Annotated in this window: 49 protein-coding genes and 1 tRNA gene; 38 read left to right on the top strand and 12 right to left on the bottom strand. The window is 41.9% G+C overall.

Going from position 1 to position 46,986, the window contains the following annotated elements; genetic code table 11:
• The coding region (locus tag VGA95_06130; protein ID HEX9666124.1) for a DUF3471 domain-containing protein at nt 1-513 on the top strand (513 nt) is incomplete at its 5' end.
• A gap of 720 nt (nt 514-1,233) precedes the next feature.
• Here the strand turns inward: VGA95_06130 and VGA95_06125 are convergent.
• Both VGA95_06125 and VGA95_06120 read right to left on the bottom strand, forming a co-directional pair.
• The gene (locus tag VGA95_06125) at nt 1,234-1,851 is read right to left on the bottom strand and encodes an FIST C-terminal domain-containing protein (protein HEX9666123.1); all 618 of its coding nucleotides are present in this window, start codon (nt 1,849-1,851) and stop codon (nt 1,234-1,236) included.
• Between the two features lie 65 nt (nt 1,852-1,916).
• On the bottom strand, nt 1,917-2,360 hold the full coding sequence (locus tag VGA95_06120; protein ID HEX9666122.1) for a TIGR03668 family PPOX class F420-dependent oxidoreductase: 444 nt from the start codon (nt 2,358-2,360) through the stop codon (nt 1,917-1,919).
• Nucleotides 2,361-2,468: 108 nt separating this feature from the next.
• Between VGA95_06120 and VGA95_06115 the strand changes: the two genes are divergently transcribed.
• The 8 genes from VGA95_06115 (at nt 2,469) to rplI (ending at nt 9,146) form a co-directional block, all read left to right on the top strand.
• On the top strand, nt 2,469-3,410 hold the full coding sequence (locus VGA95_06115) for a ribose-phosphate pyrophosphokinase (GenBank protein ID HEX9666121.1): 942 nt from the start codon (nt 2,469-2,471) through the stop codon (nt 3,408-3,410).
• Nucleotides 3,411-3,431: 21 nt separating this feature from the next.
• The gene (locus VGA95_06110; GenBank protein ID HEX9666120.1) at nt 3,432-4,106 is read left to right on the top strand and encodes a 50S ribosomal protein L25; all 675 of its coding nucleotides are present in this window, start codon (nt 3,432-3,434) and stop codon (nt 4,104-4,106) included.
• Nucleotides 4,107-4,114: 8 nt separating this feature from the next.
• On the top strand, nt 4,115-4,708 hold the full coding sequence (gene pth / locus VGA95_06105) for an aminoacyl-tRNA hydrolase (GenBank protein HEX9666119.1): 594 nt from the start codon (nt 4,115-4,117) through the stop codon (nt 4,706-4,708).
• A gap of 33 nt (nt 4,709-4,741) precedes the next feature.
• Complete coding sequence (locus tag VGA95_06100; protein HEX9666118.1) at nt 4,742-6,787, top strand: sodium-translocating pyrophosphatase; 2,046 nt, start codon at nt 4,742-4,744, stop codon at nt 6,785-6,787.
• Between the two features lie 84 nt (nt 6,788-6,871).
• Nucleotides 6,872-7,960 carry a redox-regulated ATPase YchF gene (gene ychF / locus VGA95_06095; GenBank protein HEX9666117.1) on the top strand — a complete coding sequence of 363 codons (1,089 nt, stop codon included), beginning with the start codon at nt 6,872-6,874 and terminating at the stop codon, nt 7,958-7,960.
• A 70-nt stretch (nt 7,961-8,030) separates the two neighbouring features.
• Nucleotides 8,031-8,387 (top strand): 30S ribosomal protein S6, encoded by a 357-nt coding sequence (gene rpsF / locus VGA95_06090; GenBank protein ID HEX9666116.1) that lies wholly within the window; start codon nt 8,031-8,033, stop codon nt 8,385-8,387.
• A gap of 3 nt (nt 8,388-8,390) precedes the next feature.
• Entirely contained in the window at nt 8,391-8,627 is a 237-nt protein-coding gene (gene rpsR, locus VGA95_06085; protein ID HEX9666115.1) for a 30S ribosomal protein S18, read from the top strand.
• A gap of 60 nt (nt 8,628-8,687) precedes the next feature.
• On the top strand, nt 8,688-9,146 hold the full coding sequence (rplI, locus tag VGA95_06080) for a 50S ribosomal protein L9 (GenBank protein HEX9666114.1): 459 nt from the start codon (nt 8,688-8,690) through the stop codon (nt 9,144-9,146).
• Nucleotides 9,147-9,208: 62 nt separating this feature from the next.
• On the opposite strand, the gene VGA95_06075 is transcribed toward rplI, so the two are convergent.
• Nucleotides 9,209-10,051 (bottom strand): DUF4412 domain-containing protein, encoded by an 843-nt coding sequence (locus tag VGA95_06075; GenBank protein HEX9666113.1) that lies wholly within the window; start codon nt 10,049-10,051, stop codon nt 9,209-9,211.
• A 212-nt stretch (nt 10,052-10,263) separates the two neighbouring features.
• Here VGA95_06075 and VGA95_06070 point away from each other — a divergent pair, with 212 nt between their 5' ends.
• Nucleotides 10,264-11,073 carry a sulfide-dependent adenosine diphosphate thiazole synthase gene (locus VGA95_06070; GenBank protein HEX9666112.1) on the top strand — a complete coding sequence of 270 codons (810 nt, stop codon included), beginning with the start codon at nt 10,264-10,266 and terminating at the stop codon, nt 11,071-11,073.
• A 14-nt stretch (nt 11,074-11,087) separates the two neighbouring features.
• Here the strand turns inward: VGA95_06070 and VGA95_06065 are convergent, their stop codons facing one another.
• Genes VGA95_06065 through VGA95_06055 form a run of 3 tightly spaced genes read right to left on the bottom strand, consistent with a single transcriptional unit; the run spans nt 11,088 to nt 13,825 of the window.
• The gene (locus tag VGA95_06065) at nt 11,088-11,897 is read right to left on the bottom strand and encodes a DUF6775 family putative metallopeptidase (protein ID HEX9666111.1); all 810 of its coding nucleotides are present in this window, start codon (nt 11,895-11,897) and stop codon (nt 11,088-11,090) included.
• Between the two features lie 49 nt (nt 11,898-11,946).
• Entirely contained in the window at nt 11,947-12,411 is a 465-nt protein-coding gene (locus VGA95_06060; GenBank protein ID HEX9666110.1) for a RidA family protein, read from the bottom strand.
• Nucleotides 12,398-13,825, bottom strand: coding sequence for a DegQ family serine endoprotease (locus VGA95_06055; GenBank protein ID HEX9666109.1), 1,428 nt, complete (start codon nt 13,823-13,825; stop codon nt 12,398-12,400). The genes VGA95_06060 and VGA95_06055 overlap by 14 nt, the downstream gene beginning before the upstream one ends.
• A gap of 271 nt (nt 13,826-14,096) precedes the next feature.
• Here VGA95_06055 and VGA95_06050 point away from each other — a divergent pair, with 271 nt between their 5' ends.
• Nucleotides 14,097-15,101, top strand: coding sequence for a BtrH N-terminal domain-containing protein (locus VGA95_06050; protein HEX9666108.1), 1,005 nt, complete (start codon nt 14,097-14,099; stop codon nt 15,099-15,101).
• Nucleotides 15,102-15,156: 55 nt separating this feature from the next.
• Entirely contained in the window at nt 15,157-15,840 is a 684-nt protein-coding gene (locus VGA95_06045; GenBank protein HEX9666107.1) for an HAD family hydrolase, read from the top strand.
• 79 nt (nt 15,841-15,919) lie between these two features.
• Here the strand turns inward: VGA95_06045 and groL are convergent, their stop codons facing one another.
• Entirely contained in the window at nt 15,920-17,575 is a 1,656-nt protein-coding gene (gene groL, locus VGA95_06040) for a chaperonin GroEL (protein HEX9666106.1), read from the bottom strand.
• Nucleotides 17,576-17,611: 36 nt separating this feature from the next.
• Entirely contained in the window at nt 17,612-17,902 is a 291-nt protein-coding gene (gene groES, locus VGA95_06035) for a co-chaperone GroES (GenBank protein ID HEX9666105.1), read from the bottom strand.
• Between the two features lie 597 nt (nt 17,903-18,499).
• Between groES and galT the strand changes: the two genes are divergently transcribed.
• The 16 genes from galT to VGA95_05955 all read left to right on the top strand — a co-directional run bounded on the left by galT (nt 18,500) and on the right by VGA95_05955 (nt 35,199).
• On the top strand, nt 18,500-19,582 hold the full coding sequence (galT, locus tag VGA95_06030; GenBank protein HEX9666104.1) for a galactose-1-phosphate uridylyltransferase: 1,083 nt from the start codon (nt 18,500-18,502) through the stop codon (nt 19,580-19,582).
• Between the two features lie 53 nt (nt 19,583-19,635).
• Nucleotides 19,636-20,583, top strand: a complete 948-nt coding sequence (gspC, locus tag VGA95_06025; protein HEX9666103.1) for a type II secretion system protein GspC — start codon at nt 19,636-19,638, stop codon at nt 20,581-20,583.
• Between the two features lie 131 nt (nt 20,584-20,714).
• Nucleotides 20,715-23,417, top strand: a complete 2,703-nt coding sequence (gene gspD / locus VGA95_06020; protein HEX9666102.1) for a type II secretion system secretin GspD — start codon at nt 20,715-20,717, stop codon at nt 23,415-23,417.
• Nucleotides 23,395-25,104, top strand: coding sequence for a type II secretion system ATPase GspE (gene gspE / locus VGA95_06015; protein HEX9666101.1), 1,710 nt, complete (start codon nt 23,395-23,397; stop codon nt 25,102-25,104). The genes gspD and gspE overlap by 23 nt, the downstream gene beginning before the upstream one ends.
• Nucleotides 25,105-25,175: 71 nt before the next feature.
• Nucleotides 25,176-26,384: a type II secretion system inner membrane protein GspF gene (gene gspF, locus VGA95_06010; protein HEX9666100.1), complete on the top strand. Its 1,209-nt coding sequence runs from the start codon at nt 25,176-25,178 to the stop codon at nt 26,382-26,384.
• A 10-nt stretch (nt 26,385-26,394) separates the two neighbouring features.
• Nucleotides 26,395-26,823, top strand: coding sequence for a type II secretion system major pseudopilin GspG (gspG, locus tag VGA95_06005; protein ID HEX9666099.1), 429 nt, complete (start codon nt 26,395-26,397; stop codon nt 26,821-26,823).
• Nucleotides 26,820-27,329 carry a type II secretion system protein gene (locus VGA95_06000; protein ID HEX9666098.1) on the top strand — a complete coding sequence of 170 codons (510 nt, stop codon included), beginning with the start codon at nt 26,820-26,822 and terminating at the stop codon, nt 27,327-27,329. Before gspG ends, VGA95_06000 begins: the two co-directional genes overlap by 4 nt.
• Entirely contained in the window at nt 27,313-27,762 is a 450-nt protein-coding gene (locus tag VGA95_05995) for a prepilin-type N-terminal cleavage/methylation domain-containing protein (protein HEX9666097.1), read from the top strand. The genes VGA95_06000 and VGA95_05995 overlap by 17 nt, the downstream gene beginning before the upstream one ends.
• On the top strand, nt 27,713-28,387 hold the full coding sequence (locus tag VGA95_05990) for a prepilin-type N-terminal cleavage/methylation domain-containing protein (GenBank protein ID HEX9666096.1): 675 nt from the start codon (nt 27,713-27,715) through the stop codon (nt 28,385-28,387). Before VGA95_05995 ends, VGA95_05990 begins: the two co-directional genes overlap by 50 nt.
• A gap of 54 nt (nt 28,388-28,441) precedes the next feature.
• The gene (locus VGA95_05985) at nt 28,442-29,536 is read left to right on the top strand and encodes a hypothetical protein (protein HEX9666095.1); all 1,095 of its coding nucleotides are present in this window, start codon (nt 28,442-28,444) and stop codon (nt 29,534-29,536) included.
• A complete protein-coding gene (locus tag VGA95_05980; protein HEX9666094.1) occupies nt 29,521-30,672 on the top strand; it encodes an AAA family ATPase in 1,152 nt (383 codons plus the stop codon). Before VGA95_05985 ends, VGA95_05980 begins: the two co-directional genes overlap by 16 nt.
• A gap of 206 nt (nt 30,673-30,878) precedes the next feature.
• A complete protein-coding gene (hflK, locus tag VGA95_05975; GenBank protein HEX9666093.1) occupies nt 30,879-31,889 on the top strand; it encodes an FtsH protease activity modulator HflK in 1,011 nt (336 codons plus the stop codon).
• A gap of 61 nt (nt 31,890-31,950) precedes the next feature.
• Nucleotides 31,951-32,826 carry a protease modulator HflC gene (gene hflC / locus VGA95_05970; protein ID HEX9666092.1) on the top strand — a complete coding sequence of 292 codons (876 nt, stop codon included), beginning with the start codon at nt 31,951-31,953 and terminating at the stop codon, nt 32,824-32,826.
• Between the two features lie 40 nt (nt 32,827-32,866).
• Nucleotides 32,867-32,951: transfer RNA gene (locus VGA95_05965), tRNA-Leu, on the top strand.
• Between the two features lie 24 nt (nt 32,952-32,975).
• Nucleotides 32,976-33,617 carry an SPOR domain-containing protein gene (locus VGA95_05960; GenBank protein HEX9666091.1) on the top strand — a complete coding sequence of 214 codons (642 nt, stop codon included), beginning with the start codon at nt 32,976-32,978 and terminating at the stop codon, nt 33,615-33,617.
• 364 nt (nt 33,618-33,981) lie between these two features.
• Complete coding sequence (locus VGA95_05955; GenBank protein ID HEX9666090.1) at nt 33,982-35,199, top strand: sigma-70 family RNA polymerase sigma factor; 1,218 nt, start codon at nt 33,982-33,984, stop codon at nt 35,197-35,199.
• A 35-nt stretch (nt 35,200-35,234) separates the two neighbouring features.
• On the opposite strand, the gene VGA95_05950 is transcribed toward VGA95_05955, so the two are convergent.
• Complete coding sequence (locus VGA95_05950; protein HEX9666089.1) at nt 35,235-37,682, bottom strand: adenosylcobalamin-dependent ribonucleoside-diphosphate reductase; 2,448 nt, start codon at nt 37,680-37,682, stop codon at nt 35,235-35,237.
• Between the two features lie 457 nt (nt 37,683-38,139).
• On the opposite strand from VGA95_05950, the gene VGA95_05945 reads away from it, so the two are divergent.
• From VGA95_05945 to VGA95_05935, 3 genes are all read left to right on the top strand, one after another.
• A complete protein-coding gene (locus VGA95_05945; GenBank protein ID HEX9666088.1) occupies nt 38,140-38,763 on the top strand; it encodes a DUF924 family protein in 624 nt (207 codons plus the stop codon).
• 191 nt (nt 38,764-38,954) lie between these two features.
• Nucleotides 38,955-39,371, top strand: a complete 417-nt coding sequence (ruvX, locus tag VGA95_05940) for a Holliday junction resolvase RuvX (GenBank protein HEX9666087.1) — start codon at nt 38,955-38,957, stop codon at nt 39,369-39,371.
• Nucleotides 39,372-39,473: 102 nt separating this feature from the next.
• Entirely contained in the window at nt 39,474-40,265 is a 792-nt protein-coding gene (locus VGA95_05935) for an alpha/beta fold hydrolase (protein ID HEX9666086.1), read from the top strand.
• A 44-nt stretch (nt 40,266-40,309) separates the two neighbouring features.
• Here the strand turns inward: VGA95_05935 and VGA95_05930 are convergent, their stop codons facing one another.
• Nucleotides 40,310-41,011 carry an LON peptidase substrate-binding domain-containing protein gene (locus VGA95_05930; GenBank protein HEX9666085.1) on the bottom strand — a complete coding sequence of 234 codons (702 nt, stop codon included), beginning with the start codon at nt 41,009-41,011 and terminating at the stop codon, nt 40,310-40,312.
• A gap of 242 nt (nt 41,012-41,253) precedes the next feature.
• Between VGA95_05930 and trxA the strand changes: the two genes are divergently transcribed.
• The 3 genes from trxA to VGA95_05915 all read left to right on the top strand — a co-directional run bounded on the left by trxA (nt 41,254) and on the right by VGA95_05915 (nt 43,089).
• The gene (gene trxA / locus VGA95_05925) at nt 41,254-41,595 is read left to right on the top strand and encodes a thioredoxin (protein HEX9666084.1); all 342 of its coding nucleotides are present in this window, start codon (nt 41,254-41,256) and stop codon (nt 41,593-41,595) included.
• Between the two features lie 204 nt (nt 41,596-41,799).
• On the top strand, nt 41,800-42,828 hold the full coding sequence (locus VGA95_05920) for a trypsin-like peptidase domain-containing protein (GenBank protein ID HEX9666083.1): 1,029 nt from the start codon (nt 41,800-41,802) through the stop codon (nt 42,826-42,828).
• A 114-nt stretch (nt 42,829-42,942) separates the two neighbouring features.
• Nucleotides 42,943-43,089 (top strand): hypothetical protein, encoded by a 147-nt coding sequence (locus tag VGA95_05915; protein HEX9666082.1) that lies wholly within the window; start codon nt 42,943-42,945, stop codon nt 43,087-43,089.
• A 3-nt stretch (nt 43,090-43,092) separates the two neighbouring features.
• On the opposite strand, the gene VGA95_05910 is transcribed toward VGA95_05915, so the two are convergent.
• Both VGA95_05910 and VGA95_05905 read right to left on the bottom strand, forming a co-directional pair.
• A complete protein-coding gene (locus VGA95_05910) occupies nt 43,093-43,938 on the bottom strand; it encodes an SDR family oxidoreductase (GenBank protein ID HEX9666081.1) in 846 nt (281 codons plus the stop codon).
• 20 nt (nt 43,939-43,958) lie between these two features.
• Nucleotides 43,959-44,195, bottom strand: coding sequence for a hypothetical protein (locus VGA95_05905; GenBank protein ID HEX9666080.1), 237 nt, complete (start codon nt 44,193-44,195; stop codon nt 43,959-43,961).
• A 252-nt stretch (nt 44,196-44,447) separates the two neighbouring features.
• Between VGA95_05905 and VGA95_05900 the strand changes: the two genes are divergently transcribed.
• From VGA95_05900 to VGA95_05885, 4 genes are all read left to right on the top strand, one after another.
• Entirely contained in the window at nt 44,448-44,930 is a 483-nt protein-coding gene (locus VGA95_05900; GenBank protein HEX9666079.1) for a MarR family winged helix-turn-helix transcriptional regulator, read from the top strand.
• A gap of 57 nt (nt 44,931-44,987) precedes the next feature.
• Complete coding sequence (locus VGA95_05895; protein ID HEX9666078.1) at nt 44,988-45,833, top strand: SDR family oxidoreductase; 846 nt, start codon at nt 44,988-44,990, stop codon at nt 45,831-45,833.
• A gap of 87 nt (nt 45,834-45,920) precedes the next feature.
• Nucleotides 45,921-46,277, top strand: a complete 357-nt coding sequence (locus VGA95_05890; protein ID HEX9666077.1) for a hypothetical protein — start codon at nt 45,921-45,923, stop codon at nt 46,275-46,277.
• Nucleotides 46,278-46,370: 93 nt separating this feature from the next.
• Nucleotides 46,371-46,844, top strand: a complete 474-nt coding sequence (locus VGA95_05885; GenBank protein ID HEX9666076.1) for a hypothetical protein — start codon at nt 46,371-46,373, stop codon at nt 46,842-46,844.
• Nucleotides 46,845-46,986 lie beyond the last annotated feature (142 nt).

The raw sequence follows: 46,986 nt of genomic DNA, 5'->3' as shown, positions 1-46,986 counted from the left end.
GAAAAGGGGGGTGGATATGAGGGTATACGCACTGTGGTTGTCCTGGTGCCGGAGCTAAATCTGGGTATCACCGTTCTCGCTAACCTGAACTTTACCGTGCTACCCGAGGCAATACGCGCATACATACTTGAGCAATATCTTGGTAAGGCAGACTACGACATGCAGGCTGAAATAAAGAAAAGGATGGTTATGCTAGACAAGCTAACAGCGGTTGGGTCCCCTCCGGATAGTCCCAAACCTCCAAGCCAAGAACTCAGTGCATACTTGGGGAATTATGAGAACCAGCTTTATGGAGCGTTCAAGGTGGTGCAGGAGAAAAAAGATCTGAGAATTGAAGCGGGACCGGGGAAATATCCGGGCAAACTGGAGCACTGGAACCACAACTCTTACATACTCAGATGGCCTTCTATAAACATGGTTGATGAAATAACCTTTGTGACAGGACCCTCGGGAGAAATTGAGGAATTCATTTCCGATGCCTATGGTACTTTCAAGAGGGTTAAAGACCAGTGAGATTGGAAGTTGCGACATTAGTCCCCAATTTTTTTGACTCAACTGTTAAGAGAATAATTGTGAAAGACATATCATTGATGGCTAAGGAAACCGACGAATAAAAACTGTCAATTCGGGACTATGGGCAATTTAAAGTATGGATACTATGAAATCATGAATTGGGCGATTAACCCAATGGGGGAAAATGTTTTTGATGAGAAAAATTTCTCCATTGGCTCGCAATTGTAGATGTTAGATATTTCGTGGAGAGAATTCCTACAATTTCATGAATAGATTTGTCTTCATTAATCCTTTTCAGAATGAAAAGGACTTGAACGGCATTCCAAAAATTGCGTTAAGAAAATCAGGAGCGAAGACGTAGAAAAAATTTGCGGGTTGCGGCTGAATTAAATTTTTTGTTGTTATGTCATCCCCGAAATCAGTAGTCGGGGATCCAGAGGTAAAAGCATGGATTCCCTATTAAGGAATTAGGGAATGACAACAAGGGGACAGCCTAGTCCTGAGCAAGGCCGAAGGATTGCTTCTTTGTACCTGTGCTGAACCATGTCCTGACGATAGGTCAGGATCTATTCAGTATCAAGACAAAGAAGTTAGAAAAAAAATGATATAGGTGAAGAAAATCCTTTTAAAAATTCCGTCCCCGAAATAGCTGGCTTTTACAGAAATGACAATTTTGAAGATTCCCCAATTACTGAGTTAGAGTTTGACACTTTTATTATGTTACTCTGAAATCAACGCTAATACGCCAGTATATGTGAATAGATGATTCTTACCATGCAGGTTTGCGAATTCCGAGTTTCCGAAAAAGCCGATTATTGGTACATCCTCGAGGTAGTGACTTATGTATGCCATGTCGATACCTTTCTGCGCGTAAAGTGATGAGCCCCTTGCACAACAGTTGAAATATAAGCCGAACTTAAAGGGTTTCTCGGGGTTGGTAGAAGATTTAATACGTTCTAGCATTTGTTTAAGGTCCTCACGCGCCATTTGAGGATTCCTGATGGCAAATGTAATTGTCTGTCCATCTCTTACATTCTGGGCGACACATATGATCCCTGTTTCGGGGTCAATTCCCAGGATATTTCTGATTAGATAATCTCTTCCAACTATTTCTCTGCCTTCCGGATCGGGGCTGAATCCGATAAATAAGGTGCGTATAAGATCATTGGGGTTTTCAAGTATTGTTTGTGGGACATGCCCTTTCAAAACCTCGTATGCGGGTTTATTGTCGAGCTCGATTATAATATTGTTTTCACACTTTGTAATAACCAAAGGATCACCTACGGGCTGACAACCCTGGGTAATGCCGATAATATAGTTGAAATCTCCCCTTATCATGGTTCCCGACACCGGCCGTAATCATCTGTTTTAAACTCAAACGGGGATCTTATCATCTGATGTTTCTATATTTTACCCCAAGATATGATACGATTTGGGCTGATCTTGATTACTGGCAGGCCTAATTCTGAAAGATTCATTTGTCTATATTGAATGTACTTTTCGCTAAGGATTCTTAAAGATTCTCGATATTCCTTTCCGCTATCGATTACCTCGGCAGTACCATGAATAATAATAAAACCTATCTCATTCCAGTCCTCATTATATACGTCGACAAGAACAGAAACATTCGGGTTTCCTGTGATATTTCTAATCCTTTTTAGTTCACCTGGGGAAACGCTTTTAGGCTTTTTATCTATCGGGGTGTATAAGTTAGTGCCGTCGTAAGCGTAACATATCGGCAGTACAAGCGGCTTGCCAGACCTGTCGACAGTAGCCATTCTTGCAATTCTTTGTGATTGAATGAAAATATATTCTCTTTCTGTCGGTAAAACACGCGAATTCGTCATCTCAGACCATAAATAGGCTTTAAAAACTTGAATTATTCATGATTTATTTTATAATTTTTCGCTCTAAACATAAAGGGTGAAGGTGTTCATTACTTTCAGAGATATAAAATGGGGCCTACAAAAATATTTAGTGGTACATCAAATGTCCCTCTCGCAGAAGCGGTGTGTAGATATATGGACGTCCCCCTGGGGAAAGCTGAGATAAGAAGGTTTAGCGACGGGGAGGTATTTGTCGAGATCTCTGAAAGTGTTCGTGGCGCGCATGTCTTTGTAATTCAGTCTACATGTCCCCCGGTAAATGAGCATATTATGGAGCTCCTGATTATCACCGATGCCTTGAAGAGGGCTTCGGCACGGGCAATTACAGCCGTTATTCCATACTATGGATATGCAAGACAGGATAGAAAGGTTCAGCCCAGGGCTCCGATCTCAGCAAAACTCATTGCTGATCTAATTGTCAAGGCAGGGGTGAACAGGGTCGTTACTGTTGATCTGCATGCAGGCCAAATTCAAGGATTTTTTGATGTCCCTGTAGATCATCTATATGCTGCTCCGGTCTTCATTAACTATTTACGGAAGAAATTTAATAATGATGGCATAGTGATTGTTTCTCCTGATGCGGGTGGGATGGAGAGGGCAAGGGCATATGCAAACAGACTAGATGCCGGGCTAGCGATGACTGACAAGAGGCGTACCGGCCCAAACGTGGCTAAAATCACATATTTAATTGGAGATGTTACGGGAAAATGTGCAATAATAGTAGATGACCTTGTAGACACGGCCGGAACCGCCGTGCAAGCCGCACAAGTGCTTGTTAGGGAAGGTGCTAAGCAAGTTGCTCTGTGTTGCACCCATGGAGTACTTTCTGGGAAAGCGGTGGAGAAGATCGAAGAATCAGATTTAGTGGAGGCGGTAATAACGGATACTATTGAGCCCAGTGAAGGGGTCAAAGGTTCACAAAAAATAAACGTGTTGAGCATTTCTAGCCTCTTAGGAGAGGCTATAAAAAGAATAACGACTGGAGAATCGATAAGTAGTTTGTTTACTTAATTTTGTAATAAGGAGAATAAGATGGCTCAAAACACATTGATAGTGAAGCAGAGATACAGGCTTGGAAAAGGTGGAGCGAGGCAGGTGAGGAGGGAGGGGAACATACCGTCTATTCTTTATGGAAGAGAGACTGAACCAATTCCGCTAGTTGTAAATCCCAATGATCTGAAGGAAGCGCTGTCGACTGAGGCCGGTGAAAACACATTGCTTGAGATTAAAATCCAAGGTGACGGCGAGGAACTATCAAAGTTGGCACTGCTCAGGGATATACAATTTGATTACCTAACAAATAGACCAATTCACCTCGATTTTCAAGAAGTCCTCATGAAAGAGAAATTACACGTTAAGGTTCCGGTTAAGTTCATTGGAATAGCCAGCGGTGTAAGAAATGAGCATGGGATTCTTGAAGAGATACTAAGGGAAATTGAGATTGAATGTTTTCCTACGGATATACCAAATTTTTTTGAGGTCGATGTCTCAGAGTTGGGATTAGGGGACTCAATACATATTGGAGACTTAAGGATATCAGAAGGCCTTACTGTACTTCATGAGCATGATGATACGGTGGTAACGGTTCTGGCGCCAAAGGTTGAGGAAGAGCCGGTCGTGGAGGTGGTTGGGGTCGAAGTCGCCGAGGGAGCTGAGAAGGCTGAGGCTGAGGAGAAGGGTGTGGAAGAGCGTGAAGAGAAGGAATAGCTTTAAAGATGCTTTTGGTTGTTGGTCTGGGTAATCCTGGTAAAAAATACTCTTTGTCAAGACATAACATCGGATTTATGGTGATTGATGAGATTGCAAAGAGGCGTGAGATTGTTTTAAAGAAAAAGGGATTTAATAGTCTTTATTGTGAAGCAATAATTGACCATAAAAAGATCATCCTTCTTAAGCCCCAGACATTTATGAACGAAAGCGGTAGGGCAGTAAATGGGGCTGTGAATTTTTATAAAATTTCTACGAATCAGGTCATAGTGGTGCAAGATGAGATTGATCTTCCTACAGGAATTATGCAAATTAGGGCAGGTGGTGGAAGCGCAGGTCACAAAGGGATTAGATCAATCATAAGATGCCTGGGCGAATCTGACTTTATAAGGATACGAGTGGGAATTGGTAAACCATCGCAGAAACCCCAGGTCATCAATCACGTCCTATCGGAATTTGGATCTGATGAAAGAGAGGCAATAAAGTTTATGATAGAAAGAGCTGCTGATGCCGTATCGGAAACGATTCTTTACGGCTTGGAAAAGGCTATGAATAAGTTTAATAGAAAAACAGCGGATTTGAGTTTAGGAGGGGGTACTTAACATCAATAATTTTTTAAGAGGAGGATATAACAAATGGGTGAGGTTATAGCAGCCCTTTTTGGTTCAGTTTTTGGCTTATTGGTCTTAGGATATGCCCTCACAGTTTACAGAGAAATAAAATTGCTTCCGGATGGCACTGAAAAGATGAGGGAAATCTCTTCGGCTATCCATCGAGGAGCGATGGCTTTTTTAAAGAGAGAATACAGGATTATTGCGATTTTTGTTATAGTTGTATTTATTCTTGTTTCCTTATTTATAGATTACAGAGCAGGGATTGCTTATTTAGGGGGAGCCATATGTTCGCTAGTGACTGGGTTTTGTGGAATGAAATCTGCGACTAAAGCGAATGTGCGGACAGCTCAGGCCGCAGCGACCGAAGGACAGGGGAAGGCACTAATTGTTGCGTTTAAGGGCGGGAGTGTAATGGGACTTTCTGTTGCGGGGCTCGGTCTTCTTGGGCTTTCTATTGCCTTTGCCCTTGGTATAGGGATCCCTGACAACCCTAGTGATTCATTGGCTCTTACTAGTTTTGTTCAGGAGTTCGCTGGAATCATTGGCGGATTTGCGATGGGGGCAAGCTCTGTTGCACTTTTTGCAAGAATAGGAGGAGGGATTTTTACTAAAGGAGCGGATGTGGGAGCAGATCTGGTAGGTAAGGTTGAGGCGGGAATACCTGAGGATGATCCCAGAAACCCAGCGACGATAGCCGACAATGTCGGAGACAATGTTGGAGATGTCGCAGGTATGGGCGCTGACCTTTTTGAATCATACGTGGGCGCTGTAGTAGCTACTATAGTCATTGCTGCTGGCATGACGGAAAACCAGATCTCTCTTATGTCAATTCCATTGGTGCTGATTACACTGGGGAGTATATCCTCGGTAATTGGTGCGAAAACTGTCGAATGGTTTAAGGATCTCGATCCTCAACTAGTATTAAGGCGTGCAACTTTTTATACAGGTGGGATTTATCTGGGTATATCGCTTATTATTCTTATAATTGTTGGTCTTGTGGATGCAATTGCTTTTAAGCTTATTATGGGAATCTTTGGTGCTGCCGTTCTCGGGCTCGTTTCGGGTGTGGTGATAGGGCTTCTTTCCGAATATTACACATCTGGTTCACCCATAAGGAGGATCGCGGAGGCATCTCAAACTGGAGTTGCAACGAATATCATAGAAGGATTATCTGTGGGGATGATCAGTACAACCCTTCCCGTTATTACAATAGCAATTGCCATAGGGCTTTCCTTTGTTTTCGCGGGCCTATACGGTATTGGAATCGCAGCGGTGAGTATGCTTGCAACGATAGGGATCACTATGTCTGTTGATGCGTATGGTCCCGTCGCTGACAATGCTGGTGGCATAACCGAAATGTCGCATCTCGGCACAGATGTGAGAAAGATTACGGACAGGCTTGATTCACTAGGTAACACGACTGCGGCGATAGGTAAAGGTTTTGCCATAGGCTCCGCGGCTCTCGCGGCTCTAGCCCTATTCGCTGCGTATACAAATGCAGTTGGACTCAGCACTATAGACCTTACAAACAGTAAGGTAGTATCTGGGTTGCTGATAGGTGGAACTATTCCATTTCTCCTCGCAGCTCTTACTATGCGGGCTGTGGGAAGGACCGCACAGAAAATGGTGGAAGAAGTAAGAAGACAGTTCAGGGAAATAACCGGACTGCTGGAGGGGACTGCAAAGCCAGATTACGAAAGGTGCGTTGGAATCAGTACCGACGCGGCACTGAGGGAAATGGTAATTCCAGGGATAACGGCAGTGGTCGCCCCACTCATAATAGGTTTCGTCCTTGGCCCACAGGCACTCGGGGGCTTCTTGGCGGGAGCTGTGGTAACGGGTGTCATGCTCGCTTTGATGATGGCGAATTCAGGCGGTGCATGGGATAATGCAAAGAAATTTATTGAAGAAGGAAACCTTGGTGGTAAGGGCTCTGATGCCCACAAGGCGGCTGTAGTTGGTGACACCGTAGGTGATCCGTTCAAGGACACGTCTGGCCCGGCCATGAACATATTGATTAAGCTAATGTCAATTGTTTCGTTGGTTGTTGCACCTTTATTAATTTAGAAATTTTGTGTCGGGGATAATGTGTTCTAAGCAACTGGGGATAAAACCTTTGACAAATATAATTTTTCAGAACTACGTTAAGAAATGAGTGTAAGCTGTGGTATTGTGGGTCTTCCAAATTCTGGGAAATCTACTATATTTAATGCGTTAACAAATTCCAGGGCGCTGGTCGCCGACTATCCGTTTACTACGATTGAGCCAAATGTTGGAATTGTCAACGTACCTGATGAGAGATTGCAAAGGCTAGCAGAAGTTATTAAACCTCATAAGGTAATCCCAGCTACCTTAAAGTTTATTGACATAGCTGGTCTTGTGAAAGGCGCCAGTAAAGGTGAGGGTTTGGGAAATAAATTTCTCGGCCATATAAGGGAAGTAGATGCATTGCTACATGTTGTGAGATGTTTTGAATCACATGTTTCGCATGTCTTTGAGACAGTTGATCCGAGAAGAGACATAGAAGTGGTAAAGTTGGAGCTCACCCTTGCAGATTTGGAAACTGTAGGGAGGAGAAAGGAAAAACTAGCTAAGATTGTTAAATCCGGAGATAGGGAGGCTCAGGTCGAGCTTAGTTTTCTTCGACGAATAGACGAGCATCTTTCCCGGGGGGGCACGGCCAGTCAATTTGTGGCTACTGGAGAAACTGAGGAGAAGTTGCTCTTTGATCTAAACCTTCTTACAAATAAACCTGTCCTCTATGTAGCAAATCTTGAAGAAAAGAGCGATGATGAATACTTCACCGAGGTCTTAAAGATTATTTCAAAGGGAGAAGATGCAGGAATGATTAAGGTTTTGGGGAAATTGGAACTCGAACTACAAGAGTTGACTGAAGAAGAAATGATGCAATATTTACGGGCGGTCGGTTTCTCCGAATCTGGTTTGTTGAGGCTTGTGAAAGCATCTTATGGGCTGTTGAATCTTGTTACTTTCTATACCACTAATGGCGTTGAGCTTAGGGCTTGGAGCGTGAAGAGTGGAAGTAAGGCACCAAAAGCGGCGGGCAAAATCCATAGCGATTTTGAAAAGGGTTTTATAAAAGCTGAGGTTATTTCATATGGGGATTTTATAAAATGCGGCTCGGATTCCAATGCAAGGGAGTTGGGACTTTTAAGGATCGAGGGGAAGGATTATCAAATTGAAGACGGGGATATGGTATATTTTAGATTTAAGAATTAAACCCGTTACCCTCAGTACGGAATTCTTAGACGTATTTAGGGTCGGTTAGACCAAAACGGAGGTATTTAGAATGCAAAAATCAAGGTATTATGAGACGCTTTATCTAACAAGGCCTGATCTCACAGACGAAGAATTGACTAAAGTGCAGAGCAGGCTAAGTGAGACCATTTCAAAGCATGATGGAGAAATAATAAGATCTGAGAAGTGGAAAGAGAGGGATCTTGCCTATAGAATCGGGGACTATAAAAAAGGGATTTACTATTTGTTAATATATAGGTCATTACCTAATGCAGTAAATGAAATGGAAAAAAATCTAAGGTTTTTCAATATAGATGTGTTAAGGTTTATTACCTTAAATATAGATGCGGATGAAGCCCTTAGGGGGGGCGATTCTTCAAAGACAAATAGTGATAACGGGGGTATATAAGAGATGGAAGAAAAAAAGGACAAGAGGTTTTTTACAAAGAAGAAGGTGTGTAAATTCTGTTCAGAGCCGATAAAGATTGACTACAAGGACCATGATCTTCTCTCGAGTTTCATAACTGAAAGAAGAAAGATTGTACCAAGAAGGAGTTCCGGTCTTTGCGCTGGGCATCAAAGGGTACTTGCCTCAGCTATAAAAAGAGCGCGGATAATGGCATTACTTCCGTTTACTGTCCTTCACTAGAATACCGGCTTTTTCTTATGGAATTCAAAACTTTGAAACCCAATTTAGGAGGGGGCTTTCATGAAGGTGATATTGATATCCGATGAAGGAGATTTCGGGAAGAAAGGAGAAATAAGGGAGGTGAAAAGCGGTTTTGCAAGGAATTTTTTGATTCCCCGGAAAATCGCCATAGAAGCTACACCTGGTAATTTGAAAACGTGGGAGCAGCAGATAGGTTCCTTGAAGAAAAGAGAGGCAAAGTTAGTGCAGGAGGTGAAAACACTTGCTTCAAGACTCACGGGAGTTATTTGCACGATTCCAATGAAAGTTGGTGATGAAGAGCGAATCTTTGGTTCGGTAACCACTCAGACCATTTCTGATTCGCTCTCAAGTCAGGGTTTCGATATTTCAAAAAAGGACATTGACCTTGCTTCACCGATTAAAACATTGGGTACGCATGATGTCAGACTGAAACTTCACTCCGATGTATCTGTAATTATAAAGGTCGAAGTTACTAATGCTAATGAAGAGCAAGAATGACTAATGTGTCTTAACGCACCGCAGGTCTTATTGCAAGCCCTGCGGGAATTTCCCCCAATTATCTATTTCCCAAGCTGCTGCATCATTTCTTGAAGGGTAATTTTCTTATAATCATTTGGTGGAACAAATTCCGAATCATTTAAATTTGCTTTTGATACCTTTGTTATTTCTTCTATATATATACCGTCTTCTGATTCATGGTCGACAGTTTTCATCGGGAATCCAGATTCGAACACTTCTTTGTAAACCGTCTGACCCTCTGGATTAAATGCCATACCACCTGCATTTTCACTTATGTCTTTGATTTTCTGAAGGTAATTCGACATTTTCTTAATGTCAATTTCATTATTTAGAACTTCATTACTGGTCCATATTTCCTCGATGAGCTTTCCATCTTCATAAACTTCATACTTTACAGATTTGTATCCGGCTATACTTTCATCTTTACCCGGTTTTTGTAGTTCAAGGTTTTTTGGTTTTGTTGAGCTACCTGGCAAGGACATTCCCTGAGATCTCATCATCTCTTCCATCTGCGCCCTCTTATCGGGTGGAAGCTGAGATAGCTGTTTCTCCATTTCAGACTTCATTTTTGAGGTAATATCTTGAATGAATTTAAAATATTCGTCTGGTTCAGCAGCAACATATCTTTTACCTTGTCTGTCGATCTGAATCATTTCCCCGGTGTTTAAATCGAATATTGCAGCGGCTTGTCCCGTTTCTTCTTCAAACTTAATTTTATTGTCCAAAACCCAGATCTTTCCTTTCTCCATTTTTGAGCTTCCCTTCTTATACCTCACCTGCTCCATTATTATTCCTTCGCCCGAAAGTGCGTTTTCCGCTAAGGTAATACCATTAATTGCTAACCCAAGGGTCAGCAGAAGGATCAATTTAAAATAAATTTTCATTTGCCCTCCCTCCTAACATATTGCATGTATTTGAGATAAAAAAGACTCTTAAACTGACTTTAAAATAACTAATAAATAGATGAATTGCTAGTATTGTGTCTTCTTTAGGGGCGTCGACAGATCGAGTTAACATAACAAACTATTGACGACCACTGTATTTGTGATAGATTAGAATTCAGATAGGATATTCACACTAGGGAGGTAGAAGTCTAATGTCAAAGAATAAGAGCATCTTTGCACCTGTTGGGGAAAAGGAGGTCACAAGGGCTATAGTTGAGGGTTTCGCTGAGGAATTCAAAGAATACATAACCAGCGATGTAATAATTGTTGGTGCTGGACCCAGTGGGCTTGTTGCTGCGAAGGATATTGCAAAGAAGAAATTCAAGGTGCTTATCGTTGAAAGGATGAATTATCTTGGTGGTGGATTCTGGATAGGTGGGTATCTAATGAATAAAGTAACGGTACGGGATCCGGGTCAAACGGTTCTGGATGAAATAGAGGTTCCATATAAAGAGGTTTCAGATGGGCTCTATGTTGCTGACGGTCCATATGCTTGCTCGAAACTCATAGCTACTGCTTGTGAAGCTGGGGCAAGGGTAAGGAATATGACGATGTTCGATGATCTTGTTTTTAGAGAAAATGGTAGGGTGGCAGGTGTTGTTATAAACTGGACTCCTGTTGCAAATATGCCGAAGGAAATAACTTGTCTAGATCCAATTGCCCTTGAGTCAAAACTTGTGATAGATGCGACGGGTCACGATGCTTACCTTGTATCTAGACTCTCACAGCAAGGTCTTTACAAGAAGCTCCCCGGTCACGGATCAATGTGGGTTGAAAAATCGGAAGACGCACTGGTCGAGTACACGGGTGAGGTTTATCCCGGGTTGATTGCATGTGGAATGGCTGTAAATAGTGTTTTCGGACTGCCTAGAATGGGGCCAACATTCGGCGGTATGCTTCTCTCAGGGAAAAAGGCCGCTGATGTTGCTATCAACTTACTTCAAGAACAGGTGAGGGCATGATATATAATATAGGGTCAATCTTTTTTACTACTCACTGTCCGGTTTTTGACAGACATGGTTGATATTATGTCATGATGCTTTTGGCATAATTGACCACCTAGTTGAGCCCTTAGGACCTCTTCCTGCCAGTGAGAGTTGTATAGGCAACATGTTTTATCTTCGCAGAACTCCTTACCACTCACCTCATAGGCAACGGCTTGTAGTGCATAGGAGCCTAAAATCGGTGTCATCTTGGGATCATTGTACTCGATAAATCTTCCCTTAAAGACACTGTCGAGTTCGCCAATATCTCTGCCACTCTGCATAAATCCAGCTTTTAGCCAGTAGTATTCGCTTGGTCTCGCTGGCGCCTCAACCACTCCCGAGGTAGAAATTAAGGTTGGTGTGCCCATAAGTATCACCCTTGCGTGATACCTTCGTTTTTCAAATGTCCCGAAGAGCCTGCTTGTAAAAATTATGTGAATAATTTTGTTTGTAATTTTTCCAGTCAACTTATCGCGAAATAAGTTGAAAAAAATCCGCTGAAGCCAGTATCCGTCATAGAACACGCCCATATAGTCCGCTTCTCCCGTTAGCCTTTTTCGTTCTAAATTGACGTATCGATGATTTGGAAATACGATATCATCATTTGGAACATTTATGTCTCGAATAATAGCCCCCGATATCGTTGTAGCCAACTTCATCACTTCTTCCTCACTCAACTGCAATGATTCAATGAGATTTCCTTTGAAGATTACATCAAGATCAAATTTCTCTAGGCAATGCCTCAGGTCATCGATAGACAGTGAAAGGGATGGGTGGTCAATGTATATGAAGATTTTCATTGCGTAAGATATCACCGGATAAATGGGATTTTTGGAAAGGGATTAAATATTAAGTACTTATCTCGGCTATAACTTCTATTTCGACTGGGGCACCAAGAGGGAGTCCGCAAACGCCAACAGCAGCACGGGCGTGAGTTCCATCTTCTCCAAAGACGAGGTAAAAGAGCTCAGATGCGCCATTGACTATCTTTGCCTGCATATCAAAGTTTGATGCACTGGAAACATACCCTGTGATCTTTAAGATTCGTTTTATCCGATCCAGATCTCCCAGTTCTTTTTTCATAACTGACAATGCGTTCAGTGATGCAATTCTTGAGGCCTGGATGCCGTCTTCAATCGATACTTCTTCTCCGACTCTGCCCTTGTATCTGAGTTCGCCATTTTCTATGGGTAACTGGCCGGATACGAAAATAAGATTTCCCGAAATAACAGCCGATTTGTAAGCACCTAAGGGTCTAGGCACATCAAGAATCTCTATTCCGAGCTCTTTTAATTTCTCCTCAACCTTTATCATGTTGGTCCTCAATCTTAAGAGCAACATATATTGTGTTCGTTGCCCTTCGCACCAGAAGAAGCGCAGTCTGACCTTCTTTAAGAGAATCCACAGACTTTCTGTAATCATCCAAATTTCCGATATATGCTTTATTTATCTCAAGAATTATGTCACCTCCCATCAGCCCGGCTTCGTATCCGATTGAACCAGGATTTACATTGGTAATGATGACCCCTTTGGATTCTTCTATTCCAAATCTCCTCTGTATTTGAGGATTAATTTCTTGAACAATGAGGCCGAGATTCCTTTCAGCATCATTATTTCTTAGGCTTGTGGACACAGCCACTTCTTCAGGGAGTTCACCAAGTGTTAAGTCGACGGTTTTTTCCTTACCATTTCTAATATATGTTAATTTTGATACGGTTCCAGGCTTATTAGTCGCCACCGTCTTTGGTAGATCTGGCATATCCTCTATCCTGTTTCCATCGACTGCTACGATAATATCTCCTCTCTTTATTCCTGCTTTATCCGCAGGCCCGTCAGGAGTTACGTCCGATACTAAAGCACCTTCAGGCTGGTTAAGGTTTAAGCTTTCCGCGATTTCAGGGGTTATCTGCTGAACCAACACCCCCAACCATCCCCTTACTACTTTCCCTTTGTTTTGGAGTTGTTCGACTACATTTCTTGCCATGTCGACGGGAATTGCAAAACCTATGCCCTGACCCCCGGCAATTATTGCTGTGTTTACGCCCACAACCTCGCCATTGAGATTAAAGAGCGGACCTCCACTGTTTCCGGGATTTATTGCAGCATCGGTTTGGATGAAATCATCATATGCTCCGAGTCCAAGCGATCTACCTTTGGCACTTATGATTCCGGCGGTTACCGTATTTCCTAGTCCAAATGGATTCCCTATAGCAACAACCCAATCTCCAATTTCAAGTGTGTTTGATCTACCCAAGGTAACTGCGTTCAATTTGTGCTTCGGCTCGATTTTAACGAGTGCCAGATCAGTCTTTGGGTCCTTCCCAATTATATTTGCCTTATAGCTTTCTCCATCCTCAAGGATTACTTTAATATCATCTGCCTTCTCTACTACGTGATTGTTGGTAATGATATAGCCGTCTTCACTTATGATAAATCCCGAACCAAGGCCCTTTCTTTTGAATTCTCTTTGAGGTAAGTCGCCAAAAAATCTATTGAAAAACTCCTCAAATGGATCATTTCCTCTTTCGCCGAATGGAGATTGGTGCGGTGTCATGCCGAATTTTGTGGTATTGGTCGTGCTAATGTTGACAACCGATGGGCTTAGTCTTTTAACGAGTCCCGATAAAGACCTTAGTTCATTTGTCTGTGCGGTTAGCCTAGTAGTAGCTAATACAAAACAGGTTGAAATAATGGTTAAGAATATTAGAAGCGTAGCAGACTTTCTCATGTTTTTTTACCTCCGGAGATAAAATATAGATTATTTATACTATTAGCACGTGTCAAGATTGGTGATGTCAAGATTGGTGATAAAAGGTATTAATCGATTATACTTGAGTCTAACTCTTTGATTTCTTTATTACTTAAATTGTATGAGTAGTGATATTAATTATAACTGATATATTCTGTTTTTGTTTTCAATTTTATTGATTTATCGTAGCTGATATATATACGAAAATAAACATCTTAGCAACGAGGGTTATGGTAAAATTAACTATCTAATGAGAAGGATCATAAACAATTGGATTCACATTCCTGGATTACACTGCGGTTCTGTCGCTTTAAGAGACGTTATTTCCTACTACGGGTATCAACTTTCAGAGGCTATGTGTTTTGGTCTTGGTTCAGGACTTGGATTTTTTTATACACAATACGAAGATATGAGTCCCACGAGGGCAATTCATCTCAGAGGTCCTGGAATGGAGCCCAATTTTTTCAGTCTAATTGGTAAGCCAACTAAATGGAAACTCGAATCTGATGGAGACAGAGCATCTGAAATCTTAAGGGATTATATAAACGAGGGTATCCCTTTGTTAATTCAAACCGATATATTTCATCTAGCCTATTATAAATCATCTACCCACTTTCCCGGGCATGTCGTCTGCGTGTGGGGTTATGACGATGAATCAAAGAATGTTTTCTTATCTGATACCGGGTTTGAGGGTTTGCAATCTGTTTCTTGTGAAGGGTTAAAAAACGCAAGGTGTTCAAAAGCAAAGCCATACCCATTAAATAACAACTGGATTGAGGTATATCTAGAAAACCCTTTACCAGAGTTATCTGAGATTGTTCCAATAGCAATTTATAACAATGCCAAATCGATGTTAGAAGGCAAGAGATCGCCAAGGGGTATTTCTGGAATTGAGACGATTAGATCTTGGGCAGAAGAGCTTGAGTATTGGGGTGACGCTCAAGACTGGCAATGGTCATCTAGGTTTGCGTATCAGGTGATTGAGAAGAGGGGGACCGGTGGTGGCGGGTTCAGGTGGATTTACAGGGACTTCCTATTAGAGGCCGAAGAAATCATTCCGAATCTTAAGGCTCTCAGGTTGTCAGATAAGATGGATTTGTTGGGACGAAAATGGAGTGATATTTCAGGGGTATTGAAACAGATAAGTGAATGTGAAAGAGACCGTGAGCTATTCAGATTAGCTTCAAATAAAGCCCATGAAATAGCGCGTCTGGAGGAGGTATTCTACACGGAAATTTTAGAAAAGCTAGGTTAATGAATTTTTGTTTTTTATTCGCTTGAAATACGTTTCCTCGACGAATTATTTTGAAATGAAACTGCTTCTTTTTGACATAGATGGAACACTAATTCATGCGGGTGGCGCAGGAATAAGTGCAGTTAATAGAGCTTTTTGTGTTATCTATCACGTTCAAGACGCAATGCAAGGTCTAAAGGCTGATGGAAAAACCGATCCGCTTATTTTAAGGGAGATGTTCAGAAATACACTAAATAGGGAATACTTAGACGGAGAAGCGGCTAGGATTTATAGAAGGTATTTAATTTACCTAGAAGAGGAAATGAAGAAACGAAACCCGATAGCGGTCCCGGATGGAATATTACAAATCCTGGAAGCTGTTTCATTGAGAGATGATTTAAAATTGGGTATTGCGACGGGCAATATTGAAGAAGGGGCATGGTTAAAACTGAGATATTCAGGCTTAGACTCATACTTTAAATTCGGAGCCTTCGGCTCTGATTCAGAAGATAGAGGTGAGATGATACGCATAGCTATGGAAAGGGGGGAGAGGGTTCTCAATAATTGTAGGGGATTTGATCAGGTATTCGTGATGGGTGATACACCATTTGATATTATTCATGGAAAGGCGGCAGGGGCAACCGTATTTGGAGTTGCCACAGGTTCTTATCCATTGAAGGATTTAGAGATATATAATCCGGATTATCTTTTTGAAGATTTAGGTGACGTTGAAACTGCCCTAGAGGTTTTTGTCGGTTAGAATATTATTAACATCAATCTAGCTGGATTATAATCAAAGCGGGCCGATAGCGATCGACCCGCTCACTTTACCACAATTTCTACATCATACCTCCCATACCACCCATTCCTCCCATACCTCCTGGTGGCATGGCACCTGGACCAAGATCATCTTTCTTTTCCGGTTTCTCAGCAACTAGTGCTTCAGTCGTAAGAAGGAGACCTGCAACACTTGCTGCATTCTGGAGCGCATACCTGGTCACTTTTGTGGGATCTACTATTCCCGCCTCCACCAGGTCGCAGAACTCTAGCCTCGCGGCATCAAACCCGCCGGCCCCCTTTTGTTCTTTTACCTTTTCCACCACTATCGACCCGTCCCAGCCAGCGTTGGTCGCAATTCCTCGAAGAGGCTCCTCGAGTATCTTCCTGATAATATTAACCCCCGCCTTCTCCTCTTCATCGGCGGCGTCGAAGCTTTCAACAGCTTTGATCGCTCTAATAAAGGCTACCCCCCCTCCGGGGACTATTCCTTCCTCTACCGCTGCCCTCGTGGCGTTGAGTGCGTCTTCTACCCTAGCTTTCTTTTCCTTCATCTCGGCCTCAGTTGCAGCTCCAACCTTTATCACCGCTACCCCTCCAGCAAGCTTTGCCAGCCTTTCCTGCAGCTTTTCCCTGTCATATTCGCCCGAGGCCTCTTCAATCTGGGCCTTGATCTGCCTGATTCTTCCTTCAATTTCTGCCCTCTTACCCTCGCCGCCTATTATTGTTGTATTGTCTTTGTCAATAACGACTTTTTTCGCCCGTCCAAGATCTTTTGAGGTGGCGTTTTCAAGGGTCATACCGGCTTCTTCGGCGATTACCTTTCCTCCAGTAAGGGTAGCGATATCTTCCAGCATAGCCTTTCTTCTGTCTCCGAAGCCAGGCGCTTTGATCGCCGCGGCCTTAAGTGTTCCTCTGATCTTATTGACAACCAGCGTAGCCAGCGCCTCGCCCTCTACATCCTCTGCCACTATTACGAGTGGTTTGGCACTCCTCGCTATCTCTTCGAGGAGTGGAACCAAGTCTTTCATGTTCGATATTTTCTTATCATGGAGTAGAATTACCGGATCATCAAGCTCCACGAGCATCTTTTCTGGCTCTGTGACGAAATAGGGGCTGAGGTACCCCCTGTCGAATTGCATCCCCTCAACCACTTCAAGGTCTGTTTGCAGAGTCTTCCCTTCTTCAACCGTTATCACACCGTCCTTGCCCACCTTCTCCATCGCATCGGCTATGATGTTCCCTATAGTCTCATCTCCATTGGCCGATACTGTCGCTACCTGTGCTATCTCAGTCCTCCCCTTCACCTGCTTACTCAACTTCCTGATACTCTCTACCACCACCTCCACCGCCTTATCTATGCCCCTCTTTAACTTCATGGGATCATGTCCCGCTGCCACAAGCTTTATCCCCTCTCTGAATATTCCCTGTGCGAGCACCGTTGCAGTGGTAGTTCCGTCTCCAGCGACATCGCTCGTCTTGGATGCCACTTCCTTTACCATCTGTGCGCCCATGTTTTCGAACCTATCATCAAGCTCAATTTCCTTTGCCACGGTCACACCGTCTTTGGTGACCACCGGGGCTCCAAATGTCTTCTCTATCAAGACATTTCTTCCCCTCGGTCCCAGTGTGGCCTTTACAGCACTGGCAAGTGTATTTACTCCGATTAAAACAGCTGACTGAGCCTCTCGGCCAAATTTTATCTCCTTTGCAGCCATTAGAACTTACCTCCTTAGATTCTTGTTTTGAAATTTTTAAGATTCGACGATTGCTAAGATGTCTTCTTCCCGAAGAATTAAGTAATCCTCACCCTCAATATTTATGTCGGTACCGCCATATTTACTGAAAAGCACCTTATCCCCAACTTTGACGTCAAGGGGTCGTATTGAACCGTCTTCGAGTAGCTTTCCCTTTCCCAGTGCCTTTATTTCTCCTTCTTGGGGTTTTTCTTTTGCGGAATCTGGAATTATAATGCCACCCTTGGTCTTTTCTACGGTCTCCAGTCTCTTAACAAGAATTCTGTCGTAGAGCGGTTTTACTTTCATATAACCTCCTCCTTAGTTTATGGATCTTGAAACAGGAATTTAGCACTTTAGACCGATTAGTGCTAAAAATAAACATAAAGATAATCATCTAAGAATCTTTGTCAAGTGTGAGTGGGACCTTAGCGGACGCTCTAAACATGCACCCGGATTCTTCTTCGTTTGAGGATGAACATTGTGAAATGGGATATTCTTTCCAGTTACTATTTTTCTATTGGTTAAGTGACAGCTCGAATCTTTAAAGGAGGGGTATTTTCTATTTTCTTACTATCTTAGATATACCTTGATTGGTTTTCGCAAACCTCGATGCTTGTATGTTTACAAAATTGATCGTAACCTTATTTCAAGCAATAAAAAAATAATCATTGATTTTTAAATAATAATGTGTAAAGCTTGAGAATGAAACTTAAAGTAATTGACTAAACTTTTAGAAACAATATCATCAGTTTTAATGGTGATATTTTATGATAGCGAGAAATTTGATTTAGATTAGCATCTTGAACATATTTTAATTCTTAATGAATGGATTATCAGAGTGAGTGGTTTTGTCGTGTATAATAGTTTAAAATTTAACGAGTCAAACCTGGAATGACCATATTGATGCGCGAACTCAGGTTCGATCCAATTAGAAATAGATGGGTAATAATTTCGACTGAAAGGGCTAGAAGGCCAAGTGACTATCTGATGAATGAGGACCATCTTAATAGGGCTGAAAACGCGGTAGTTTCCTGTCCGTTTTGTGAAGGATCAGAAGGTAAAACACCCCCTGAGGTTTTTGCGATACGAGAGCCGGGATCAGAACCAAACTCGCCTGGCTGGCAGGTTAGGGTTGTTCCAAATAAGTACCCTGCGCTCCATGTTGAGGATAATGCGCATAGATATGCGACTGGAATATTTGACGTTGTTAGTGGGGCTGGTGCACATGAGGTTATCATTGAGTCTCCGAATCACGATATCGGATTGGCGGATCTTGATGTTGAAAGGGTAAAGGATGTACTCTTAGCATTTAGGGAGAGAATAAAAGACTTATTTAGGGATCCAAGACTCCGCTATGTGTTGATATTTAAAAATCACAAGGCACAAGCAGGAGGCTCTATCATGCATACACACTCACAATTAATTGCCACTCCTATGGTTCCCCCTATAGTGAAACAAGAGCTGACGGCAAGCAGGGAGCATTATAGGGAAAAGGAACGATGTCTGGTTTGCGATTTAATAAAACAAGAGCTTGATTATAATAGAAGAATAGTTTTTGAATCAGCTAACTATATTATTTGGGCTCCGTTTGCTTCAAGTTTCCCATTTGAGACTTGGATAGTACCAAAAAAGCATCTCCATAATTATTCTATTATGGATGATCATGAGCTGATGAACCTGGCGTACGTTCTGAAGCTGAACCTACTATCTGTTAAAAATCTTTTGAATGATCCCCCCTATAACTTTGTGATACATACCTCGCCGAGCAGATTCATGCGTCCAGGTCATCCAGAGCACTGGGATTCGATCGAGTACGATTTTCATTGGCATTTAGAGATTATCCCACGTCTCACAACCATTGCTGGATTTGAGTGGGGTGCTGGATTATTCATCAATCCGACTTCACCGGAGGCAGCTGCAGATTATTTGCGAGAGGAAATAGAAGTTCGCGCATATAAAGATTTGGATAAAAAGAAGATCTCTTGACATATAAAGTAATTAGCTTTATTTTTGATATGAAATTTAATAGCGCTACTTAAATGATTATATCACTATTTAAGAAACATACCTGGGCTATAAATCTGTTCCTTGTTGCAGTGCTTGCTTATATTCTTGCACAGATTGTAATCGACAATATAAAGGGGAAAATGCCTGCCCTCCCTCATGAGGCTGTGGCTTCATCTAAGAGCGTGAGGGTAGAAAATTATGTGAGTCCAAATAAAGACCTGGCTTCACGAAAATCTTACGACATAATACTCAAGCGTAACATATTTGGTCTTAAGAATACATCATCGGCTAATTCATCAGGCATTGAGAACGTTCCACAAACCACGCTAAACCTTGAGCTTCTAGGCACAGTTATCAACCCGAGTAAAAGTTCGGTTGCTGTGATTAAAAATGTTGATTCGGGCAGGGTAAATGGTTATAAGTTGGATGAATTGATCGATATAATACAATCGGAAAAGGTGAAGGTAATTCGGATTGAAAATTGCGTTGCAGTATTGGAGCGCATCGGCGAAGGGCCTGAAACTATAAAATGTAAAAAGGATATAAGTGACGGCTCGTCTTCTAGTCAAGTAGCTTCGAGGACCACGCTTAATAGCGGATCCAAGGAAGCTCGAACAACCAAAGGCTATGGTAAAGGTCTCGGTGAAAACGCTGATGGGATAAACCAGATCGACGAGGGAGTTTATGAGATTGACAGAAAGATGATGGACGAGCTTTTAAGCAATCCAAATGATATCTTGACTAAGGCTCGGGTCGTTCCACATGACGATGGGCTGCGGTTTTTTGCCATAAGACCGAATAGTATTTTTTCCAAGATAGGGATCAGGAACGGCGATACAGTTCATAGCATAAATGACGTGGGGCTGGACAACGTTGAAAATGCATTCAGCTTGTTTGAGGACCTAAAGGGGCAGAGCAAATTTAGTATTGATTTAACAAGGCGTGGGAAAAGACTTACATATGAATATACAGTAAAATGAGAAATTTTGATCATTTAATCAGTAGATGAAATCTATATCCAACAGATGTGTTTTTTGCTAAGGTGAACGAATGATTCAGGATTTAGAAGTCGGCGGTCAGAACAGTTTTGAATAATTAGAGAGGGCATTCCATGATTAAATTTCTCCAATTGGTCTTATTTTTCATTACCACCATCTCTGGCGTCTACGTGGCTCATTTGGAGGAGTTGGTGGTAAATAGTGATATGGGCAACGTAATTTCTTCAGGTCTAAGAGGGAATGAGAAGCGAGAAAAGGCATCGCTAGCTCAGACTGACCCCTCTCCCGAATCACGGGAACAAGGCCCGGAGGGAAAAGAGGTTCATAAAGCTGAATCAACTGCAAGGAAGATAAGGTACCTGGTTAGAGAAGGGGACACCTTAGAGGGGATAGCTAAAAGATTTCAGTTATCGGTCCAGGAAATTTTAGATATAAACGGTTTGGTAGAGAATGCTAACGTAATTCCCGGCCAGTTCTTGATCATCCCACTAAGGGTCAAAAGCCCGAAGGTAGAGGTCGTGCGCGAGGGTGAAGAAGGTGTGGACGGGTCCCAACGTAAAGAAGCGGTTAGCGAAGACCTAGTATCTGAGACCGATGAAGGTGAGCCTAAAACTCAAGGAAGAGGAGGGGAGACTATTACTGAGAGGAAAGAGGGGCGAGGTGTATCAGGAGCAGAACCTGCAGAATCACCAGTTAGTCCCGAGGAAGAAATTGTAAACCTGCAAACGGAAATGGATATAAGAGATTTGATTCAGACGATGAGCGAGATTACGGGGGAGACATTTATCCTGGATGATTCGGTAAAAGGGAAGCAAGTAACGATCATAACACCGCAGGGGGGTTTCAAGAAACAGAACTCACTAAAACTATTTGAAACAATTTTAGATCTAAACGGGTTTTCAATCGTTAAGAAGGATGGCATAAACAAGGTAGTTCAGAAGAGAGATATTAAAACTGAAAGCATTCCTACCGAAGTTGGAGTTTCTGCCGGCGAATCTTCTGAGAGTTTTATAACGAGGCTTGTGCCTTTGAAAAATATTCAGGCCAGCGATATTGCAAACATTCTCAAGCCACTTATTTCTCCAGATGGCGATATTGCTGTATATCCTGACTTGAACACCCTGATTATAGTTGAGACTAGAGCCAATATTAATAGGTTACTCGATATTATTGAAAATCTTGATCTTAAGAAGGAGATTGAGTTTGTAAAAATAGTTAATAGTGATGCGGCCGATGTAGCCGCAAAGCTCGTGGAGATTCTAGGTGGTACTGGCTCCGTCTCAACCACTCGGGCCCCTGCTCAGACGACCTCTCCAGCGGAAAGAGGGACCGCCGCATCAAGGGCTCGGGAGAGGGTGCAAAGCCGGGTTGGTGCAACTCCGCCTTCAGGTCAATCCAATACGGCGGGGTTCAGGGTTATCGTGGATGATAGGACAAACACCCTAATTGTTATCGCCTATCCTGAGGACCTGCCGAAGATAAATTCGATAATTAGAAAACTAGATGTTGAAACGGAGGAACCTGAAGAGGGAATTTACGTTATTCACCTTCTAAACGCGGATGCTGAGCAGGTGGTTGCAGTCATATCTGGTCTAATAGGCGGCGGCGGCGTGAGTACGGGAGGTCAGGCTGTCATTGGGGCTCGTAGGACTGGAGCCGGTACATTTGGGGGTGGTACATTTGGGGGTGGCGCTTTTGGGCAAACAGTAACCGGAAGGGGAGCTGTCGGACAAACTTATGCCGGGCAAGCTGGAGGACAACGAATCAGAGGAGGGGAAACTACAGGAGCAGCTACTTCCACTGTTAGTGTGGTGGGGGAGGAGGGTTTGAGAGTAACCGCTGACACCGCTACAAATTCTGTAATTATTGTAAGTACTCGTAAGGAATTTGAGGCGTTAAGACGCGTTATAGAAGAGTTGGATGTCAGACGAAGGCAGGTTTATGTAGAAGCTGCCATTCTTGAGGTGAGTCTAAGTAATATCACAGCCTTAGGTACAAATTTGAGTATAGGCTTTACATTCAATAACGGTAACGATCTAGGGTTTGGCGGGACAATACTGCCTGGGGTTCCAAGCCTTCTTGGTTTGGCTGCGGACCCAGCGGCTTCTCTTAATCTAACCAACAGCTTGTCCGGGCTTTTTTTGGGTGTTTTAGGCGAAGAGGTTGATCCCGATGGTTCAGGACCTATACCCCCTATACCATCCTTTAGTGCTCTGTTCCAGGCACTCACATCTTTGACTGACGTTAATGTTCTATCCACTCCTAGCATTATTACAACAGATAATGAAGAGGCAGAAATAGTCGTTGCCGATGTGATTCCATTTCCTACCGGCAGTGTAGTTGGCGACGCTGGTGTCACTGTTCAGACAATTGACAGGCAGCCTGTAGGCATAAGGCTGGCCATTACTCCTCAAATCAGTGAAGGCGATTATCTAAATTTGAACATTTATACAGAGGTATCGGCTATAGCTCCAACACCAGCAGACCTTAATACGGCTGAATTCGGTATCGCTACAAATACGAGGACGGCTGATTCATCAGTAGTTGTGAAAAATGGTCAGACAATCGTAATCGGAGGATTAGTACAGGACAGGGAAAGTTCAATTCAAAATAAGGTTCCTCTTCTGGGTAATATACCCATACTTGGTAATTTATTTAAGTTTAAGAGATATGAGAGAAACAAGATAAATCTTATGATACTTCTTACCCCTAGAATCGTAGAGAATGAAGAAGACATGCAGCAGATCCTGGAACAGAGACAGAGGAGGAATATGCTTATTCAGCAAAGGGGATTTGAGAAACAGGAGGTCTATTGAAGAAGTGAGGAGTCTTGAAGAGATTATCGTAGAGAAAAACCCAGAGGCAAGCGTTAGGATAGAAGAGCTGACATCGAATAATGGAGAACGGTTTGAGGACGCGGTGCTAAAATCGAATCTTCTAAAAGATGAAGACATGCTGGAGGTCTTCTCCGAGTTCTATGAAATACCACATATCATGAAAATGTCCGAACGAGATATCGACCCTGAGCTTGTAAAGCTCTTGCCTATAAGCTTCGCGAAAAGATATAAGCTTATTCCACTAAGAAAAGAAGGTGAAAGGGTTGTTGTGGTTGTTGCACCACCTTTGGATTTATACGTTCTAGATGAGGTGAAGTCTCTATTCGGTTGTGAAATCGAACCTCATCTTGCATTGAGCCATGTAGTTATGGATAACATAAACAAGGTCTATGAACGCGATAAGGAAATGACAGGTGACATGGTACACCACGAGTCGATGGGGATTCCGGAATCCGAACTACAAGAACCGAAGGATCTACTCGAAGCAGATGATGAAGCGCCAATAATTAGATTTGTAAACTCACTACTATTTCAGGCAGTAAAGGAGAAGGCGAGCGATATTCATATAGAGTGCTTTGAAAAAGAGGTGGTCGTACGGTTCAGAAAGGATGGGATGCTCCATAAGGTTACAAGGGTTGCCAAAAAGCTTCAATCTTCCGTTATATCCAGGGTAAAGATTATGGCAGAGCTCGATATTGCTGAGAAGAGGAAGCCTCAGGATGGCAGGATTCGCGTTAAAGTTGCTGGACGAGATGTGGATGTCAGGATCTCTACCGTACCTACTTCTCACGGTGAGAGCATTGTGATGAGGCTACTCGATCGATCATCGGTTCTTCTCAGTTTAGAGGATCTTGGTCTATTTGGTAAAAAGCTTGAGACTATTAATTCACTTATTCATCGCCCCCATGGAATAATTCTTGTGACAGGCCCAACTGGTGGAGGGAAAACGACTACCCTCTATGCTGCTCTTGAGAGAATAAATTCTCCTGATAAAAAAATAATCACTATTGAGGATCCAGTTGAGTATCAAATATTGGGAATAAACCAGATACAGGTCAATCCTAAAGTAAATTTGACCTTTGCCAATGGACTGAGGTCCATTCTCCGTCAGGACCCGGACATAGTATTGGTGGGAGAGATACGGGATAGAGATACTGCGGACATAGCCATACACGCTTCGCTAACGGGGCACCTGGTTTTTTCTACTCTACACACTAATGACTCTGCCAGTGCAATTACCAGGTTGATCGATATGGGTATTGAGCCATTCCTAGTAGCATCATCTCTCATTGCAGTGGTAGCCCAAAGGCTTGTACGAATACTATGTCGTAAATGCAGGGAGCCCTATACACCGATAGGTGACGAACTCATCAGGATTGGAATCGATAGGAGTGAGGTACCTGAATCAGGTCTATATAGGGCGAGGGGATGCAGCGAGTGTCTGGGTACTGGATATGCTGGCAGGAGTGGAATATTTGAAATTCTTGTTATTGATGACGACCTCAGGAATCTTACCCTAAGCACGGTGGATTCTACCACCATTAAGAGGAAAGCCGTTGAGCATGGTATGACAACACTGAGGATGGATGGCGCGGAAAAGGTTCTTAAAGGACAAACTTCGATAGATGAAGTTATGCGTGTTGCAGAAGAAAGCGATAATCATTGATACGAAATCATAGTATATATAGTTGAAGTAATTTCTGATCTTATCTGTAAAGATATCTCAATTATAATAATATGCCTGTATATAAATACAAAGCAATTAATGAGAGGGGAAAGTCTCTGCAGGGAATAGTTGATGCAGATTCCCCAAAATCAGCGACAGATAAGTTAAAACGGGAAGGGGTTTTTCTTTCATCGCTTAAGGAAGTGAAGAAGGATAAGGGTAGGGGAATTTTTCGGTTAAGGGGGATAAGCTCCTCGGAGCTAGCGGTTACAACGAGACAGTTTTCTACACTAATTTCGGCCGGGCTTCCACTTGAAGCCTCTCTGCAAGCGCTTGGTGAGCAAACTGAAGATCCAAAGCTCAGTCAGGTACTTACCGAAGTCAAAGATAGGATTAGCGAGGGTAGCTCATTGGCGAATGCTCTGAATGAGCACACGAGGGTTTTTTCGGACCTTTACATAAATATTGTAAAAGCGGGGGAATCTAGTGGGACGTTGGACATTGTTCTCCTGAGGCTTGCGGATTTTCTTGAGAAGCAATCAGCACTCCGTGCCCGCGTGAGAAGTGCCATGGTATACCCTATTTTCATGTTCTTAATTGGCAGTGGCGTGCTTTTCTTTATGATGTCGTACGTGATTCCCAGGATTGCAAAAATTTTTGAAGAGAGCAGTAAATCACTACCACTAATCACACTTGCCTTAATAAGTTTTAGCAACTTCATTTCGAATAATCTGATTGCTCTTTTAGTTGTCTTGGGGGCTATAGTTTTCTTTATTTTTCGCTTTAAAAAAACGGATAGGGGTAAGCAATTTTATGACCGTTTAATATTTAAGGTTCCTATCTTTGGCAAAATAGCAAAGTTGGTTGCAATTTCCAGGTTCACTCGTACTCTTGGAACACTCATAGGGAGTGGTATTCCACTCCTCGAAGCACTAGAGATCGGAGAAGCGGTGGTCGGAAACTCAGTCTATGTTCAAGCCTTGAGAAACGTCCGGGAGAATGTTAGGGAGGGTACGAGCCTTGCGACTCCGCTCAGAGAGAGTGGAGTCTTCCCTCCACTCGTGACTAGGATGATTGCGGTAGGGGAACAAACAGGAGAGATGGAAGAAATGCTGGTTAAGATTGCAGATATGTATGATATGCAGGTTGAGACCTACGTTTCAACGCTTACATCATTACTTGAACCTGTTATGATATTGATAATAGGTGTTATAATAGGATTTATAGTTTTTGCTATACTTCTGCCGATATTCGATTTAACATCTACGATTGGAAAATAGGAGGTAATACATGAGATTACAGGGTGGATTTACGCTCATTGAGATTATGGTCGTTTTGATCATAATTGCAGGGCTAGCTTATATAGTCGGTACGAACGTTATGGGGCGATTGGACGAAGCTAGGAAGGAGCAAACTAAGATACAGATCAAGCAAGTGGAATCGGCATTGAAATTGTTTAAGATTGATAATGGATTCTATCCCGAAACTCAGCAGGGTCTAGAAGCCTTGGTAGTCCCACCGACTACAGGAAGAATTCCTCAACGTTATTCCTCTGATGGTTATCTTGAGGGTGGTAAGGTTCCCCTAGATCAGTGGGGAAACGACTTTATCTACGTAGGACCAGATCAAACGCACGATAGTTCATTTGAGATAATATCACCAGGCCCGGATGGTGTATATCCAAGCGATGAAGATATATCTAACCGTAACATACAATGAAGGATAAGCAAGGTTTTACCCTCATAGAACTTACCGCAGTCATGATTCTATTGGGCTTCTTTCTACTGGTAGCAATTCCAAAGTTTAAGGATCTAAATGATGTCAATATTAAAAGCACCTCGCGAAGAATGGCCAGTATTATCAAGTATCTTTACAACGAGGCTGCTTTTAAAAAAAAGATCTATAAGCTATCGTTCGATTTAGACAATGAGGAGTACTGGGTCGAGGTTCAGGAGGGAAATGAATTTGTAATTCCTGATGACCCCACATTGAAGAAGAGAAAACTACCGGAGGGTTTATCCTTCAAAGATGTGATGACTGATCGAAGCCGAGTTAATTCACTTGGGCAGAATGAACAATTCATACTATTCTTGCCAACTGGATTTGTAGAACCCGCTGTGATTCATCTCGAGTCTGATGACGGGAAATACTACACGTTGGCAACAAAGCCCTATACCGGTGGCACTATAGTATTTGATGAATATGTGGATGTACTCAATAAATAGGTCATTTTTAAATTATTTGCTGAAATGTAGAGTCCCTAGGGACGATGATTCAGCAAGAATTAAGCATGCAAAATCTAATAATGGATTTACTCTATTGGAGGTACTTGTTGCTGTAGCGATTCTAGGAGCCGGACTTACAGTATTACTGGGTGCTGTCAACAGAAATTTAATTATGGCTTCACAGTCAAAAAACCTCTCCATAGCAGGTTTGCTTGCCCAACGGAAGTTGGCTGAGGTTGAGCTCGAAGGCTATCCTGAGATAAGGCAGGAGCAGGGACAATTTGAAGAGGCGCCAGAATTTAACTGGTTTCTCTCTGTAACGCCTTATGAGATTCCAAACCTGGATACAGAGATAAGAATTGTAATATTACGGATTACATGGGATGATGGTAAAAAAGATTTTGAAGTTTCAATGGCATTATCTGATTACTGAAAAGGGGTTTACCCTGATTGAGGTGCTCCTGGCTATTTTTATTGGTTCAATTGTCTTAACAGTTCTGTATTCATCTTTTTTCCAGATAATAAAGGCCAAGGACGTTGCGGAAAGTGAACTCGATCTCTATCACGAAGCTAGGGTTGTTTTTTCCAAAATGACAGAAGACTTTCAATCGGCATACCCAAGGGGTGAGGTATTCGATAATTCATCAATCCCAACCGCTTCATTTTTTAGTGGTACAAAGGATGGAGATAACAGCAGGGTCACCCTTACCTCACTTTCTCGCCAACCTGCATTAAATTCCGTGGATTCGGATCAAGCTGAGATCAGTTATTACTTGGAACCTGTTCCACAGTCCGATCTTTTCTACCTTATGAGAGAAGAAAACCCTCGGATAGGTACCGACTCGGGGGGCATAAGATATCCGATTTCTGAAAACTTGGTCAGATTTAATTTAACATACATGACCGAGAATGATAGCGAGGAGAGTTTTGTTGATGAGTTTAACTCGGATCAAACGGGCTCACTTCCCAAGGTTGTCGAAATTACATTGACTATGAGGAGTCCTAGAGGGGAAGATGTTCAATTTAGCACACTGATTTTGATACCTTTAGGTGAGTAGCATTCGGTGTGCTCTCCTATATTTCGGTGATTATGGATGAAAAGTAATTTTCGTATGAGACAAAATCTTAAGGGAAACAAGTCTGATAGCGGGGTGGTTCTTATTATCGTACTCATCGTCACGGCAATTCTTACGACCCTTGTCGTTGATCTTATCTATTTTACACAGATAGATTCCGAGATCTCCGCAAACACCAGAGATGATATCAAGGCTAGATACATTGCAAAGTCGGGCGTAAATGTTGTTGCGGGGGCGATGAAGGAAACTCCGCTCGAAGACTTAAAGAAAGCTACTAGTCTATTGAACAATCAGGGTGAAGAATCCGATGAAATATGGTCTATCAGAGTACCGGTCCTTCCGGTTGGTGATGGAAATGTTTCACTCACGGTTATTGACGAGCGTTCAAAGATCAATTTGAATGCACTTGTCAATCAATCGTCAAATAGGGTTGACCAGCAGGTAAAAACTGAGGCGGCGCAGCTCTTTAGAATTCTAGATGTAGACCCTAGAAAATCTGACTTATTTATAGCGAGCTTAATAAATTGGCTTGATCACCCCATAAAGGGGGGACAGAATGACCAAGATTCATCGGGTGCCGGGGCTGACTATTATCTCGGCCTTGAAAATCCATATAATATAAAAAATGGCCCACTTGATAGTGTTGACGAAATACGCATGATACGTGGTATGGATGAAGAGTTCTTCGAAAAGATTAAGAATTATGTTACCGTGTATCCCGCCGATAAAAAGGTAAACTTCAGTACGGCCTCAAAACCCGTCATGATTTCATCTCTTAAGGGTGCGGCAGTTTCGGCAATAGAAGGACAAGAGAGCTCCTCACCTGAAGATTTGAAGGATGATATTGCGGATAGAATCGCCGAAGGGGTTATGGAGGCTAGAAAAGATAACTCCATCATTGATCGAAAGAAGGTGAACGAAATCATTAAGGACGTTGACCCAACACTCAAGATTAGCTCAGGAATTGGTGGTGTTGTTTTAAGTTCCGGGGAGAGCGATGTGTTTTCTGTGATCTCTTCTGGTATCCTTGGTGAAGAGAATCCAACTTTAAGGACGGTAGAGGCCGTTATAAGAAAAGGTTCTTCTGGGCAGTCGAGAGGAGTACGTATAATCTCATGGAAAGAAAGGTAGTAATATTAAGAAAGATAATCGAGGAGTTGAGAAGTAGGTTATTTGAAAGAGACGAGGTTATAGAAGGCGCTTTATGTGCACTTCTCACCGGCAATCATATGCTAATTATTGGTCCGCCAGGCACTGCAAAGTCTCAGCTTGTTCATGAGGTATGTAAGAGAATAGACGGAGCCCGTTATTTTCAATGGCTCCTCACAAAGTTTACTACTCCCGAGGAAATTTTCGGAGCAGTTAGCCTTAAGGGACTTGAGAACGATGAATATCGCAGGGTTATTAATGGGAAAATACCAGAGGCTCACATAGCTTTTCTTGATGAGGTGTTCAAAGCCAGCTCATCAATATTAAATACACTTCTCACCATAATGAATGAGAGAATCTTTTATAATAGTACTGATGTGGTTCAAGTGCCACTGATTTCACTCTTCGGAGCGAGTAATGAGCTTCCCTCTGAAGAAGATGAGCTCGAAGCATTGTATGATAGGTTTTTGCTCAGGTATGTAGTAGATTATGTTAAGGAGGATTTTAGGTTCTTAAAAATGTTGCATACAGAAGAGATTGATGATGGTGTTACATCAATAACTTTGGATGAGATTCAAAAGTGTCAATCACATGTTAATGACATTCCGGTTCCACCGCATGTCATAAAATTGGTTTCGCGTCTGAGGAGTGAGCTCAGGAAAAAGGGTATTGTTCTATCTGATAGGCGATACAAACAGTCTATCTCATTGCTTAGATCGAAGGCGTACCTCTCAGGGCGGGACGAAGTCATAGAGAGTGACTTAAATATTTTAGAAAATGTACTATGGCGCGATCCGGGCGAAGTGGGAGAGATTAAAGCTGTTATCTATCAGCTACTTCAGGGTTATAGAGATGCATTAAGGGAATTACTTATACAAGCTAAGGAGCTGCTTTCATATTCAAAAAGAGAGTGGGAAAATGAAGAGTTGGAAATAAATGCTAACATAGAAGCACAAACCAAGTTAAGGCACATATTAGCAAAGCTTGACCTAATGCTTGATGAATGTAGAGAGCGTGGAAAATCGACTGATGAAATTACTCGGGTGAGGACCGAAATCGAACAAATTCAAAGAGAAACATTGGATAAGTTGATATCGTTCAACGAGGAAATGGTTTAATTTGAAGGAATTCTATTCTATTTTAAAAGTTTCCTTTCTATAATTATTATCAAACTGTTTAGCATTTATAATGCATTTCAGCTTATTCTGGGCAAAGCCATTTTGCGCATGAATCTGTGATTAAACAAAAAATCTAATGACTTAGGGACATTTGACGATATTCGTACATAGGTTAGACTAACGTAAACCTTTGTTGGAGGGAATTTGTGGTTAGAGGAAACGGTTTTGGTGAAGATAAAACCATCTGGAATGAGATCCGTGAGTACTGGTTGAGAAAGACCGGGAATGGGGGAAGTAGGGGATTTAGGCTATGGCCAATTATTATAATAATAATATTAGCCATATGGATTGCTGCAGGTATTTATACAGTAGAACCCGGGGAAATTGGTGTAGTTTTACGTTTTGGGAAAGAAGTAGGTCGGTCAGAGCCTGGTCTGAGATATCATTTACCCGCACCAATTGAAACTGTGAAGTTGGTAAATATGGCTGTCGTAAGAAGGGTTGAGATCGGTTTTAGGACAAATCCCAGATATAGACCCATTCCTGAGGAATCTTTAATGCTCACAGGGGATGAAAATATTGTCGACGCACAAGCTATTGTTCAATACAAGGTCAAAAACCCTTCGAATTATCTCTTCAAGGTAAAGGATCCAGACAAGGTATTATTGGATTCTGCCGAAGTGGCATTAAGGAGTGTTATAGGTAGAACAACAATTGATGATGCCCTCACAGTTGGCAAGGTTAAGATCCAGGAGGATTCGAGGAAATTTCTACAACAACTGCTAGATACATATCAAGCTGGCCTCTTAATCACTGATTTTAAATTACAGGTAGTAGATCCACCTGCACAGGTCAAGGATTCATTTAATGAAGTTGTAAGGGCCAGGGAAGATCAGGAGAGGCTTACGAACGAAGCAAGGGGATATGCAGAGGACATAATACCAAAGGCGCGAGGAGAGGCTGAGAAGAGGATAAGGGCTGCAGAAGCTTACAGGGAGCAAAGGGTAATAAAAGCACAGGGTGATACAGAGAGGTTCCTGGAGATCCTAGAGGAATATCAAAAAGCAAAGGGAGTTACAGCTACAAGGCTTTATATTGAGACAATGGAGCAAGTTTTGCCGAACGCAAATAAGGTTGTGATAGGTCCTGAGGCGAGTGACAATATTCTCAAATTCCTTCCGTTAGGAGAAATGGGTAAAAAACAGAATGAAAAATAAGGAAGATATATGTTGGAATTTCAATTAATTTCGATTAAAAAGGAGACCATCTGAGGTAAATATGAAATCTCGGCCAATTGCAATAATTATAATCCTAATTTTATTATTAATTGTATTGCCTCAGTGGCTGTACATAGTATACGAAACAGACCAGGTCATAATTACACAGTTTGGTCGATACGTAGCAACTGTGAAGGATGCGGGTTTGCATGCCAGAACCCCCTTTGTTCAGCAAATTCATAGGTTTAATAAGAGGGTACTTTACACTGATGCACCACCGGGAGAATACCTTACGCTTGATAAAAAGAGATTGATCGTTGATTACATAAGCCATTGGAAGATTGAGGATCCATTAGCGTTTTTCAAAAGTCTAATAACTGAATTCGGAGCTAAGTCGAGAATTGAAGATATAGTATTTTCAGAAATGAGGGTAGAATTGGCATCGTTCGACTATGAGGATATTATAGCGGAAAATCGAGAAGCTATTATGGATGCAGTTGCTGATAAGGCTCGAGAGAGATTAAAGGATTTTGGAATAGAACTGATTGATGTCAGGATCAAGAGAGCCGATCTCCCAAAGGAAGTACAGGAGAGTGTTTTTGCGAGAATGGTGGCAGAGAGGGATAGAATTTCTAAGAGATATCGTTCTGAGGGAGAGGAGGAAGCTGCCAAGATACGGGCTCAGGCCGATAAGGAACGAGAAATCATACTCGCAGAGGCATATGCCAAGTCACAGAAGTTGAGCGGAGAAGGCGATGCCAAGGCTGCGGCGATCTATTCAGAGGCGTTCGATAAGGATCCGGAATTTTATAGTTTTCAAAGAACCTTGGAGGCATATGAAAATGCCGTAACACCAGATACACTTTTTGTTATCCCCTCCAATTCAGACTTTTTTAAATACTTTAACACCGGATTTTCCCCCGATAACCTGAAATAGCTTTAGCATTGACAACTAGTTATTGTATTATTTATCCTAAGCCGAAGTGGCGGAATTTGGTAGACGCGCTGGATTCAGGATCCAGTGGGTGTGAGCCCGTGGGGGTTCAAATCCCCCCTTCGGCATGAAAGTGGATGCGTGAGAGGGGTATGAAAGAAATAAAACCAAGATTGATATTTACGGATCGTAAACGGCGGTCATGGACTCGATCGGCCCGGCAATTAGTGATAATTCTACTTACTTTTTGCGTCGGTGTGTATGTCGGAATTAAGGTCAGGGATATGGATTTAAGTGTTGGTGTTAAAAAAGAAGCTCAACGGGAGCAGTCCACCGTGTTGGGGGATAGGATTGGTGGTCCAGGAGGAGGGGAGCGGAATTTGATAGAAGAGGAAAAAGTCTCTATTCAAGAGCGGTTATCCTCCCATGTGGGACAATCAGTTGCCGATACGTATTCGCAGCAGGTAGGGCCAGGCGACGCAGACGAAGGCGAAGTCAATGAAAACAACTCTCAAGAATTTGACGATGGCGAGCAAGAGATTGATATTGAGAAGACAGGAGGCTTTACAGTTCAGGTCGGCGCATTCAAAAAGATAGAGAGGGCTAACAAAGCACTAAACGAATTAAATTTAGCGGGTTACAAACCGTATATTGTACCATATGTCAATTCGCTTGGTGAAAATTGGTACTTAGTGAGGATTGGTAAATTCAACACACAGGGAGAGGCAAGAGAATACGCAATTTCCTTTCAAAGAACAGAAGGAATGGAAGCGATAGTGGAAAGGATAGAGTGACTTTTTTTAATGTTTTTAATGTCTTATTCACTTTTGTTTACCTGAGTAACTAACGAATTGCTCCAGAACCATCAGTTAGCGAATGCGTAGAATTGAGCAGTTCATGCCAATATTTCTACAGTCCAGAAGCATAAAATGACATAATCCATTTTTTGCATGTGCGAAGAAAAGTTCTTGACAAATTATTACCATATCCCTATAATATAAAAAATCGCTATTTATTGCTTTTGAGAATGTGATTGGGTGGAGACATAGGGAAACGATTGCAACGTTATAAGAGTTATGCCTCCAGCTTCTTAAAGGTCGGTTACGAATTTTAGTAATAACTGAAGAACATTATTTATGACCTTAGAGTTATTGTTTTATGATATTGCTAAAAAAGGGTGAAGAGATGAATACAAAGTTTTCCGAATATGAACACGCTGCAACAGTTGTCGATGATTTGGATGTCTTTATCGAAGATGAGGATGATTCATTTTCTCCTCTTGAATTCGATAATTTTATGTTGGATGTCGATGAAAAAGAGTTTGAATTTGACATTGAAGAACCAGAATCAACAGAAATAAAAAAGAGTGAACAGGAAGAGTGGATTCCCGATGAACAATTTCGACTACTATATGTTTATTTTAAGGATATGGCAATAGAACCCCTTCTTTCATCAAAGGAAGAGATAGAAGTTTCAGCGAAGATAAAAAAATGTGAAGCGAAAGTCAAGGAACTAAGAAATAACATTGAAAGATTGCTGAAAAGTAAAAAATCAAGAAGTAAAAGAAATGGACATAAGAATGGCAGAGATCAAGTGATTTCTAGGAGGTTGGATAGCCTCTATGCCTTTATGAGGGTATATGCTGATAAGGCTAGGACAATGAAGGACAGGTTTGTCAAAGCTAATTTAAGGCTCGTTGTAAGTATAGCCAAGAGATATATGGTCAGGGGGCTGCCCCTGCCAGATTTAATCCAGGAGGGCAACGTGGGTCTTATGAGGGCTGTCGAGAGGTTTGATCACACCAAGGGTTTTAAGTTTTCCACCTATGCTTCCTGGTGGATACATCAAGCTATTTCGAGGGCACTATTGGATCAGACGAGAACAATCAGAGTTCCGGTCTATGTTCTCGAGCAGGCGAGCAAGGTATACAGGATAAGTTCAATGCTTCATAAACAAATGGGAAGGAAGCCATTGCCACAGGAAATAGCTCAATTAGCTGGTATTTCAGTCGAAGGCGTGAAACGAATTTTGGAATCTACAAATGACGCAGCCAGGCTCGACACACCAATAATGGATGGAGAGAAAACCACCCTTATGGATTTTGTTGCTGATGAGGGGTCACCAGCTCCTGATTCGGCAATAGCAAAAGCGGCTCTTACAAAGAGAATAAGAGAAGCTCTAACACTTCTCACAGATAGAGAAGGGGAGATTATCAGGTTGAGGTTCGGAATAGATCAAGAGGCTACATATACGTTAGACGAGATAGGAAATATGTTTGATCTTACGCGGGAGCGAATAAGGCAGATTGAAAAGAGGGCACTTGAAAAGCTCTGTCTTGCCGACGAAGGCGAGATCTTAAGAAGCTTTCTTTCTTGAGGAAGTACTGACTTAATTGGATGAATTATCTTCCCTTAATCACACTTTGAAAATCCACAACTCCTGCATGTGACACAGCCTGTTTCGAATGCCAGGGCACGGCTGCCACAGTCGGGACACCGCTCTAGATCTATATCGCTGGCCGATCTGGTTTCTGACTCTTTGTCTTGGATAAAGTGTTTTCTCAGAATTGTACCGATTGCATCTGGTATAGACATTATTAACTTTCCTTCCGAATATACTGGGGAAGCACCGCCTATTCCATCCAATTGTTCTACTACAGCTTTTACGCTTACCCCTGATCGAAGCGAGAGCGATACGAGGCGTCCTATTGCCTCTGCATCGGCCATTGTTGTGTAACCAGATTTCCCTATCTGAACAAAGACCTCGAAGGGTCTGCCTTCATGGGTGTTGACAGTTACATATAAATTGCCGTATCCTGTTTTTATAACCTCGGTAAATCCTTTAAGCAGGAGGGGTCGTTCTATCGGAGTGATTTCCTTGGTCGTGGAGGTGGGATGAAGGGATGAGATGGGGTATGATGGGGTATGCACCCCTTCTTCCCGGGACTCCAGTCCTTTAAATTCGACCGCCTCCTGCGCCTTTGCTCCTTGTTCTGTTAAAAGAATTCCCTCTCTTGAGCCTTCCCTGTAAACCGTAATTCCTTTGCATCCAAGCTTCCATGAGAGAAAGTAGATCTTTTCGACTTCATCGAGAGATATATCAATAGGGAGGTTGACTGTGCTGGAGATGCAAGAATCAATGTGCTTCTGTATCGCAGCCTGCGTGCGCACCCTCATTTCAGGTTCTATCTCATGAGATGTCACGAACGATTCTGAAAGCTCTCTTTCATCCTTGAGATTAAACTTCCTAAGATAATCCCCAACAAGCGGATGGTATACCTTAAATTCCTCTTTAGAAAGGGATTTAGATCGTCTGTAATACGAGAGAGCAAAAATCGGTTCAATTCCGCTAGTGCTACCGGCGAGTACTGAGCCGCTTCCGACTGGTGGTACCGTGAGGATACATGCGTTTCTAAGACCCTGTTTCTTTATCTTTTCGATAACTCTCTCATTGATTGTCTTGATGAAGGGTCTGGATAAATGCGTATCCATGTCAAATGCTGGAAAACATCCCTTCTCTGCCGCAAGATCAGAGCTGGCCTCATAGACGATATTCTTTATGTGTTCAAACATCTTGTCCGCGAATTCTACTGCCTCTGGTGTGTCGTATTTAATATTTAATTTTGCAAGCATATCCCCATATCCCGTGAAACCAACCCCGATCCTCCTTGAATGGGTTGATGCTTTTGTCTGGACCCGTAGTGGGTGTTTATCCATATTATAGTCGAGTATATTATCAAGAAAACGAACGGAATATCTAAATGCCTTCTCTAAGTTTTCCCAATCGATTGACGCACTCTCCGTAAATTCATCGTTTACGAAGGATGAAAGGTTGGTATTTCCGAGGCAGCAGTTTCCGTAATCTTCAAGCGCCTGTTCACTGCAAGGATTTACCCCGTGTATTTCCATGTTGTTGTATTCTGTTGGAGAATATTTCTTTACAGCATCCCAGAAAATTATCCCGGGTTCTGCAGAAGACCAGGCCGATTTAATCAGCTTTTCCCATAAGGTTCTTGCTCGAATTTTTTTTCTTACTCTAACCTTTTCGTTTTCAAATTTAAGTTCAAAGTCCGTATCCTCCTCTACGGCTTTCATAAACTCATCCGAAACCTTAACGGAAATGTTTGCATATTTTACCTTTGCCCTAGATGGGTCATTCTTTATATCAACGAAATCAAGGACATCGGGATGGCTCACATCTATTGTTATCATCAGGGCACCTCTTCTGCCAGCTTGGCCGATTGTGCCAGTCGTTGTAGAAAGGAGATCCATGAATGAAACCGCTCCAGTAGAATATATTGCGGAGTTGTTTACGGGTGAGCCCTTGGGCCTTAGCACGGATATGTCGGTACCGACACCGCCACCAAATGAGTATGTTCTTGCTGCCTCTTTGCACCATTCGAATATACCTTCAATGGAGTCATTTTTTATGGGCATAAAATAGCAGTTTAGGAGGGTGGACCTTCTATTCTGACCTGCACCAAAAAGAACCCGGCCACCTGGAATAAACCTGAAGTCTGACAGAAGCCAGTAGAAATTGTCTTCCCACTCATTCTTGAGCTTTTGTGTTTTCTCTGGAGATGAGATCTCATGCGCAACCCTTTTCCACATTTGTTCTGGTGTTTTCTCAACTATTCTTCCGGTTGAATCACGAAGTGCATACTTCTCGTAAAACACCCTTGCGCGTAGCTCATCTCCAGAGAATGCAGCAATAGTCTCACTGGGTATATCCATTATTCCCTCGTTCAAAGAAAAAACCTCTTCGGATGCTCCTGAAGGTTGTTCTTCCCCTAGATTTAAGCCTTCATCTGTAAATTCCTTGTTGCTTCCTTGGGTAGCTTCAAAATTATCCGAAGACATTAACCTGATCCTCCTTTTGCGTCCTGTTAATACATCTTGTATTGACAATTCGATTCAAACACAATATGTTGTGGTTGTCAAGTAGTTTTTTTTAACGTTTAAAGAAAATTCAATAACTACAGTCGATTAGAGAAGAAAAATTTAGCAATTTGAAAAATTTATAAACTAATAGATGTTAAATCCAACTTTTAAACTAAAACTTTAATTTATTATATCTTATGTGAATTAATTTTTTTGTCCAGGGCTTTGCTTTGTTTCTAAGTATTGACTTTTGATGGAAATTATCACTCAAATCATTAGTTGGTTCGGTAAAGAATGTAACGGTGTTTGTGGGAGTGTAGTTTCGTAGGATTGAAAATTATTACCTCAGAGCTCGTATTTTATGGACAACGTGGAAAATTTATGTAAATTACTTCAACCTATGAATTATTTCAGACAATTTAATAGTTAAACATTTATGAATAGAGACTTTCAAATTGAACGTCAGGAGGAGATTCTATATTACTGGTTTGGTAGGCTTGAAAACGATAACGCACCATCAGATCGTCATCTTAAAATGTGGTTCTCCAATAGTAAAGAGATAGATGAAGATATTAGGTTCAGGTTTGAATTAGACTTAAAACGTGCCTTGGAGGAAAAGCTCAATACTTGGTTGGATATATCTCGGGGTTCCTTGGCGCTCATAATCTTGATAGATCAATTTTCGCGTAATATATATCGTGATACACCAAAGGCATTCGAAGGAGATCCCATAGCCCTTAAGGCCTGCTTGAATGGAATTGAGAAGGGGTTCGATATTGATCAACACCCTACAGAACGGTTGTTTTATTACATGCCTCTAATGCATTCCGAGGACTTGGAAATACAGATGACTTCGCTTGAGTGTTTTACCATGCTGGAGAAGCTCTTTACTTCACCACCCTCAATTGCTGCTATTATTTCTAGGTCAAAAATGTATGCGGAGAAGCATTATCTTATAATAGAAAGATTCGGAAGATTTCCTCATAGGAATAGAATAATCGGTCGTAGCTCCACACCCGAAGAATTAAAGTTCTTAAAAGAGTCGGGATATTCATTTTAAAAGACGCATGTATTTGAGAATCTGACCAGCCTATTTATTTAGTGAAAAATCGGCTTGTCGACTTAAATACTTATTTTTCTGTTATAGCTTTTTTTAATATTTGGACAGATCAAGAGTCACTGCACGGGGGGGTAAACCACCAGAGGAACTGTGGACTATAATGAATAATCTTATAGAATTTTGATTTAAGAATGCGTACATTGGCACTCGATGTTGGAACGAAGACAATTGGCGTGGCTGTCAGCGACGAGCATGGGATTACTGCCCGTGGAGTAACAACCATAAAGAGGAGGGAGATGAAAAACGATCTCGATGCCTTGTCTAGACTTATAGATGCGCACAAACCCTCTGAGATCTTAATTGGTATTCCTTATAACATTGATGGAGCAGTAAGCAAGAGGGGTAAAGAGATATTGGATTTTGCCGATATTTTGAAGAGAACCTTTTCGTTACATATTGAACTCTGGGACGAGAGCTATTCAACAGCAGATGCGGAGAAAGTACTCTTAGAAGCCAATTTAAGTAGGAAGAAGAGGAAGAGGGTTATCGATAAGATGGCCGCAGTTTTTATCCTTCAGGATTATTTGGAGCAAAAAAGAAATAAATGAAGTTGATTATGTCCCAAAGGACACAGAGTATACGGAGAAGAGAATATTTAAAAATAATTAATAACTCTTTGATCTCTGTGTACTCTGCTGCTACGGATAGTAATGCCCTACGCTAATGTAAACGGGATAAAGATACATTATGAAGTTCGTGGAGAAGGGCCACCTGTGGTCTTAATAGGGGGTCTCGGTAGCCAGATCAGTAGCTGGGCGACTCAGGTTTTATTATATTCGAAGTACTTTAAAGTGATAGCCTTCGACAATCGTGGAGCCGGTTTGTCAGATAAGCCTGATTATCCTTACACAATTGAAGATATGGCCGATGACACCGCAGGGCTTCTTGATTTCCTTGGAATTCAGTCTGCTTCAATCGTTGGAAAGTCGATGGGGGGGATGATAGCTCAGTGGTTGGGCATTAAGTACCCGAAAAGGGTCGATAAATTGGTTTTGGGATGCACATCTGCTTCACGAGATGACGTGGGTAACGCTATTCTTAGCCTAGGAAGGGAAATCGCGACAAAGGTGGGTTTGAAAACGGTTTGGCTTATGGCGCTCTACCTAGGATATACAAGAGAATATATTGAAAAGAATCTGGGTTCAATAAAAGAATCTCTTGCCCTTGTAACACAGAACGATAAGGCCCTTAATGGTTATCTTGGACAGAGTTTTGCTTGTGAAGGCCACAATACAAGGGATTTACTTTATAAAATTAATGCTCCTACCCTTGTAGTGCTTGGAGAAAGAGATCAAATAGCTTCACCTAGGAGATCGAGGGAACTTGCAGAACTGATACCGGGTGCGAGATTAAGGGAATTTAAAGGAGTTGGACATGGCCTTTGGCGAGAGAGGCAGGAAGAGGTGGATAAAGTGGTTTTGGACTTCTTATTAGAACGTTAATTTGTTTCTTGCGGCAAGCCGACTAGAATCACACAGCGAATTGACTAGTTCAGGTGTCGTTTTTCCAATATGGAATTTCTCTTTTTTGAGGTGATCGAGATTATCTCTAATTTTGTTTCCAGTTGCTCGAGAATCATATCCGCTCTTTTTAAGATAGTTGCTTCTTCAAGAAACTCTTGCATATGAAAGACATTTGAGACTATTTGAGGAGTAATGCAATCTGTGAGGGTACCGAGGGCGAGATTAGAATCGAGATTGATCCGATGTGATTTGTATTCTTTTCCTAACATACTATTCCATCTTGTTATTAATTCGACAATCCGTCTGTGATGCCCCTCTTGGTTAGTCCCGTGAATGTCTTCCATTAAGTTGACACGTGCAAGTCTATATGGTGCGTCGTGTAATATTTCCGCTATCCTTACCCTTTTTAATCCGTATAGAACAATGTTGGATCTCCCGTCTTTCCCAACTTCTATATTTATAATTCTTCCCATACAGCCTACGCTGAATATCTCTGGTTTATCATGGTAGTTTTTTTCCCACCCGGGTTTTAGCAGAACCATGCCGATTATTCGCTCAGAATCTATAATGTCTTCAACCAGTTGTCTGTATCTAGGTTCGAATACGTGTAGCGGAAGCAGAGAGTTTGGGAAAAAGACTATATTAGGGAGTGGAAATAGGGGAATAATTCCAGAAAAGTTGTCTAGATTTAGGAGGCTTTCCGTGTCGAACGTTGGGGATTCCATATAGAATAATATACAATCCTTTAATTGAAACTTAAAGAGATCAGTACTATTTTTTTGTTATGAGTGATATTAAGATGGATGTATTTGAGTTGTCTCCTTTAATAAGATTGAATATTTAAAATTGTTGCAATTTATTAAAGCTTAATGTTAAACAGTGAAATTAGTTGGACCTTGAATCCTTTTGTCAGGCTCCTTATCATAATATGTGATAATAGGAAAGTTTGTACAAGGAGGTTGCAGTCATGAGCAGGACAATACAGTTAACTGATAGTAATTTTGAGGAGGAGGTATTCGAGGCTAAGCTTCCTGTACTTGTAGACTTTTGGGCTGATTGGTGCGGGCCATGCAGGATGATGGGTCCCGTTATAGAGGAGATAGCGGAGGAATTTGAGGGGCAATTAAAGGTTGGAAAGCTTAATGTAGACGAGAACCCCGGGGCTGCTTCTTATCATGGCATAAGGAGTATTCCAACATTGCTGTTGTTCAAAGCTGGTAAACCAGTAGAAGAGGTGATAGGGGCTGTTCCAAAGGAGCAACTTGTTGGAGTCATCAGTCGTGCATTGAAAGTGAGGCTGAGTGCATAAATACTCTATGTGAGCCATTCTTTATGGAGCGTAGTTTAGCGAATCACGGATTCCCTATCTGCGCTCTCAAATAAAATTATTAGCAGTAGATGGTCAATCAGAGTTGATGTAACGAGAGTTTCGTCAACTGATTCTCCAGCGTTCGTAAGTCTATTCTGTTGGATTTTCGGAAAAAAGGCTTAATTTAGTATTTAGGGAAAAAAAATGAATGGTAATTTGAAGTATATAAAAGGATACGGAGAAATAGATTATGGCAATTCGGCCGCTGAAGGTCTATTTGACGAAACGGATCATCTATTAGATGCTTACTCACAGGCGGTTGTAAGTGTCGTGGAGAAGTTAAGTCCTTCTGTAGTAAGCATTAAAGTGACCCATCAAGCACGGGCTAGTACACCAAGGGGTGTAGTTCCGTTTGAAATGACCGGTAGTGGTTCGGGCGTGATCATAACCCCAGACGGCTACATACTTACAAATAGTCATGTCGTTCATAATTCTAAGGGGTTGGAGGTATCCCTCTCAGATGGTAAAACATATGCTGCTGATGTGGTCGGCGAAGATAGTGATACGGATTTAGCAGTTTTGAGAATACTTGCGTTTAATATCAAGGCGGCCGAGCTTGGAGACTCGGATAAATTAAAGGTGGGACAGCTGGTGATTGCTATCGGCAACCCCTATGGATTCCAGGCATCTGTAACGGCGGGTGTTGTAAGCGCTACTGGAAGGTCTATGAGGAGTCAGTCTGGTCGGCTGATTGAAAATGTAATCCAGACTGATGCTGCTTTGAATCCTGGTAACTCAGGTGGACCGCTGGTCGATAGTCACGGGAACGTCGTGGGTATCAACACTGCTGTAATTCAATCCGCACAGGGTATATGCTTTGCAATACCAATTAATACTGCTCGCTGGGTCGCTGGCCTGCTAATAAAAGAGGGAAGAATTAAAAAGGTATATCTAGGAGTTAAGGGGTTAAACAGGAGATTAAACAGAATTGAGGCAAGAAGACATGACATTGGTAATGAATTTGGAGTAGAGGTACATGAAGTTGCCAGTGGCGGACCGGCATACCGAGCAGGAATACGCACTGGTGATATCATAGTCTCAATTAATGAAAATTCAGTACAGAACGTGGATGACATACACAGGTACCTGACCAGAATAGATGTCGGGTCAAACTTAAAAATTAAGGTTTTGAGGGACGGTGAAAAGCTTGAACTTAAATCCGTGGTAGAATAGCCAGGTTAGATTTAGTGTCTTGAACAACAGATCATGAGCGACGTTCGAAAACCTTGCCTGTCCTAAATTGCAAATTTAACCGGGATACGCGGGACATTCATGTCCCGCTGATAAATGGGTTGTAGCGGAGGACTTCAGTCCTCCATTTTTACTGGCGACCTAACCTGTCCTGAAGTCCTGAGCAGTGAGCGCTTCGACATAGCTCAGCACAGGCTTGCCGAACTGTCGAAGGATCGAAGGAAGGTCGCTGCTACATTTTGAATATTAATTTTCAACAATCTTCGAGGGGTCAGGATATTTAAATTTGTAGTTCAAGAATTCTTTCAGTTTCTTATTGCTAACAATTTTATAATTGCATGACTCGTTTTCATTAAATGCTGGTGGTGTTAATCCGATTAACTTTGCCTGATCAATATAATACTGCTTCCTCGTCGGGTGACAATCGGCACAGGCATTGAATGTCTCTCCCCAAGTGTTGTTTTTTATTATCTTAAATATAATCTCAACACAATCGTCGCGATGAATCAAATTAACATGTGCATCACCATTTGCGAGGTCTTTTTTGCCAGCGAGGAATTTTCCCGGCATGCGATCATAACCTATCAATCCTCCAAGCCTTATTATTGTTGCTTCAAACTTGTGGCATCCTCTTAATAGATTTTCAACTTTCAATAATGCTTTCCCAGATGATTTAGTTGGCTTTGGTTCAGGGTCTTCAAAAACTTCACGATTGACATCCGGATAGACAGAAGTAGAGCTTGTGAAAATTACATGTTTAACGGTTCCGTTTCTTATCGCTGAGATTAGAGATTTTATTTGTTGTTGGTGGTACTCGACTATGTCATCTCTTCTTTCGGGAGGAAAATCAATTATTAGCACGTCACAATTAAGGAATTTGTTATAATGTTCTCCGTGAATTTCAGGAGTTAGAACTATCAGGTATGGCTCAATATCATTTTCTTCAATAATCTTCAGTTTGTCAGGTTCAGTAGTTGAGCCCTTAACCTTGTGTCCTTTCTTAACAAGATAAACACCGAGAGGCAGCCCCAACCAACCACATCCTAGAATACTGATTGTTTCCATTTGAACTATGACTGGAGAAAGATTCAACCCTCCATGGATGATTTTTGCTATTCACAGGGAACGTCTGGGGGAGCGGCTTGTCCAGCAATTGCCGAGCATCTTTCTAAATCGGCACAGCTTATTTTCTGTGCTTTCAACTCAGGATCCATAGCCTCATATTCTTCAATGCCAAGGGGAATATTGTTACAGGTGCTCATATCAAAACCTTCTCCTTCTTTAGATGAATAGCTTCCTACAGCACAGCCCAAAATTAGGAAAATCACGGCTAGTAATATTCTCTTCATGGTTTCTCCTTTTAAGCAATTGTTTTAGGAAAATTGCGTTTAGAAAAAATTATCACAAACCTTATTCGAAGGCAACTTCGCAACGATGAATATTGGGGGCGAAATTTTAGGAATAAACTCTGAGCATTTAAAAGAAACGATAGCAGAGACTTTCGAGTCTCGGAAATAATATTTTTACAAAAACAAAAAACTGCTTGACAAATAAATAATAGGTGTATATACTCCTATTATTGCCAATTAGATGGTGAAAAGATGAAGACAAATAAATTCCAAGTAAATAAGGTTAATAATAGACTGGATATTTTAGCGTTGGCAGAATGTCCTAATTGTGCTTGTTTTAACCTCCGAAAGGCTGCACGTGCAGTAACTCATCTTTATGATGAAATACTCAGGCCAACAGGAATTCGTGCTACTCAGTTTTCCTTACTAATAGCCACTAGTCTGCTCGGACCTATGACTGTGACGAATCTAGCTGAACAGGGTGTTATGGATCGCACTACTCTTACTCGTAATCTCAAACCCCTTGAAAAACTTGGGTTAGTCAAAGTTTCCCCCGGAAGTGACCAACGCAAACGGATTATATCTATTACGAGGAAGGGTCAAGAAGCTTTAGTGAATGCGCTTCCCCTTTGGAGAAAGGCTCAAGCGCATGTTGTCAAAGGGTTGGGACGAAAGCGCTTGGACTCGATTTTAAAGGATTTATCAGAAGTGGTGTTGCTAACGCAAAATAATTAAGAAAAAATTTTTAACGATAACCGTGTATATACACTTAAATATTGGAGGTGTAGAGAAATGAAAAAATCAAGATTCAAAGACAAAGTCGCAATCATAACTGGGGCTTCAAGCGGGATAGGTAGGGCAACTGCAATTGAATTTGCGAAGGAGGGAGCTAAAACCGTTCTGGTTTCGCGCTCAGGGAAGAAACTCAAAAGAGTTGCGGATGAAATTCGTGACTTTAATTCAAACCTTTTGGCTATTCCTGCGGATGTCTCAAAGCAGGATGAGGTCAGCAATATGATAGAGAAGGTAATTGGTGAATACGGAAGAGTTGATATTTTGTTTAACAATGCAGGCAGTTCCTTTGTAGGTCGTATCGAGGAGGACGATTTTGTTGAAAATGCGAAAAAGATGATGGAAGTTGACTTCTTTGGAACAGTTTATTGCACTAAAGAGGTTTTACCGATAATGCAAAAACAGGGATCAGGGCACATCATAATCATGTCTTCGGTAGTTGGTAGAAAAGCATTTCCTCATTTTGGTGGATACTCGTCGGCAATGCATGCGATTACCGGCTTTACCGACTCATTAAGGCAAGAGTTGCATGGGAGTGGAATCGATGTTTCGATTATACACCCGGCGTTAACCCAGACCCCTATGCTCTATCATGTTAATCCAGCCTATATGCCTCCTCCATTCAGGAGAATGACGCCAATAACACCGGAATCTGTTGCTGAGGCTGTGCTAGGGGCGGTGGATAAAAAACACCTTAGAGTCATAGTACCTAGTCAACCTAAAAGACTACTACTTGCCGATGCTATATCTCCACGCCTTGGAGACCTGATAGTAAGGTTAATGCCGAATAGAGCGTTTTCTTCGTTGATTGGGATTTACAGGGGAAGGGTGTACGAACGCAAGTAAAGGAGCAGGATGCAGGATTCATGATGCATGATACAGAATTCTGGGAACAAAGCTTCATGAATCATTGGAAAAGGAGTAGGGAAGATCATGAAAAAAGTGTATAAAAATCAAAAAAAGATATTTGAGGAGCTTGTGGGAAGGGTTTCTGAATTTTCGGAAATTGAAAAAAAACGGATGTTTGGATATGAGAGCTTTTTTACTCAGTGTAAATGCTTTGCTGGAGTGAGAAATTTAGGGAAGTCAACTTCGGTAGTGCTAAAGCTTTCCACCAAGGTTTACCCAGAAGCTATCAAGAAATCTTTCTTTTCCCCGTTCCGTAACACAAAGAGCTGGGTTGAATGCAGAGCTACTTCACCAAGGGCTGTAGAACTACTTGTTCCCTGGATAGAACTTTCCTACTCCCATGCCCTGAATAAGAGAAAAGAGGGTAGTGGCAGTTCATGAAATACCAGTAGAGAATCATGTTAATGGATTTTTTGTGTATTGTTTCTCTGTGCCTTAGTGTCTTAGTGGTAAATAGTTTCAGGACGAAATAGCATGAATCGAATCGACCCCACGAGAGCAGTCGCAGCCGGAATCCTTGGCGGCTTGGCAGCTAGTTTGGCAATCCTTGTGGTCTTCCGTCTCATTGGATTTGAGTACTGGGGAATACTCGTTGATCCCCAATACCAAAGCCCTAAGCTAATTAAGGTATGGACAGAGCTTGAGCCTATTCCTCTAGCCGTAAATCACCCTGGAATTATAACATTAGGTTTTATTGCTCTCGCCGTCATTCACGCATTCGTCTTTTCGGTGATAAAGAAGGGGATACCTGGTGAGGGATGGAAGAAGGGTCTTAGCTTTGGGCTCATAATCTGGCTTTTTAGCTATCTATTTTTTGAGTTCTTCACTCCATGGAACATGTTTGGAGAGCCGGTTTCACTTGTAATGCTTGAATTACTTTTTTGGATACCAGTTTCCCTTTCTGAGGGAATTGTGATAGCAAAGGTTTATGACGTCGATTCGATGTAAGGATATAACTGTAGCGGAATCTTTTAGGATTCCAATCTTTAAAAGTCATATGTAACTCGTTTTGTTGGATAATTAAAAAATGATAAAACTCGAAGATCATCCAACCGTAAAACATTTCTTTGATAATCCAAAATCAATTCCT

Source organism: Thermodesulfobacteriota bacterium (assembly GCA_036397855.1).
Lineage (GTDB): Bacteria > Desulfobacterota_D > UBA1144 > Nemesobacterales > CSP1-2 > DASWID01.
The sequence above is the reverse complement of the archived record's forward strand: the minus strand, read 5'-3'. Positions and strand labels throughout refer to the sequence as shown.

Excerpts from the sequence above, each read along its gene's own strand:
- VGA95_06125 (HEX9666123.1), bottom strand. The coding sequence starts at position 1,851 with ATGATAAGGGGAGATTTCAACTATATTATCGGCATTACCCAGGGTTGT.
- VGA95_06120 (HEX9666122.1), bottom strand. The coding sequence starts at position 2,360 with ATGACGAATTCGCGTGTTTTACCGACAGAAAGAGAATATATTTTCATT.
- VGA95_06115 (HEX9666121.1), top strand. The coding sequence starts at position 2,469 with ATGGGGCCTACAAAAATATTTAGTGGTACATCAAATGTCCCTCTCGCA.
- VGA95_06110 (HEX9666120.1), top strand. The coding sequence starts at position 3,432 with ATGGCTCAAAACACATTGATAGTGAAGCAGAGATACAGGCTTGGAAAA.
- pth (HEX9666119.1), top strand. The coding sequence starts at position 4,115 with ATGCTTTTGGTTGTTGGTCTGGGTAATCCTGGTAAAAAATACTCTTTG.
- VGA95_06100 (HEX9666118.1), top strand. The coding sequence starts at position 4,742 with ATGGGTGAGGTTATAGCAGCCCTTTTTGGTTCAGTTTTTGGCTTATTG.
- ychF (HEX9666117.1), top strand. The coding sequence starts at position 6,872 with ATGAGTGTAAGCTGTGGTATTGTGGGTCTTCCAAATTCTGGGAAATCT.
- rpsF (HEX9666116.1), top strand. The coding sequence starts at position 8,031 with ATGCAAAAATCAAGGTATTATGAGACGCTTTATCTAACAAGGCCTGAT.
- rpsR (HEX9666115.1), top strand. The coding sequence starts at position 8,391 with ATGGAAGAAAAAAAGGACAAGAGGTTTTTTACAAAGAAGAAGGTGTGT.
- rplI (HEX9666114.1), top strand. The coding sequence starts at position 8,688 with ATGAAGGTGATATTGATATCCGATGAAGGAGATTTCGGGAAGAAAGGA.
- VGA95_06075 (HEX9666113.1), bottom strand. The coding sequence starts at position 10,051 with ATGAAAATTTATTTTAAATTGATCCTTCTGCTGACCCTTGGGTTAGCA.
- VGA95_06070 (HEX9666112.1), top strand. The coding sequence starts at position 10,264 with ATGTCAAAGAATAAGAGCATCTTTGCACCTGTTGGGGAAAAGGAGGTC.
- VGA95_06065 (HEX9666111.1), bottom strand. The coding sequence starts at position 11,897 with ATGAAAATCTTCATATACATTGACCACCCATCCCTTTCACTGTCTATC.
- VGA95_06060 (HEX9666110.1), bottom strand. The coding sequence starts at position 12,411 with ATGATAAAGGTTGAGGAGAAATTAAAAGAGCTCGGAATAGAGATTCTT.
- VGA95_06055 (HEX9666109.1), bottom strand. The coding sequence starts at position 13,825 with ATGAGAAAGTCTGCTACGCTTCTAATATTCTTAACCATTATTTCAACC.
- VGA95_06050 (HEX9666108.1), top strand. The coding sequence starts at position 14,097 with ATGAGAAGGATCATAAACAATTGGATTCACATTCCTGGATTACACTGC.
- VGA95_06045 (HEX9666107.1), top strand. The coding sequence starts at position 15,157 with ATGAAACTGCTTCTTTTTGACATAGATGGAACACTAATTCATGCGGGT.
- groL (HEX9666106.1), bottom strand. The coding sequence starts at position 17,575 with ATGGCTGCAAAGGAGATAAAATTTGGCCGAGAGGCTCAGTCAGCTGTT.
- groES (HEX9666105.1), bottom strand. The coding sequence starts at position 17,902 with ATGAAAGTAAAACCGCTCTACGACAGAATTCTTGTTAAGAGACTGGAG.
- galT (HEX9666104.1), top strand. The coding sequence starts at position 18,500 with ATGCGCGAACTCAGGTTCGATCCAATTAGAAATAGATGGGTAATAATT.
- gspC (HEX9666103.1), top strand. The coding sequence starts at position 19,636 with ATGATTATATCACTATTTAAGAAACATACCTGGGCTATAAATCTGTTC.
- gspD (HEX9666102.1), top strand. The coding sequence starts at position 20,715 with ATGATTAAATTTCTCCAATTGGTCTTATTTTTCATTACCACCATCTCT.
- gspF (HEX9666100.1), top strand. The coding sequence starts at position 25,176 with ATGCCTGTATATAAATACAAAGCAATTAATGAGAGGGGAAAGTCTCTG.
- gspG (HEX9666099.1), top strand. The coding sequence starts at position 26,395 with ATGAGATTACAGGGTGGATTTACGCTCATTGAGATTATGGTCGTTTTG.
- VGA95_06000 (HEX9666098.1), top strand. The coding sequence starts at position 26,820 with ATGAAGGATAAGCAAGGTTTTACCCTCATAGAACTTACCGCAGTCATG.
- VGA95_05995 (HEX9666097.1), top strand. The coding sequence starts at position 27,313 with ATGTACTCAATAAATAGGTCATTTTTAAATTATTTGCTGAAATGTAGA.
- VGA95_05990 (HEX9666096.1), top strand. The coding sequence starts at position 27,713 with ATGATGGTAAAAAAGATTTTGAAGTTTCAATGGCATTATCTGATTACT.
- VGA95_05985 (HEX9666095.1), top strand. The coding sequence starts at position 28,442 with ATGAGACAAAATCTTAAGGGAAACAAGTCTGATAGCGGGGTGGTTCTT.
- VGA95_05980 (HEX9666094.1), top strand. The coding sequence starts at position 29,521 with ATGGAAAGAAAGGTAGTAATATTAAGAAAGATAATCGAGGAGTTGAGA.
- hflC (HEX9666092.1), top strand. The coding sequence starts at position 31,951 with ATGAAATCTCGGCCAATTGCAATAATTATAATCCTAATTTTATTATTA.
- VGA95_05960 (HEX9666091.1), top strand. The coding sequence starts at position 32,976 with ATGAAAGAAATAAAACCAAGATTGATATTTACGGATCGTAAACGGCGG.
- VGA95_05955 (HEX9666090.1), top strand. The coding sequence starts at position 33,982 with ATGATATTGCTAAAAAAGGGTGAAGAGATGAATACAAAGTTTTCCGAA.
- VGA95_05950 (HEX9666089.1), bottom strand. The coding sequence starts at position 37,682 with ATGTCTTCGGATAATTTTGAAGCTACCCAAGGAAGCAACAAGGAATTT.
- VGA95_05945 (HEX9666088.1), top strand. The coding sequence starts at position 38,140 with ATGAATAGAGACTTTCAAATTGAACGTCAGGAGGAGATTCTATATTAC.
- ruvX (HEX9666087.1), top strand. The coding sequence starts at position 38,955 with ATGCGTACATTGGCACTCGATGTTGGAACGAAGACAATTGGCGTGGCT.
- VGA95_05935 (HEX9666086.1), top strand. The coding sequence starts at position 39,474 with ATGCCCTACGCTAATGTAAACGGGATAAAGATACATTATGAAGTTCGT.
- VGA95_05930 (HEX9666085.1), bottom strand. The coding sequence starts at position 41,011 with ATGGAATCCCCAACGTTCGACACGGAAAGCCTCCTAAATCTAGACAAC.
- trxA (HEX9666084.1), top strand. The coding sequence starts at position 41,254 with ATGAGCAGGACAATACAGTTAACTGATAGTAATTTTGAGGAGGAGGTA.
- VGA95_05920 (HEX9666083.1), top strand. The coding sequence starts at position 41,800 with ATGAATGGTAATTTGAAGTATATAAAAGGATACGGAGAAATAGATTAT.
- VGA95_05915 (HEX9666082.1), top strand. The coding sequence starts at position 42,943 with ATGGGTTGTAGCGGAGGACTTCAGTCCTCCATTTTTACTGGCGACCTA.
- VGA95_05905 (HEX9666080.1), bottom strand. The coding sequence starts at position 44,195 with ATGAAGAGAATATTACTAGCCGTGATTTTCCTAATTTTGGGCTGTGCT.
- VGA95_05900 (HEX9666079.1), top strand. The coding sequence starts at position 44,448 with ATGAAGACAAATAAATTCCAAGTAAATAAGGTTAATAATAGACTGGAT.
- VGA95_05895 (HEX9666078.1), top strand. The coding sequence starts at position 44,988 with ATGAAAAAATCAAGATTCAAAGACAAAGTCGCAATCATAACTGGGGCT.
- VGA95_05890 (HEX9666077.1), top strand. The coding sequence starts at position 45,921 with ATGAAAAAAGTGTATAAAAATCAAAAAAAGATATTTGAGGAGCTTGTG.
- VGA95_05885 (HEX9666076.1), top strand. The coding sequence starts at position 46,371 with ATGAATCGAATCGACCCCACGAGAGCAGTCGCAGCCGGAATCCTTGGC.